Here is a 48316-nt window from a genome sequence, read left to right on the forward strand (position 1 = left end):
CGCTACGTTCGGGACGTAGAGGCCGGAGGTTCGAATCCTCTCACCCCGACCAGGTTTTGTTGCTGACCATCAGCCGCCTACCGCTTTTCCCGGCAGATTGGCAGCGCGCCCAACAGTAAATAATGACACCGAAGCGGCCATCTTGTTGCAGTCGATGATCGGCACCGGCGTGCCGACCTGTAGCCCTCGGAAAGCCGCCTGAGTCAACCGACGGCGGTCGCCATTGATGCATTTCGGTACGGATGGTGCGGATGTCGAGTGAACCCGCCGGGATCCCAGCGGCGCCAGCGCGCGCATCGTCCCCCGCGCAGCAAGCGGTTGGCGCCGCGCGGGCGCGATGATCCCGGCTCATCACAAGCGCGCCAGCAGCCGCGCCAACGGGATTCTGACCTTGACCGCATCCGCGCCGACGGCGCGGCGCACCGCATAGGGCGCTTGCGCGGTGTCGCGCAACGGCGCTTCCCCCTTGGGCAGGCCGTCGCGGCCCACGATGGCGAACACCAGCGGTGTGTGTGCACGCCGACCACGCCGCGCCACGACGCCGATTTCACCGCTGGCCAGTTGCACGTAGCTGCCAGGCAGATAGAGGCCAACCGCCTGGATCAGCGCAGTACCCAGCGGGGTAGGCATGCCACTGGCGTCCATGTAGACGTCGCGCGCCGCCTGTGGCGCCGGCAGGCCGGGGCGGCTGTGGCGCGGGCTGAGCCGTGCCACATAAACATCGACCAGCTGCAACAGCTGCGCCGGCGCCGAGACCTGCGTGCGCCCGTGCGGGTAGCCCAGGCCACCGGCGCGCTCGTGGTGATCACGCACCAGCTCCAGCCACAGCGGATCCTGCACCCCCAGCCGGCGCAGGATCACCTCACCCCGCAGCGGGTGCTCGCGCACCGCGTGCCGCTGCTCGGCGCTCAGGGGCGCATCCTGCCGCGCCAGATCGTCGTGCAGGCGCCCCATCCCCAGGTTCATCGTCATCGCGGCGCGCCGCAGGCTGCGCTGCCGCTGGACCGGCCAACCCAGCGAGGCAGCCACCTCGCCCGCCAGCAGCGCGCACAGCCAGGCATGCGTGGCGCTGTAGCCCAGCGGGCGCTCATACAGCATTTGCACCAGCACGAACACACTGGGGTCGATCCGCGGCTGCACCACGGCCTCGAACCGCCGCTCCAGCTGCTGGAAACGGCCCAGAAAGTCCTGCCCGTGCTCGCCCTGATGCAGCAGCAGCATCAGGCCGGCGTGCAAGTCGGCCCAGATGTCGCTCAGCGGCAGCACATCGGGGGTATCGTCGTCGTCCGCCTCCACCCCCATCGGTCGCCCGACACTGGCAATCGCCTCCAGCGACCGGTTGTCGCGCAGCGCGCGGTCGATGGCGGCGTTGTAGCGGTAGGTCCACGCCTGAAAGTCCTCGCGCCGTACCGTGGGCCGGTGCATCGCGATCCAGTCGCGGTGGCGCGCGTCGCGGATCGCCTGCCCTTTGCGCAGCAGCAGCTGCCCGCGGCCATCGTAAATGTCCACGGGCAGGGGCTCACCCAGGGCCAGCTCCTCGACGGGCAGGGGCACGAACATCGGCTACGTCCTCAAGCCTTGTACTGTAACGCCGCCAGCCCCGGCGCGCAGCCGCCGCAGCCCCGCGGGTGGCAACATCGACCATGCGGGGTGCGACGGGAATGGGCGATCGGTGCTGCCAAGCCAGCAACCGGCAGGCAGCCGTTGGCCGCGGCGGTGTTCGCTGAGATAATCCACACATGTCCATCATCGCACCCACCCCCCGTCATGACTGACGTCGCGCTGCCCGTCATCCCCGTCGAGCAGCTGCGCGTCGGCCATTTCGTGCTGTTGGATCTGGGCTGGATGGACCACCCGTTCCCGCGCAGCAACTTCCGCATCAGCTCACCGCACCAGATCGAGACCATCCGCAACCTGGGGCTGACGCGCGTGCGCGTCGATCCCGCGCGCAGTGAGTTCCCCCCACAGGAAGGCACGGCCCCGGACGCCTCTGCAGCGGCGGCCGGCCCCCAGGCCCCGGCCGGCGCGGCACAGGCCACCGATGCCCGTACCCAGGCCCTGCTGCAGCAGCGTCAGGCCCTGCTGCGCTGTGAGCGGCAGTATCACGAAGGCACGCGCCAGGTGCGCGCCGCATTCGACCAGGTCGAACGCGCGCCCGAAGCCGCCGGCGCCATCGCACGCGAGTTGATCGGCGGCATGGTGGACGCCATCGGTGGTCATGGCGAAACGGCGATTCGCCTGCTGTCCGACATCCAGGGCGATCGCGCCGGGCAACACGCCATGAACGTGGCCGTGCTGTCGCTGCTGCTGGGGCGGGCGTTGGGCCTGGACGAGGCGGCGCTGCGTGCGCTGGGACTGGCCGCCCTGCTGCACGACATGGGTAAGGTGCGCCTGCCCGAGCCGGTACGTCACAAGGATGCTGGATTCACGCCAGCTCAGCTCAAAGCTTACGAGGAGCACGTCGTCCACGGGGCCGAACTGGCGCGGACGATGGGGCTGGAGGCGGCAGTGGTCGAGGCGATTGCCCAACACCACGAGGCGGCCGACGGCAGCGGTTTCCCCGCGGCGCTCAGTGGCCAGCGCATCGGCCGCCTGGCGCACATCGTGGCGCTGGTCAATCGCTACGACGGGCTGTGCAATCCGCCCAATCCGGCGCGCGCCTTCACGCCACACGAGGCGCTGGCGCGGCTGTATGCGGTGCACAAGGCGCGGTTCGACGCCGCCACACTGGCGGCGTTCATCCGCCTGCTGGGGGTGTATCCGCCGGGCTCGATCGTGCAGCTCAGCGATGGTCGTTACGCGCTGGTGCAGGCTTGCAACGCGTCGCGCCCGCTCAAGCCCCGGGTGCTGGTGCACGACCCGCACACTCCCCCCAGCGAGGCGCTGCTGCTTGACCTGCAGGCACAGCCGGAGCTATCGATCCAGCGCAGCCTGCGCGCCGACCAGCTCCCGCGCGCGGCCCTCGACTACCTCGATCCGCGCCCGCGCTACTGCTACTTTTTCGAGCGAGCCCTGCGTGCCGAAGGCATCGCGGCGCCAACAGGAGTCCACCCATGAGCTACCTGCACTGGGCGCCGGTGACCGAGGGACTGCTGGAAGCGGTGTGGGTAGTCGATCCGCAGACGCTGCGCATTCTTTCGGCCAACAGCGCCGCCAGTCAACTGCTTGGCGTGGCGCGTGAGGTCTTGGTCGGCAGCGCGGTGCTCGACTGGATCGCTGACCCCCAGGACGAGGTGTACTGGGCGGAGTGGCGCGCCGGCATCGAGCAGACACTGGATTCCGAAACCACGGTGAGGCGTGCCGATGGCAGCGTGCTGCGCGTGCAGCGCCGCGTGGGGCCGGTGCATCCGGTGGGCAGCGAGCCCGTGGTGCTGGTGGCGATGCAGAACCTGGCCGAATGGCAGGCGACGCACCAGCAGCTCGAGACCCTGTTGGCCGAGCTGCGCTCGGTGCTGGAGTCGGCCTCGGATGGCATTTTGGTGTGCGACTTGGACGGGCGCATCCGGGCCTTTAATCCCGCCTTCGCCCGTCTGTGGGATCTGCCGGACGGGCTGCTGACCGACAGCGACGAGCAGGGCGTATGGCAACACCTGGCAACGCGGGTGACCGATGCAGGCGCATTCCAGGCGCGGCTGCAGGAACTGCAGCGCACACCGCTGCGCGAGGCGCACGACCTGGTGCCCCTGCGCACCGGCCGGCTGCTGGAGCGGACCTCGCGCCCACAGTTGGCGCGCGGGCGTCCGATCGGCCGCATTTATGTCTACCGCGACATCACCGAGCAGGCCGCCATCGACGCCAAGCTGCGGCTGGCGGCCAAGGTCTTCGAGGCAGCCTGGACGCCATCGTCGTCACCGATCCGCAGCACCGCATCGTCGCCTGCAACCCGGCCGCGCTGCGGCTGGCCGAACACGAGCACGACGAGCTGCAGGGACAGCCGGTCGAGGCCCTGCTGTCGGTTCCCAACCGCCCGGGCTGGGAGAGCGAAGCCGGCTCCGCGCTGCTCGAGCGGGGCTACTGGGAAGGCGAGCTGTGGCTGCGCCGGCCCCGGGCTGCGGCGGTGGCGCTGCTGGTGTCGTGGGTGCTGCTGCGCGACAGTGCCGGCCAGCCGCTGAACACGGTGCTGTTTGCCAAGGATCTGTCGGAGAAGCTGGAGGCGCAGCGCCGCATCGAACAGCTGGCCTACACCGATCCGCTGACCGGACTGCCCAACCGGCTGCTGCTGGGGGAACGCGTTGCCCACGCCATCTGCGTGGCGCAACGCAGCGGCGAGCGCTTTGCCCTGCTGTTCCTGGACCTCGACCGCTTCAAGAGCATCAACGACTCGCTCGGGCACATGTTCGGCGACCGCGTGCTGGTCGAGATCGCGGCACGACTGCAGCGCTGCCTGCGCCAGACCGACACGCTGGCGCGGCTGGGCGGCGACGAATTCGTGGTGCACCTGCACGGCGCCGACCGCGAGGCCGCTGCGCGCGCCGCGCAGCGCCTGATCGCCGCCGTGGCCCACCCGGTGACGATCGACCAGATGCAGTTCACGCTGTCGGCCAGCATCGGCATCGCCATGTACCCCGACGACGGTGCCTCGCTGGACGAACTGATCCAGAGCGCCGACACGGCGATGTATCAGGTCAAGGAGCGAGGCAAGGGCCACTACCGGTTCTACCAGCCGCAGATGAACGCCGACCTGCTGCAGCGGGTGCAGATGGACCACGCGATGCGCGAAGGCCTGCAGCGCGACGAGTTCGTGCTGCACTTTCAGCCGCGCATCGACTTACGCCAGCGCGCGGTGCCGGCCTGCGAGGCGTTGCTGCGCTGGCAGCGGCCGGGGCATGGGCTGGTCATGCCCGGCACTTTCATCGGCGTGGCCGAGGAGACGGGCCTGATCGCCGACCTCGGCCATTGGGTGCTGCGCCGCGCCGTGGCCCAGGCCGCGCAGTGGCGCTCGGCAGGCCGCCCGCTGCAAGTGGCGGTCAACGTCTCGGCGCTGCAGTTCGCCCGGCCGCAGTTCGTGCAGGATGTGGCCGAGGCGCTGCGCGACAGCGGCCTGCCGGCGCACCTGCTGGAGCTGGAACTGACGGAGTCGATCCTGATCCGCGACGCCGAGGAGGCGCTGGCCAAACTGCAGGCGCTGGCGCAGCTGGGGGTGGAGCTGTCGCTGGACGATTTCGGCACCGGCTACTCCAGCCTGACGTATCTGAAGCGCTTTCCCCTGCACCGGCTCAAGATCGACCGCAGCTTCATTGCCGCAATGCCCGAGGACGAGGTGGACGCGGCGATCGTCGCGGCCATCGTGCAGATGGGGCACGCGCTGCGCATGGAGGTGGTGGCCGAGGGGGTGGAGCGCGCCGAGCAGCTGCAACGCCTGCAGGCGCTGGGATGCGACCACTGCCAGGGCTTCCTGTTCGAGCGCGCGCTGCCGCCACAGGCGCTAGCCGACTGGCTGGACCAGCGTGCGGCTGAGCTTGAGCCCCGCTGCGAAGCCGATCACCCCTGACCCGGCAAACCGTATCCTTGGCTCCTTGGCGGCGCTCAGCCGCCGAGCGCGGTCGCCCACTGGCGCAATTCATCGGGCTTGACCTGTCCGAGCTTGCGCTGCGCGATGCGACCTTCGCGATCGATCACCACCGTAAACGGCAGCCCGCCGCGTTCATTGCCCAGCTGCCGCCCCAGCTCGGTGCCACCCCACCCCGCCAGTGCGATCGGAAAGGTCAGCGGCTGGCGCTGCAAAAACTGCCGCACCGCACTGGGCTGATCGATGGCCAGGCCCAGCACCGTCCAGCCACGCGCCCGCTGTTCCTGCCAGAAGCGCTCCAGCAGCGGCAGCTCCTCGATGCAGGGCGGACACCAGGTGGCCCAAAAGTTGATCAGCAGCAGCCGCCCACGGAAGTCGGCCGCGCGCAGTTCCCCGCCCTCGGGCCGCTGCCAGCGCTGCGCCCACAGCGCGTCCGCGGCACCGGGCGCCGGCGCGCGCGGCATCAGGCGCCATATCGCCACCGCGGCCCCCAAGGTAGCAGCCGCTGCGGCCACTGCCACCGTCCACAGCTGTCGCCGTTGCATCAGTGTTCCTCCGCGGACGTGGTTGGGCCGTCGGCAGCCAGCCGCGCGCGCACCTCGGCCGCCGAGCCGCGCGGCACGCGTCCCAGCGCATCGGGCAGGCGCGCACCCCGCTGCGCCCGGCGGTCGTTCACCCACAGGTGCAGTCCCACGATCTCGTCCAGCTCAGGGCATGCGACACCCAGCGTCAGCACCGACACGTCGCCGCCCAGCGGGCCGCGCGCCTGCTGCGCGTCGTACGCCAGCCCGGCATCGATCAGGGCGATCTCCACCGCCTTCGGGTCGTCGCTAAACAGCTGCAGATGGATGTCGCTGCGGCGCGTGGCGGTGCCGTGCCATACCGCGCCGCCCAGCAGCGGCTCGAACGCCGCCAGACGTTCCATCCAATGCAGTGCGGTCTGGCGCAGCGCGTGCAGCTCAGCCGGCTGGGTGTCGGCATGAAACAGCGCCAGATGCTCGCGCACGGCGCTGTCGAGCAGGGCTGCGTCTGGCGCGCGCGTGCGCGCGGGCAGCCCGAGCTGCTCACGCGCACGTTGCAGCGCGCGCGCCGCCGGCCAGCCATCGTCCACCATCAGGGCCGCCGCCACCGCCGCCCATTCGCGCACCGCCTCATCTACCATGGGCGGAATTGTCCCCGATTCGGCCGCGGCCTGCCCCGATAATGCCGGACATGCATATCCACATCCTGGGCATTGGCGGCACTTTCATGGGGGGCGTGGCGGCGCTGGCGCGCGAAGCCGGGCACCGCGTCACCGGTTGCGACGCAGGCGTATACCCGCCGATGAGCGAGCAGCTGCGCGCGCTGGGCATCGAACTGATCGAGGGTTACGCCGCGCAGCAAATGGCGCTGCAACCCGATATGTTCGTGGTGGGCAACGTGGTCAGCCGCGCGCGGCTGCCCGACGGCACGCCGAAGTTCCCGCTGATGGAAGCGATCCTGGATGCGGGCGCTCGCTACACCAGCGGCCCGCAGTGGCTAGCCGAACACGTGCTGCATGGCCGCCACGTAGTGGCCGTGGCCGGCACCCACGGCAAAACCACCACCACCGCGATGCTGGCGTGGATCCTGGAGCAGGCGGGGCTGGCGCCGGGATTCCTGGTCGGCGGAGTGCCGCTGAATTTTGGCGTCTCGGCCCGGCTGGGGCGGCTGCCCACCGACGATGTGCGCACCCCGTTCGTGATCGAGGCCGACGAGTACGACACCGCGTTCTTCGACAAGCGCAGCAAGTTCGTGCATTACCGGCCGCGCACCGCGGTGCTGAACAACCTGGAGTTCGACCACGCCGACATCTTCGATGATCTGGCCGCCATCGAGCGCCAGTTTCATCACCTGTTGCGCACCGTGCCCGGCAGCGGGCGTGTGATCGCCAACGCGCTGGAGGACAGCGTCGCGCGCGTGCTGCACCGCGGTCTGTGGAGTGAACTGCGCACCTTTGGCGCGGCCAACAGCGACTACGTGGCCGACGGCCCGCCGGAGGACTTTGCGGTACTGCGCCACGGCGTGGAGGTAGCGCGTGTGCGCTGGGCGTTGGCCGGGGTGCATAACCAGCTCAACGCGCTGGCGGCCATCGCGGCGGCCGAACACGTTGGCGTGCCGGCAGCGGCGGCGGCCGAGGCACTGGCGTCGTTTGCCAGCGTGCGCCGGCGGCTGGAGGTGCGCGGCACCGTCACCCTGCCCGGTGGCGCCGTCACCGTGTACGACGACTTCGCCCACCACCCCACCGCCATTCGCACTACGGTGGACGGCCTGCGCCGCCGGCTGGACCGTGAAGGCCGCACGGCTGAGCGCATCGTGGCGATCTTCGAGCCGCGCTCCAACACCATGAAGCTGGGCACAATGAAGGAGCAGCTGCCGTGGGCGCTGCAGGGTGCGGGGCTGGCGTTTTGCCACGCCGGTGGTCTGGACTGGGATGCCGCTGCGGCACTCGCTCCGCTGGGGCCACGGGCGCAGGTGGCGCCGGACATCGACACCCTGGTGGCCCAGGTGATGGCGGCGGTGCGCCCCGGCGACCACCTGCTGTGCATGAGCAACGGGGCGTTCGGCGGTGTGCACGAGCGGCTGCTGGCGGCGCTGCGCGCCCGCACGGCAGCTCCCGTGCCGTGAGCGCCCGCCCCGCTCAGTAGCCCACGGTCAGCGCCGGCACATCGACGCGGATCACCGGCTTGGCCAGCAGGCTGGCGGCGGCGCGCGCGTACACCATGGCCCACGGCCGATGAGCCGGCGCTGTGAAGCGCTCGTCTCCCACCGCCAGCGCGATGGCCAGCAGCTTGTCGGCGGTGAGCACCTTGCCCGACAGACGCAGCGGCTCGCAGCCCAGTTCGGTGAATTGCTGATCGAGCCACTGCCGCGCCAGGTCGTGCGGCATCGGCTGCACCTCGTCGAGGTCGAAGCGGTATTCGCGGTCGGGTCCGAAATGGACGATGACTTGGCTGCGCATGGTGGACTTTCGTGGCGACGGGTCGGGCGCGGGCGGTCGCACCCGCACGCCGCCAATGCTACACCGACAGCGCGCTGGCGGCAGCGTGCGCGGCCGCCCCTGCCACCCGCCCCTCAGCCGCGCTGCCGGCGCCGCGCCACCACCGCGTCGCTGAGCATCTGCAGCACCTGCACCGATTGCTCCCAGTCGATGCAGGCATCGGTGATGCTGCGCCCATACTCCAGCTGGGCCGGGTCGTCCTTGCCGGGCGTAAATTTCTGCGTGCCCGCTTTCAGGTGACTTTCGACCATCACGCCAAAGATCTGCGTCGAGCCGGCGGCGATCTGCCCGGCAATGTCGCGCGCCACGTCTACCTGACGCTCGTGCTGCTTCTGGCTGTTGCCGTGGCTGCAGTCCACCATCAGGCGCGGCGGCAGCTTGGCCTCGGCCAGCTGGCGACACGCAATCGCCACGCTCTGCGCGTCGTAGTTAGGCAACTTGCCCCCTCGCAAAATGACGTGGCAATCCGCATTGCCCTTGGTGCGCACGATGGCCACCTGGCCGTTCTTGTGCACCGACAGGAAGTGGTGCGCCCGGCTGGCGGCCAAAATGGCGTCGGTGGCGATGCGGATGTTGCCGTCGGTGCCGTTCTTGAAACCGATCGGTGCCGACAGCCCTGACGCCAGCTCGCGATGCACCTGGCTTTCGGTGGTGCGCGCGCCTATCGCCCCCCACGAGATGAGATCAGCGATGTACTGCGGGCTGATGACGTCCAAAAACTCACTGGCCGCCGGCAGCCCCAGGCGGTTGATCTCGATGAGTAGCTGGCGCGCGATGCGCAGCCCCTCGTCGATGCGGAAGCTCTCGTCCAGGTACGGGTCGTTGATCAGTCCCTTCCAGCCCACAGTGGTGCGGGGCTTTTCGAAGTAGACGCGCATCACCACCTCCAGCGTGTCGGCAAAGCGATCACGCTGCGCTTTGAGCAGCCGCGCATACTCCATCGCCGCCGCCGGGTCGTGAATGGAACACGGACCGATGATCACCAGCAGCCGGTCGTCCTTACCGTGCAGGATCTGGTGGATGGCGCGGCGCGTGTGGGTGATGAGCTTTTCGATCGCGGTGCCCCGGATCGGGAAGAAGCGGATCAGGTGCTCGGGCGGCGGCAGCACGGTAATGTCCTCGATGCGTTGATCGTCGGTCTGGCTGGTGCGGTCGGCCGGGCGCGGATACCAGACGTCGGTGCTGCTGGCCTTGGCGGGGCTCGGGCTCATAAAACGCTCCTTCGATGGGATGAAACAAGACAAAAAAAACCGCCGGTTGGGCTCACCGACGGTTTCGAGTTCAGGGGGCTTTCGCTTAGGCGACTTCAGTCCTCTCTGCCGTCGGTGACGCGTGAGAACCAAAAGTAGCCAAAGTAAAAGCCGTACTGCTTGCGCATGGCGCCAACTGTAGCACACGGCCCATGACATGGCGCTGACAACCGCGCGCCGCGACGTTGCGCGTGCGCAACGAACGGTGTCGGCCAGAGGCCCTGGGCTGCGCCTTTACGCGGTGCCGCCCACCGTCAAGCCGTCGATGCGCAGCGTTGGCTGCCCCACACCCACCGGCACGCTCTGGCCCTCTTTGCCGCAGGTGCCCACACCGCTGTCCAGCGCCAAGTCGTTGCCGATCATCACCACGCGCTTGAGCGCATCGGGGCCGTTGCCGATGATGGTGGCACCCTTGACCGGATACAGCGGCCGGCCATTTTCCACCCACCACGCGCTGCTGGCCGAAAACACGAACTTGCCGCTGGTGATATCCACCTGCCCGCCGCCAAACTGCGTGGCGTACAGCCCGCGGCGCACGCTGGCTAGGATCTCCTGCGGATCGTGCTCGCCGGCCAGCATGTAGGTATTGGTCATGCGTGGCATGGGCAGATGCGCGTAGCTTTCGCGTCGGCCGTTGCCGGTGGGTGCCACGCCCATGAGGCGCGCATTGAGCCGATCCTGCATGTAGCCGCGCAGAATGCCATCTTCGATGAGCACGTTGCGCTGCGTGGCGCAGCCTTCGTCGTCGATGTTGAGCGAGCCGCGGCGTGCCTCGAGCGTGCCGTCGTCCAACACCGTTACCCCTTTGGCCGCGACGCGCTGGCCAATGCGACCGGCAAAGGCGCTCGACCCCTTGCGGTTGAAGTCGCCCTCCAACCCGTGGCCCACCGCTTCGTGCAGCAGCACGCCTGGCCAGCCGGGGCCCAGCACCACCGTCATCTCGCCGGCCGGCGCCGGGCGTGACTCCAGATTGGTCAGCGCCGCCTGCACCGCCTCGTCCACGTAGTGCGTCAGCAGCGCGTCATCGAAGTGATCCAGCCCGACGCGCCCGCCACCGCCGGAAGACCCCACCTCACGCCGCTGGCCCTGCTGCGCAATCACCGTCAGCGACAGCCGCACCAGGGGCCGCACGTCGGCCGCCAGCACCCCGTCGGCACGCGCCACCAGCACCACGTCATACTCCGCCGCCAGCCCGGCCATCACCTGCACGATGCGCGGGTCGCGCGCGCGCGCCATGCGCTCCAGCCGCTCCAGCAGTGCCACCTTGGCGGCGCTGTCCAGCGTGCCGATGGGGTCGTGCGCGGCATACAGCCGCCGTGACGCCGCCACCGTCGCTCGCCGGCGCCGACGCAGCGGCACGCTCTGGCTGCCGCCCTGGCGGCCAATGGCGCGCACGCTTTCAGCCGCCTCGCGCAGCGCCAACCACGACAGGTCGTCGGAATAGGCAAACGCGGTCTTGTCGCCGCTGACGGCACGCACGCCCACCCCTTGGTCGATGCTGAAGCTGCCGGTCTTGACGATGCCCTCCTCCAGACTCCAGCCTTCGCTGCGGGTGTACTGGAAGTACAGATCCGCGTCATCGACGCCCGGTGCCATGATGAGGCTAAGCGCCCGGCGCAAGTGGGCCTCATCGAGCCCGTAGGGTTCGAGCAGCAACGAACGCGCCGTAGCCAGGCGCTCGAGGGTCGGTTCAACGGCGATCATGGCCGCATTGTAGGAAGGAAGCCACAGCCCTGCCCCCGCAAGGCCCAAGGCCCCCGAGCCGCGGGGGATCGCGCCGCCTCGGGCAAGCGCGCGCTGCGCATCGCCACCCCCACGCCAGCCGCACCGGGTCGGCCGGACCACGCCAACCGGTAGTTCAAGTGGGCATCAGTCGTTTGTGTCGCCCCACCGACAGCATCATGCCCAGGCTGGCACCCAGCGTCACCATGGCCGTGCCGCCGTAACTGAGAAACGGCAAGGGCACCCCTACCACGGGCAGGATGCCGCTGACCATGCCCATGTTGACAAAGGCATAGACGAATTGCACCAGAATCAGCGCACCCGCCAGCAGCCGCCCGAACAGTGTGGAGGCATGGGTGGCCAGCAGCAGGCCACGCACGATGAAGTAGGTATAGGCAGCCAGCAGCCCCAGCACACCCACGAAGCCAAACTCTTCGGCGAACGCGGCGAAGATGAAGTCGGTGCTGCGCTCCGGCACAAAGTCCAGGTGCGTCTGCGTGCCCTGCCTGAAGCCCTTACCCCACAAGCCACCTGAGCCAATGGCAATGAGCCCCTGCAGGATGTGAAAGCCCTTGCCGAGCGGATCACGCATCGGATCGAGCAAGGTACAGACGCGCTGACGCTGGTATTCGTGCAGCACCACCCAATCCACGCCCGGCGCGCACCACTGCGGCTCCATCACCACCAGCGTCGCCACTGCGGCTGCGCCCAGCAGCAGCAGCGGCACGATCAGCTTCCAGCTCAGACCCGCAAAATAGATCACGAACAGGCCCGAGGCCAGCACCAGCAGCGCTGTGCCCAAATCGGGCTGCTTTAGGATCAGGCCCACCGGCAACGCCAGTAGCGCCGCGGCCACCACAAAGTCGCGCACCTGCAGCCGCCCCTCGCAGCGCTGGAACCACCACGCCAGCATGAGCGGCATGGCGATTTTCATGATCTCGCTGGGCTGAATGGTCAGCACACCCAGGTCCAGCCAGCGCTGCGCCCCCTTGCGCGTGACGCCAAACAGCGCCACCGCCACCAGCAGCAGCACACCCGCGACGTAGGCCGGCACGGCCAGCGCCTGCAGCCGCTGCGGCGGAATCTGCGACACCACCAGCATGACGCCGGCGGCAATCAGCAGGTTGCGCAGATGGTCAGCAAAGCGCCCCGGGATGTCGTAGGCCACCGAGTACATCACCACCTGGCCGATCAGCGCCAGCAGCGCCACCGCCAGCAAAAAGGGCGCGTCGTAGCCGCGCACCAGCGGGGCCAGACGGGCGCGCAACGGCGGCTTTTGCAGGACGACGGCCATGAGGCTTGGATTATGCTGTGTGCCATGGTCACCGCTACACCCCACGCCGGTCCCGCTGCGTCTGTCACCGCCGACCCCAGTTCGCATCGGGCAGCAGACAGCCCAAGGCAGGTGGAGGGCACCGACCCAGCACGGCCCCGTGTCACCCATCTGCTGTACCTGCACGGCTTTCGTTCGTCGCCGCGCTCGACCAAGGCGCAGATCATGGCGCAGCGCTTGGCAGCGCAGCACCCGCGCGTGACCTGGTGTTGCCCTCAGCTGCCGCCGTCACCCGCCGCGGCCTGGACGCTGATCGAGCGCAGCGTGGCCGACTGGCCGCGCGAGCGCATGGGCGTGGTGGGCTCCTCGCTGGGCGGGTACTACGCCACGCGGCTGGCGGCGCTGACCGGCTGCCGGGCGGTGCTGCTCAATCCCGCGGTGGATCCGGCTCGCGACTTAGCCCGGTATATTGGCGAGCACACCGCCTGGCATGACCCCAGCGAGCGTTTCTTTTTTCGCCCCGAATACGTTGATGAGCTGCGCGCGCTGGCGGTAGGGCCGCTGCCCTACCCCGAGCGCGTGCTGCTGGTGGCCGCCACCGGCGACGAGGTGCTGGACTGGCGCGAGATGGTGGCGCGCTACCCCGGCAGCGTGCAGCGTATCGTGCCCGGCAGCGACCACGCGCTGTCCGACTTTGTCGACCATCTGGAGGCGATACTGGCGCACCTGCAGCTTGCCTGAAGTCGGCTTGGCCGACGCACTCACGCCGCCGTCGCCCTGTGCATCAGCGCCGGTAACCGTGTCGCTGCAACGCAACCGCTATGGCTAAGGACAAGACTTTTTATCTGTGCAGCGACTGCGGCGGCAGCTCACCGCGCTGGCTGGGCCGCTGCCCGCACTGCGGGGCTTGGAACACGCTGGTGGAATCGGCCCCCGAGCCTGCGGCGGGCAAACACCGGATGAGCGCCCTGCGGCAGGGACTGGCCAGCGGCGGGGCGCTGGCGCGCCTGGCCGACATCGAAGCGACAGACGTACAGCGCACCCCCACCGGCCTACCCGAACTGGACCGTGTGCTCGGCGGCGGCATCGTTGCGGGGGCGGTGGTGCTCATCGGCGGCGACCCTGGCATTGGCAAGTCCACGTTGTTGCTGCAGGCGCTCGATGCGCTGCAGCGCAGCGGGCTGCCGACGCTGTACGTCACCGGCGAGGAAAGCGGCGCGCAGGTGGCGCTGCGCGCGCGCCGGCTGGGCCTGCACGACAGCCAGGTACCCGTGCTGGCCGAAATCCAGCTCGAGCGCATCCTGGCCACGCTGGAGCGCGAGCGCCCGGCCGTGGCAGTGATCGATTCCATCCAGACCGTCTACACCGAGCAGCTCAGTTCGGCACCGGGATCAGTGGCGCAGGTGCGCGAATGCGCCGCGCACCTGACGCGGCTGGCCAAGGCCGGGGGGGCCAACGGCCAGGCCGGCACCACACTGGTGCTGGTGGGCCACGTCACCAAGGAAGGGGCGCTGGCCGGCCCGCGCGTGCTGGAGCACATGGTGGATACCGTGCTGTACTTCGAAGGTGACACGCACAGCAGCTTCCGCCTGGTGCGCGCCATCAAAAACCGCTTCGGCGCCGTCAACGAGATGGGCGTCTTTGCGATGACGGAGCGCGGCCTCAAGGGCGTCAATAACCCCAGTGCGCTGTTTCTGAGCCAGCACGCGCAGCCGGTGGCAGGCAGCTGCGTGCTGGTGACGCTGGAGGGCACACGCCCGCTGCTGGTCGAGATCCAGGCGCTGGTCGATGGCGGCGGGGTGGCGCCGCGGCGCCTGTCGGTAGGGCTGGAGCGCGACCGGCTGGCCATGCTGCTGGCGGTGCTGCACCGTCACGCCGGCGTGGCGTGCGCCGACCAGGACGTGTTCGTCAACGCCGTGGGGGGCGTGCGCATCGGCGAGCCGGCGGCCGACCTGGCGGTGCTGCTGGCCATTCAGTCGTCGCTGCGCGGCCGGCCGCTGCCGCCGCGCTTCGTGACCTTTGGCGAAGTGGGGCTGGCCGGCGAGGTGCGGCCCGCACCGCGCGGGCTGGAGCGGCTGCGCGAGGCGGCCAAGCTGGGCTTTCGCTTCGCGCTCATCCCCGCGGCCAACCTGCCGCGCAAGCCCGATGCGCCCACCCGCGAACTGCTGGATACGCTGCAAGTGCAGCCGGTAGAGCGCGTCGAGCAAGCGCTCGATATCGTGCGGGCGTGGTAGCAGGCGCCGTGTCACCGCAGCACCCACCGGGCCAGAGACGGGAGCTGCCCGTATGTGCCGCAGTGCAGCGGGCAACCGCGGCCCCTTGCCGCCGAAGGGCACTTGTCGGCACCTGTTTTCGGACCCACGAGCGCTGGCGCATGCGGGAAAACCATTATGGCCTGCATGGACTTACTCACCCACAATGACAACGGCGATGCCCATACCGGTAGCGGTGTCGCCGCAGGTGTATCCGCTGCGCCGGCGACCCGCCGCCCCGTACCCAGGAGGACCCCACCCGTGAACCGCAATCTCCACGCTCCCCTACTCAGCGGCATGCACGCCGGCTTTGCCGGTCGCCGACGTGTCCTGCGCCTGGGCGCGGCCGCCGGCACGGCGATGTGGCTGGCCGGCTGCGCTGCAATGGCGCCCCGTGCACGCGCCCAGGTGGTCGTGGTGGGGGCGGGCTGGGGTGGGTTGGGCGCGGTTCGTCAGCTCGCACGCGCCGAGCTGGCCGACATCACCCTCATCGAACCCAACGACCGCTTCATGTCGTGCCCGATGAGCGGACACTATGTAGCGGGACACGGCATGATGGATGAGCTGGTGCACGGCTACCAGCGCGTCGACGCGCTGCCCGGCGTGCGGCGCGTGCGCGACCGCGTGCGGGCCATCGAGCGCGAGCGGCGCGAAGTGGTGCTGGCCGGCGGCAGCCGACTGCGCTACGACTACCTGGTGCTGTCACCCGGTGTCGAATACATGGAGGAGACGCTGCCCGGATACGCCGCTGCCCGCGAACAGCTGCCCGTGGGCTTTCGTGCTTTCGAGCACCCGGCCGTACGAGCGCAGGTGGACCGCTTTCTCGAACAGGGCGGCACGTTCGTCATCAGCACGCCCAAGCCCCCCTACCGCTGCCCACCGGCCCCGTATGAACGCGCGATGCTGATCGCCGAGCAGGTGCGCAAGCGCGGCACCCGCGGGCGCGTGCTCGTGCTGGACGCCAACCCGGCGCCCACCCCCGCGCCGACCGCGCAGCCAATCCTGGGCGCGCTGCGTGGCTACGCCGACGTGCTGGAGTATCGCCCCAACGTGGACCTGCGCGCGGTCGACGGTGCGCGCCGCGTGCTCGTCACGGGCGACGGGGAACTGCGCTTCGACCACGCCAATCTGGTGCTGCCGATGCGCGCCCACGCGCTGATCCGGCAAAGCGGCCTGGGCGAGCGCTGGGCCGATGTACAGCTGCCGAATTTCCAGGCCAAGGCCGACGAGCGCATCTTCGTCATTGGTGACGCGCAGGGCAGCCCGCAGCCCAAGAGCGGCCAGGTTGCGTTCGGCCAAGGCCGCCAAGTGGGCGAGGAGATCGCGCGCCGCGTGCGTGGCGAGGCCGCACCGACGGCCAGCAGCGAGATCGAACTGCCGCTGGGCATCTGCTGGGCAGCTGCCTCGCACAACACCGCCATTAACGTCAACGTGGTGACAACGATGCTGCCGGGCGAAGCCCCCAAGCTGCGCTTCTCGGTCGACCCGCAACCCAGCGAACGTTCTGGCAGCGCGTCGTGGAGCTGGGCGCGGGGCATGTGGCGCACGATGCTGGGTTAAGCCATCGCTGCGCGCAGATGGGGGGCGCATGCGGCCGGACGATGCATCGGCTTGCGCTTGAGCTGCGCTGCACACGGGCGTGGGATGGACGGGGCGCTCTTTCTCTTCTCTACGGTAACGTGCGCTGTCTGAACGAACCGGCAGTAGACGCTACAATTATTAAGCTTCATCCGGATGGGTTCCCTCACCCCATCGCATCAAAAAAAAGGACTTGCCATGTCTTCTGCCTCCCCTGCGGCCGCCACGCGGCCGGCTTGGATGGGGCTACCCCTGCTGGTGGCCTTGCACATCCTCATCATCATCGCCAGCAACTACCTGGTCCAGCTGCCCTTCGAGCTGGCCGGCGTGCACACCACGTGGGGGGCGTTTACCTTTCCGTTGGTGTTTGTGATTACCGACCTGACGGTGCGACTGGTGGGCCCCACGGCAGCGCGCCAGGTGGTGGCGCGCGTGATGCTGCCGGCGTTGTTGGCCTCTTATGTGGTGTCGGTGCTGTTTTTTGAGGGCCGCTTCAACGGCTGGGCGGCGCTGGGCGAGTTCAACACGTTTGTGTTCCGCATCGCGCTGGCCAGCTTCATCGCCTACGCGGTGGGGCAGCTCGCTGACATCGCGGTGTTTGCGCGCCTGCGCCGGCTGCCCGCGTGGTGGGTGGCGCCGGCTGCCTCCACCATAATCGGCAGCCTGATCGATACCTTCGTGTTCTTCTCGGTGGCGTTCTGGCGCAGCAGCGACGCCTTCATGGCCGAGCACTGGGTGGGCATCGCGTGGGTGGACTACGCGACCAAGCTGGCCTTCAGCCTGGTGGCACTGCTGCCGCTGTACGGCGCGGCGCTGAAGGCACTGCTGCGTCAGCTGCCGGCCCCGCTGCCGGTGCGCGCGGCGTAACTCGACCCTGCAGGCGGCCCGACTGGGTACACTTGGGCGTCTGACCGCCACCCGTCGTGTGGCCCGCGGTGGGCCGCAGTCGGCGCGGACGCACCCACGGAAGTACCCACGTTGTTTGTCCTGTTCGAAGAGGCCGGCAAGTTGTCCACCGGCCGCATTCTCTCTAGCACCGAGGCCTCGGTGCAGGTCGAACTCGAGTCGGGCCGGCGCTCCAAAGTCAAGAACGCGCAGGTGCTGCTGACGTTCGCCCAGCCGGCACCCGCCGAGCTGATGGCGGCGGCGCAGGCGCTGGCCGGCGAGCTCGACCTCGACCTCGCCTGGGAATTTGCCCCGGCAGAGGAGTTCGGCTTCGAGGCCCTGGCGCAAGACTATTTCGGCGCCGGCGCCACGCTGGTGCAGCAGGTGGCCACGCTGCTGCGGTTGCACGAGGCCCCGCACTACTTTCGCCGCGCGGGCCGGGGGCGCTTTCGCAAGGCGCCCGCCGACGTGCTGCAGCAGGCGCTGGCGGCCATCGAGCGGCGCAAAGCCATCGAGGCGCAGATCCAGCGCTGGGCTCATGAACTGGCGCAAGGACAGTGCCCCGCGCCGGTGCGCGAGCAGCTCTACCGCATCTTGTTCAAGCCCGACAAGAATGCCCCTGAGTACAAGGCAGTGGTGCACGCCGCACGCGAAACGCACCTGGCGCCACTGGCGCTGCTGCAGCGCGCCGGCGCCATCACCAGCGCCTACCAGTTTCACTGGCAGCGCTTTTTATTCGAGCACTTCCCGCGCGGCACAGGGTTTGCACCGCTGCCAGTGCCCGATGCGCCCGCCGATCTGCCGCTGGCAGCGGACGTGGTGGCGTTCTCCATCGACGACTCCAGCACCACCGAAATTGACGATGCGCTGAGCGTGCGGGGGCTGGGCACGGGGGTGGTGACGCTGGGGATCCACATTGCCGCGCCCGGCTTGGCGATTGCGCCCGACAGCGCGCTGGACCGCGTCGCGCGCGAGCGCCTGTCCACCGTCTACATGCCTGGGCACAAGATCACCATGCTGCCGGAGGCGGTGGTGCAGGCGTACACGCTGCAGGCGGGCGCGCCGCGCCCGGCGCTGTCGCTGTACCTGCGCATCGAAGAGGCCACACTGCAGGTGCTGGGCACCGAAACACGGCTGGAGCGGGTGCCGATTGCGCACAACCTGCGCCACGACGCCATCGACGACGTGGTGACCGCCGCCTGGCTGGACGGCACGACGGCCGCCTCAGGCACCGATGTCCCGGCGGAGCTGGCGGCGCTGCGTCCACAACTGGCGTTCCTGTGGCGTCTGGCGCAGCACTGCAAGGCGCAGCGCGAAGCGGTGCGGGGCCGCCCCGAAACGTTCACGCGACCGGACTACACCTTCAAGCTGGAAGGGATGACCGGCGCCGAGCCCACGGGCGAGGAAACCGTCATCATCGGCACGCGCGCGCGCGGCGCACCGCTGGACCTGATCGTGGCCGAGGCGATGATTCTGGCCAATCACACCTGGGGCCAATGGCTGGCCGATTTGGGCGTGCCGGGCATCTACCGCAGCCAAGCCAGTCTGGCGCCCGGGGTCAAGGTGCGCATGGGCACCAAACCGCTGCCGCACGCTGGCATCGGCGTGCCGTGCTACACCTGGAGCACCTCGCCGCTGCGGCGCTACACCGACCTGGTCAACCAGTGGCAGATCATCGCCTGCGCGCGCCACGGTGCTGCCGCGGCGCTGGCGGCTCCCTTCAAACCGCGCGACGCAGGTTTGCTGGCGATCATCAGCGCGTTCGACGCCGCCTACAGCGCCTACAACCAGTTCCAGGGCACGATGGAGCGCTACTGGACGCTGCGTTACCTGCGCCAGCACGGCATCGTGGAGCTGGAGGCGGCATATCTGAAGGACAACCTGGTGCGTGCCGAGACGCTACCGCTGGTCTTTGCGGTGCTGGGCACCGACGGCCTGCAGCGCGGCGAGCGCGTGCGCGTTCGCCTGGGCACCGTCGATGAGGTGTCGCTGGAGGTCAGCGGTACCGTCATCGAGCGCCTGGGCGAGACCGAACCTGTGGCCGAAGCCGAGGACACGCTGGAAGGCGAAAGCGAGACTCCCCTGGCCGCCCCTCTGGCGATTGCGGTGGCACTGGAAGACGGCGAGGACAACGACGCCGCCACCGCGGCACCCCCTGCAGCGACGTGAGGCCCCAATGGCGCTGCCTCGCTCGCTCGCTGCGCTGAGCACCCGCCTGCGTGCCGATCCGCTCCCCTGGGCACTGGCGGCCTCGGTGGTGGTCCATGCCGCAGTGCTGACGGTGCGATTGGTGCCGCCGCTGCGACCGGAGCGCGTGCTGCAAGACACGCCGCTGGAAGTGATCTTGGTCAACGCCCGCAGCGAGCAGGCACCCGTACGCGCACAAGCGATCGCGCAGGCCCATCTGGCCGGGGGCGGCGATACGGCGCAGGGGCGTGCGACGTCGCCGCTGCCGCCTGCGATGGTGATGCGCACAGGTGAAGTGCTGGAGGAGGAAGAGCAGCGCATCGAGGCGATGAAGGCACAGCAAAACCGGCTGCTGGCGCAGTTGCGCGAGGATATCGCACGCCTGAGCGCCAGCCCCACACCCGACAGCGCCGACGCGCACGAGCGCGAGCAGCGCCGCCAGGCCCTGATCCGCACGCTGGCCGAAATCGAGCGCCGCATCAACGAGGAAAACGCCCGTCCACGGCGGCGCTACATCAGCCCCGCCACGCAGGAAGCCGTCTACGCGCTGTACTACGACGAACTGCGACGGCGCATCGAGGACCGCGGCACCGCGCAGTTTCCGGAGCAGGGCGGGCGCAAGCTGTATGGCGAACTGACCATGGTCATCACCGTCAACCACGACGGGCGGGTACTGGCCACCGAGGTGGTGCAGGGTTCGGGCAACCCGGTTCTGGACCGCCGCGCCGAGGCCATCGTGCACAGCCTGCGCTTTGCCCACTTCAACGCCGCCATGCGCGCGCGCGCCGACCAGATCGTGGTGGTCTCGCGCTTTCGCTTCACGCGCGAGGCCGGGCTGCAAACCCAGATGACGGCTCCCCAGTCTGCGCCATGAGCCGCCGCCGTGATCCCGCCCGCACCCCCTCCCCCCCGCGCGCGCCGGTGCGCGCAGCAGCGCGCGCACTGGGCCTGATGCTGCTGGGGGTGCTGCTGGCAGGGTTGGCGCTGCAGATGGTGTGGATCGCCCAGATTGCGGTGCTGCGCATCCTCGATCCCCCGAGCACGGCCTTTCAGCGCTCGGAACTGTGGCGGCTGCTGCAGGCCGGCGAGAGTGCGCGCTGGCGCCAGCAGTGGGTGCCGTACGAGCGCATCTCGCCCCATCTGAAGCGCGCCGTCGTCGCCGCCGAGGACGCCACTTTTGTCGAGCATTTTGGTGTCGACTGGGACGCGCTGGCAGCGGCGCGTCAGCGCAACGAACGCTTGCTGGCGCGCGCGCGCCAGGGTAGCGGGCCGGTACGCCCGGCACGGCTGGTGGGTGGATCGACCATCACCCAGCAGCTGGCCAAGAACCTGTTTCTGTCCGGCGAGCGCACCCTATGGCGCAAGGCGCAGGAGCTGTGGCTGGCCTGGATGCTGGAGGCGCTGCTGGACAAACGACGCATCTTGGAGCTGTACCTGAACTGCGTCGAGTGGGGCGACGGCATTTTTGGTGCCGAAGCGGCAGCGCAACATTACTTTCGCAAATCGGCTGCGCACTTGACCCCGGCCGAAGCGGCCCGGCTGGCGGTGCTGCTGCCCGCCCCCAAGCGCTACGGGCGGCAGGTCACCTCGGGCGTGTTGACCCAGCGCGCCGGGGTCATCCAGGCCCGGATGCCCGCCGTGCGCATCCCCTGACCCGGGCGGCGTTACCATCGCGCCCATGCGCATTCTTGGCATCGACCCCGGGCTGACGGCCACCGGCTTTGGTGTGGTGGACGTCGACGGCCCCCGGCTGCGCTATGTGGCCAGCGGCACCATCCGCACCAGCCCGGACGACGGCGCGCTGCTGCCGCAGCGGCTGCGCACGCTGTTCGACGGCATCGGTGAGGTGGTGCGGCGCTACCAGCCGACGGTGGCGGCGCTGGAAATCGTATTCGTCAACGTCAACCCGCAGGCGACCCTTATTCTCGGACAGGCGCGCGGCTGCTGCCTGACCGCGCTGGTGGCCAACGACCTGCCGGTGGCGGAGTACACCGCGCTGCAGCTCAAGAAGGCGGTGGTCGGCTACGGCAAGGCGCACAAAAGCCAGGTGCAGGAGATGGTGCGCCGGCTGCTGGATCTGCCCGGACTGCCGGGCAAGGATGCCGCCGACGCGCTGGGCCTGTGCATCACCCACGCGCAGGTCGCCCGCACCACGCAGGCCATCAGCCGGGTGGCGCCAGTGCGCGCGCGCACGCACGCGGCGTACAAGGACGGGCGCAGTTACTGACGAAGGTCAGGGCACCGTTCGCATTAGCCCACGCGGCTGAGCAGCAGCACCGCGAAAAAGCCAAGCGCGGCGATCACGGTCCACTTCAGCACCACCAGCCCCCAGCGCAGGTAGTGCTTGCGTCCGGTACCCAGGTAAAACGCGAAGCACAGGGCGCAGGCCCCGAGCAGCGCGAACATCAGGAAACGAAACAGAAACATCGGCAGCGCGGGCACAGGAGTGGAATCGAAACGCAGCGGGCAGGCGGCAGACAGGTGCACCCGTTCAGTACGCCGGCACCAGCTGCGCAAACCCGCGCGGTGCCGTGCGCTCGTCCTCGAAGGTCACGATTTCGTAAGCGTCGGGCTGCGCCAGCAGCGCGCGCAGCAGCTGGTTGTTGAGCGCGTGGCCCGACCGGTAGGCAATGTAGGCCGCCAGCAGCGGGCGGCCAAGCAGGTATAGGTCGCCCATCGCGTCCAGGATCTTGTGCTTGGCAAACTCGTCGTCGTAGCGCAGTCCGTCGGCGTTGAGCACCTTGACGTCGTCGAGCACAATGGCGTTGTCCAGCCCGCCGCCCAGCGCCAACCCCTGCGCGCGCATCTGCTCCACGTCACGGGTAAAACCAAAGGTGCGGGCACGGGCGATCTCGCGCGCATACTGGCCGCTGCCCAGGTCAAATTCGACACACTGGCCGGTGGCGCTGACTGCGGGGTGATCGAACTCGATTTCAAACCGCAACTTGAACCCGTGGTAGGGCTCAAGCCGCGCCCACTTGCCTTGGCGGCCCTGGCCCTCGCGCACCTCCACCGTGCGCTTGACGCGCACGAAGCGTCGCGGCGCGTTTTGCCACACGATGCCGGCGCTGTGCAGCAGATACACGAACGAGGCCGCCGAACCATCGAGGATGGGTACCTCCTCGGCGGTGAGGTCGATGTAGAGATTGTCGATGCCCAGCCCGGCACAGGCGCTCATCAGGTGCTCGACGGTGTGCACGCGCACGCCATCGCGCGATAGCGTGGAGGCCAGCCGGGTGTCGGACACCGCCGTGGCGCTAACCGCAATCTCGACCGGTTCGGCCAGATCGATGCGGCGAAAGACGATACCGGTGTCAGGGCCGGCGGGGCGCAGCGTTAGCTCCACCCGCTCGCCGCTGTGCAGGCCCACGCCCACGGCACGCGTGAGGGTCTTGAGCGTTCGTTGCGCAATCATGGCGGCATTGTAGGCGCGGGGTCGGATCCGCGCACGACCCGGTGCGCAAAGCCACACCGGATGACGAGACACAACGCCGGCGAGCCGCGTCGGCAAGACGGCCCGCCGGCCAACGGCGTTCCACGAATCGGGGCGGTCGGCCCCGTAGAGCGATCCGCGGCGGTCAGTCGGCCTGCCGACGCAGGAACGCGGGGATTTCGAAGTCGTCCATGCCGCTGGAGGCCAGTGCCTCGACGCGCGAGGACGCGGTGCGACCGGTTACCCACACACGCGGCACATTCGGATGCACACCCGCGGTGGCAGCAGCCGTACCCGTTAGCCCCGCGGTGCCGACCGCACTGCTCACCGGCTGGTTCAGGGTGGGGATGAACGGCATGTTGTCGGTTCCGGTGCGCAGCCCCGCGTTGCCCTGCACCACCGTCAGCGGCTGGCGCTGACCCTGACGGCTCAAGCCGGTGGCCACCACCGTGACGCGCAGCGCATCGCCCAGCGACTCGTCGTAGGCGGTACCGTAGATGACGTGCGCGTCCGGCGCCGCAAAGGCACGGATGGTATTCATGGCCAGTTTGGACTCGGACAGCTTCAGCGACCCCTTGGCCGCACTGATCAGCACCAGCACGCCCTTGGCTCCGCGCATGTCCACGCCTTCCAGCAGCGGGCAAGCCACAGCCTGTTCGGCGGCGATGCGGGCGCGGTCTGGCCCGCTGGCCACCGCGGTGCCCATCATGGCCTTGCCCGGCTCGCCCATCACGGTGCGCACGTCCTCGAAGTCGACGTTGACCAGCGCCTCGACGTTGATGATCTCGGCGATGCCGCCCACAGCGTTCTTGAGCACGTCGTTGGCAGCGGCAAAGGCCTCATCCTGCGTGACGTCTTCGCCCAGTTCCTCGTGCAGCTTGTCGTTGAGCACCACAATCAGCGAATCGACGCTTTGCTCCAGCTCCGCCAGGCCTTCCTCGGCGTTGGCCATGCGGCGGCCGCCCTCCCAGTCGAACGGCTTGGTCACCACGCCCACCGTCAGGATGCCCATTTCCTTGGCCATCTTGGCGATCACGGGCGCCGCACCGGTGCCGGTGCCGCCGCCCATGCCGGCGGTGATGAACAGCATGTGCGCGCCCTCGATGGCGGCGCGGATGTCGGCCTCCGCCATCAGGGCTGCCTCGCGCCCCTTGTCGGGTTTGCTGCCGGCACCCAGCCCGGTGCGGCCAAGCTGGATCAGCCGGTGCGCGGACGAGCGCGCCAGCGCCTGCGCATCGGTGTTGGCACAGATAAACTCCACGCCCTGCACACGGCTTTGGATCATATGCTCGACGGCGTTACTGCCGCCGCCGCCGACGCCGATCACCTTGATCTGCGTGCCGCGGTTGAATTCTTCGACTTCGATCAGTTCGATGCTCATGGAACGCTCCTCGTGTGTGCTCAGAAATTGCCGACAAACCACTCTTTGACGCGCGCCAGCAGGCCCCCGACCGAGCCCGCCTTTTGCGCCACCTTCTGCCCGCGCAGGCGCGCCAGGCGCGCCTCCTCGAGCAAACCCATCACCGTGGCCGCGCGCGGCTGCGCGACCATGTCACCCAAGGCGCCGGCATACTGCGGAATGCCGCGCCGCACGGGCTTCAGAAAGATGTCCTCGCCCAGCTCGACCATGCCGGGCATGACGGCGCTGCCGCCGGTCAGCACCACGCCGCTGGACAGCAGCTCCTCGTGACCCGATTCGCGGATCACCTGCTGTACCAGGGCGAAGATTTCCTCCACGCGCGGCTCGATGACGCCGGCCAGTGCCTGGCGGCTGAGCAGCCGCGGCCCGCGGTCGCCCAGGCCCGGCACCTCCACCTGCTGATCCGGGTCGGCCAGCAGCTGTTTGGCGCAGCCGCTCTCGACCTTGATGTCCTCGGCGTCCTTGGTGGGCGTGCGCAGCGCCATCGCAATATCGTTGGTGATCAGGTCACCCGCGATTGGGATCACCGCGGTGTGGCGGATGGCCCCGCCAGCGAAAATCGCCACGTCGGTGGTGCCCGCGCCGATGTCCACCAGCGCCACGCCCAGCTCTTTCTCGTCTTCGGTCAGCACGGCCTGGGCAGCCGCCAGTGGATTGAGCATCAGCTGCTCCACCTCCAGCCCACAGCGACGCACGCATTTCAGGATGTTTTCGGCCGCGCTCTGCGCGCCAGTGACGATGTGCACCTTGGCCTCCAGCCGCACACCGCTCATGCCGATGGGCTCCTTCACCTCCTGGCCGTCGATGATGAACTCCTGCGGCTCCACCAGCAGCAGGCGCTGGTCGGTGGAGATGTTGATGGCCTTGGCGGTCTCGATGACGCGCGCCACGTCCGCCGGGCTGACCTCGCGGTCCTTGATGGCGACCATGCCCTGCGAATTGATGCCGCGGATGTGGCTGCCGGTAATGCCGGTGTAGACGCGCGCGATGCGGCAATCGGCCATCAGCTCGGCTTCCTTGAGCGCCTGCTGGATGCTGGCGACGGTGGCGTCGATATTGACGACCACGCCGCGCTTGAGGCCGTTGCTGGGCGCTACGCCCAGGCCGGCGAGCTTGAGCTCACCGCCGGGCAGCACTTCGGCCACCACCACCATGATCTTGGCGGTACCGATATCCAGGGCAACCACGATGTCCTTGTATTCCTTGGCCATGATGGATTCAGCGTGAGGGAGGACGGGGGGAATTCGATCGCGGCGCGGGAGCCGACTTCTGGGCACGCGGCACGGCGGCCGCGGCGTCGACGTCGGTCACCACACCGCGCAGCTGCACGGCATAACCGTTGGGGTAGCGCAGATCGGCGCTGACGATGTCGCGTGCACCATAGCGCGCGCGCAGCGCCGGCTGGGTGGCAACGAAGCGCTGCAGGCGCAGCCGAGCTTCGTCGTCGCCGCGGCCCAGCTCCAGCGGTGCGCCGTTGTCCAGCGTCAGACGCCAGCTGCCGCGCTCGCTCAGCTCAAGACGCGCCACGTCGCGTCCCAGGCGCTCCACCAGCGGCAGCACCCAACGGTACATCGCCACCACGGTCTCGGCTTCGGCAGCCGGGCCGGACAGGACCGCCCATTGCTCGGCTTGGGCGTCGTCCGGCTCGGCCTCGAACACCTCGCCGCGCACGCTGACCAGCCGCCCGTGCGCCGGATCGCCCCACCACGCCAGCGCCTCGTGCTCGGTGAGCGTGACGCGCAGGCGGTTGGGAAACTGCCGCTGCACCACGGCCTCGCGCACCCAGGGCAGCGCCAAAAAGCGCTCGCGGGCACTGGCCAGATCCAGCGTCAAGAACGTGCCGCTGAGGTGCGGCAGCACCAGCGCCCGCACCAGCGCCGGGGTCTGATGCGCCACATTCCCTTCCAGCGTAATGACACGCAACGTCCACACCGGATGGCGCGCCACCCACGCCGCCGCCACCACCAGCGCCGCCGCCAGCGCCAGCATGGCCAGGCCAGCCGCCACAGCGTTCATCAGACGCACGTCCGGCGGCACGGTGGGCAGGGCGGGGGCGTTGCGCGGCGCCATCTCAGCTCTCCCGGGTTGGGGTGGCCGCTGCCTGCGGCGGTTGATCCAGCGCGGCGTCGGCCAGCAGCATCAGGCACAGCGCCTCGTAGTCCATCCCGGCGGCGCGCGCCGCCATCGGCACCAGCGAATGCCCGGTCATGCCGGGGGCGGTGTTGATCTCCAGCAGGTAGGGGCGGCGCGTGGCGGCGTCGATCATCACGTCGGCGCGTGCCCAGCCACGGCAGCCCAGCATGCGGTACGCGGCCAGCACCAGCGCCTGGATCGCGGCTTCCTCGCCCGGCGGCAGGTCGCACGGCACGATGTAGCGCGTCTCGTCGCTTAAGTACTTGTTTTGGTAGTCGTAGTTGCCGCCCGGCGCGACAATGCGGATCACCGGCAGGGCGCGCGCTTGCGCCCCGCTGCCCAGCACCGCGCAGGTCACCTCGTCGCCAGCGACGAACTGCTCGCACAGCACCTCCGGGTCGTGTTGGGCGGCCAGCCGGTAGGCGTCGGCGCACTGCGCGCGCGCCGTGACCTTGCTCAGGCCGATGGTGGAGCCCTCGCGCGCCGGCTTGATGATCATCGGCGCGCCTAAGGCGTCGAACGCGGCCAGTGTTTCCTCGACACTGCCCACGGGCCGCCAGTCAGGCGTGGGCAGCCCCTCGGCGCGCCAGATGCGCTTGGTCATGATTTTGTCCATCGCCAGGCTGGAGGCCAGCACGCCCGAGCCGGTGTAGGGAATGCCCATCAGCTCCAGTGCCCCCTGCACCGTCCCGTCCTCGCCCAAGCGGCCGTGCAGCGCGATGAAAACGCGGTCAAAGCGCTCCTGCGCCAGTACCCACAGCGGACGCTCGGCGGGATCAAACGGATGTGCATCGACCCCGGCACGACGCAGCGCCTGCAACACCCCGCCGCCCGACATCAGCGACACCTCACGTTCGGCCGAGTGCCCTCCCATCAGCACGGCCACTTTACCCAGCGCGCGCGGCTCGATGGCCGGCCACTCCGGCTGCTGCATCGTGCTCATGCCACGCCCTCCCCCGTCGTCGCCACGGCGGCGGCCTGCGCCACCACTTGGGCCGGCACGGCCCCTATCGACCCCGCCCCCATGCACAGCACCACGTCGCCGTCGCGGGCACAGGCCAGGATCGCGGCCGGCAGCGCCGCCACGTCATCAACGAACACCGGCTCGACACGGGCGGCCACGCGCAGCGCACGCGCCAAGCTGCGCCCGTCTGCCGCCACGATGGGGGTTTCGCCCGCCGGGTACACCTCGGTCAGCAGCACGGCGTCGGCCTGACCTAGAACCTTGACGAAATCCTCGAAGCAGTCGCGCGTGCGGCTGTAGCGGTGCGGCTGAAACGCCAGCATCAAGCGGCGGCCGGGAAAGGCCCCGCGCGCTGCGGCCATTGTCGCCGCCATCTCGGCCGGGTGGTGACCGTAGTCGTCGATGAGGGTAAACCGTCCGCCGTCCGGCAGCGGCACGTCGCCGTAGCGCTGGAAGCGCCGCCCCACCCCCTTGAACTCGGCCAGCGCCTGCAGCAGCGCCGCATCGGGCAGGCCCAGTTCGGCTGCCACCGCGATCGCCGCCAACGCATTGCGCACGTTGTGCACGCCAGGCAAATTCAGCACCACCTCCAGGTCGGGCAACGCCACACCGTTGCGGCGCTGCACGCGAAAGTGCATTTGTGTGCCCACCGCCCGCACGTCCAGCGCCCGCACCTGCGCGTCCTCGTCCAGACCATACGGTGTCACGGGGCGCTGCACGCGCGACCGCAGCGCGCGCAGGTGGGGGTCGTCGATGCACAGAATCGCCGCGCCGTAGAACGGCATGCGGTGCAAAAAGTCCACAAACGCCTGCTGCAAGCGGCCGAAATCGTGGCCGTAGGTGTCCATGTGGTCGGCGTCGATGTTGGTCACCACCGCCATCACCGGCAACAAGTTCAGGAACGAGGCGTCGGACTCGTCGGCCTCGACCACGATGTACTCGCCCTGGCCCAGCCGCGCGTGGGTGCCGGCGCTGTTGAGCCGCCCGCCGATGACGAAGGTCGGATCCAGGCCTGCCGCCGCCAGCACACTGGCCACCAGGCTGGTGGTGGTGGTCTTGCCGTGCGTGCCGGCAATGGCGATGCCTTTTTTCATGCGCATCAGCTCGGCCAGCATGACGGCGCGCGGCACCACCGGCAGGCCACGCTGGCGCGCCGCCTGCACCTCGGGGTTGTTGGGTTGCACCGCGGTGGAGACCACCAGACAGTCGGCACCGGCGATGTGCGCGGCATCGTGCCCAATGGCGATGCGCGCGCCCAGCTGCCGCAGCCGCTGGGTGGCGGGGTTGTCGGCCAGGTCGCTGCCCGAGACGGTGTAGCCCTGCGTGAGCAGCACCTCGGCGATGCCGCTCATGCCGGCACCGCCAATGCCCACGAAGTGAATGTGTCGAATCGCGTGTTTCATGATGGCGTGCGAGAGGCGGGGGGCAGCAGAGCGGTGCAGGCGCGCACCAGCGCATCGACGGCCTCGGTTTGGCGCAGGGCCCAGGCGCGCTCGGCGCGCTGGCGCAGCTCCTCGCGCGTGAGGCTGCGCAGCCACTGGGCCAACCATTCTGGGGTGAGTTCGCGCTGCGGCCGCAGCCAGGCCGCGCCCGCGTCGGCCAAAAAGCGCGCGTTGGTGGTTTGGTGGTCGTCCACCGCGTGTGGAAACGGCACGAACAGCGCGGCGGCGCCGACGGCGGCGATTTCGGTGACCGTGCTGGCCCCGGCGCGAGCAATGATCACGTCTGCCGCCGCGTAGGCGCGTGCGGTATCGTCGATGAAGGGCACGCACTCGGCCTCGACCCCGGCATCGGCATAGGCAGCGCGCAGCGCCTGCAGGTGACGCTCGCCGCTTTGGTGGCACACCACGGGCCGCTCGTTGGGCGGCAGCAACGCCAGCGCGCGCGGCACGATGTCGTTGAGCGCCTGCGCGCCCAGGCTGCCACCCACCACCAGCAGGCGCAGCGGCCCGCCGCGCTGCGCCAAGCGCTGCGCGGGCGGCGGCTGCTGCAGGAACGCGGCACGCAGCGGGTTGCCGATCCAGTCGGCCCCGGGCAAGGCGTTCGGAAACGCGGTGAATACCCGGTCGGCCACATGCGCCAGCACCCGGTTGGCCAGCCCAGGCACCGAGTTTTGCTCGTGCAGCAGCAGCGGTCGGCCCGCCAGAACCGCCATCATGCCACCGGGGAAAGTGATGTAGCCACCCAGCCCCACCACCACATCCGGGCGCACGCGCCGCACCACGCGCCACGCCTGCCAAAACGCGCGCAGCAGGCGCAGCGGCAGCCACGCCAGCGTCAGCGCCCCCTTGCCGCGCACGCCACCAAAGGCCACCGGCTCGAACGCGAAGCCGCGCGGCGGCACCAGCCGGGCCTCCATGCCGCCGGGCGCGCCCAGCCAATGCACGCGCCAGCCCGCGTCGCGCAGCGCCTCGGCCAGCGCCAAACCCGGAAAGATGTGACCACCGGTGCCTCCTGCCATCACCAGCGCAACCGGCGTGCGGCTCATGGACGGCCTCCCTGCATCAAGGCACGGTTTTCCCAGTCAACGCGCAGCACGAATGCCAGCGCCACCAGGTTCATCAGGATCGCCGAGCCGCCGTAGCTCATCAGCGGCAGCGTCAGTCCCTTGGTGGGCAGTGCGCCCAGGTTGACCCCGATGTTGATGAACGCCTGAAAGCCGATCCACAGGCCCACGCCCTGCGCGGCCAGCCCGGCAAAGACGCGGTCCAGCGCAATCGCCTGCCGACCGATCTGCATGATGCGCCGCGTCAACCAGAAGAACAGCACGATCAGCGTCAGCACCCCCACGAAGCCCAACTCCTCGCCGATGACGGCCAGCAGAAAGTCGGTGTGCGCCTCGGGCAGCCAGTGCAGTTTTTCCACGCTGGCCCCCAGGCCAACGCCAAACCACTCGCCACGTCCTAGCGCGATGAGCGCATGCGTGAGCTGGTAGCCCTTGCCCAGCGCGTGCTGCTCACTCCACGGATCCAGGTAGGCGAAGATGCGCTCGCGCCGCCACTCGTTGGTCAGCACCACCGCCGCGAACGCCGCCGCCACCACCAGCGCGATGAGGAAGAACATGCGCGCATTGACGCCCCCCAAGAACAGGATGCCCATGGCGATGACGGCAATCACCATGAACGCCCCCATGTCAGGCTCGGCCAGCAGCAGCACACCCACCACGCCGACGGCCACGGCCATCGGCCACACGGCGCGGAAAAAGCGCTCCTTCACCGCCATGCGCCGCACCATGTAGCTGGCCGCATACAGGGCGGTGGCCAGCTTGGCCAACTCTGATGGCTGGAAGTTCATGACGCCCAGCGCAATCCAGCGCCGCGCGCCGTTGACCCCCTTGCCGATGAAGGGCAGCAGCACCAGCGCCAGCAGCACCAGCGCCAGCACGAACAGCGGGATCGCCCACTGCTCCCAACGCTCGGTGGATACCTGAAACGCGATCAGCGCCGCCACGCCGCCGATGCCAATCGCCAGCGCGTGACGCAGGACGAAGTGGTAGGGGCTGTAGGCCGCAAAGCGCGGGTTGTCGGGCAGCGCGATGGAGGCCGAGTAGACCATCACCAGCCCCCAGGCGAGCAGCGCCACCACCACCCAGAACAGGGTCTGGTCGAACCCGGCCACGGGCGCGCTGCGCGCGCGTGTCCAGTCGCGTCGCAGCGGCAGCGCGACTTCGGCCTCGGCGCCAGCGCGCCTGGCGCGCAGCCAGGCCGGCCACCGGCGTGCCCATCCCGACGGCTGAGTGGACCCCAGGCTCATACCGGTGTGCCCTCCTCGGCCTGCAGCGCGCGCACGGTCTCGACGAACACCTGCGCGCGGTGGGCGTAGTCGCGAAACATGTCCCAGCTGGCGCAGGCGGGTGACAGCAGCACGGCGTCACCCGGCTGCGCCTGGGTGGCACACCAGCGCACCGCGCTGGGCAGGTCGGCGCAGTGCTGCCGCGGCACGCCGCAGTCGGCCAGCGCCGCATCGATGGCAGGCGCATCACGCCCGATCAGCGCCACCGCACGCACGTGGCGCGCCACCGCGGCCGCCAGCGGCGTGAAGTCCTGCCCCTTGCCATCGCCGCCCAGGATGAGCACCAGCCGACGCTGGGCGCCCAGCCCGTCGATGGCCGCCAGCGTCGCACCGACGTTGGTACCCTTGCTGTCGTCGATGTACTCGACCTCGCGCACCACCGCCACCGGCTGCACGCGGTGCGGCTCGCCGCGGTAGTCGCGCAGCGCGTGCAGCAGCGGCGCCAGCGGTGCCCCCGCGGCGGTGGCCAGCGCCAGCGCCGCCAGCGCGTTGGTGGCGTTGTGGCGGCCCTGAATGCGCAGCGCTTCTGCGGGCATCAAACGCTGCAGCGTCAACCCGGCATCCCCGGCGCCGCGCTGCGGGCCATTGGTGGGCAGCGCGCGCACCAGCCACGTGATACCGTTGACAGTCTCCAGCCCCCACTCGCCGGGTCGCACCGGCAGGCCGGCACCGAAGCTGGTCCAGGGGCGGGAGGCCGGGGCCGGTCGGCCGCGCGGTGCCGGGGAAGGCTCGGGCGGCCGCCAGGCATAGACGATGGGGTCATCGCGGTTGAGCACCATCAGGCCCTGGCTGCCAAAGATGCGCGCCTTGGCCGCCGCATAAGCGGCCATCGAGCCGTGCCAGTCCAGGTGATCCTGCGTGACGTTGAGCACCACCGCCGCCGTCGGCTCGAAGTCGTGCACCCCATCGAGCTGAAAGCTGGAGAGTTCCAGCACCCAGGCACGCGGCCAGCGCCCGCTGGCCCAGCGCTGGGCCAGCGTATCCAGCAGCGTGGGGCCGATGTTGCCCGCCACCGCCACGTCCCAGCCCAGTGCCGCCAGCAGGTGGCCGGTCAACGCGGTGGTGGTGGTTTTGCCGTTGGTGCCGGTGACCGCCAACACTGCGGGCCGATAGTCCTGCGTCTGGGCCAGATGGCGCAGCGCGCCTGCAAACAGGTCCAGCTCGCCCAGCACCGGCACACCGACCGCCGCCGCCGCGGCGGTCAGCTCGGCCATCGTGTGCGGCGCCAGCCCGGGGCTGCGCGCCACCAGCGCCCACGGCGCGCGCTGCCACAGCGTCGCATCCAGCGCCACACCGGCCAGCAGGGTCGCCCCAGGAACCGACTCGGCCAGGGACTGCGCCTGCGGCGGCGCCGGCCGTGTGTCGGCCACCGTCACGCGCGCGCCGGCGGCTTGCAACCAACGCGCCAGCGCCACGCCGGAGGCACCCGCCCCCAGCACCAGCACGTCGCGGGCGTGCAGCAGCGGCAAGGCGTCGTGGGTCCAGGCAGGGGCGTTCATCGCAGCTTCAGCGTGGACAGACCAATCAGGCACAGCAGCATGGTGATGATCCAAAAGCGCACCACCACTTGGGTTTCGCGCCAGCCGGACTTTTCGAAGTGGTGGTGCAGCGGGGCCATCCGCAACAGCCGCCGCCCTTCGCCGTAGCGGCGCTTGGTGTACTTGAACCAGGCCACCTGCAGCATGACCGACAGCGCCTCGGCGACGAAGATGCCGCCCATGATGGCCAGCACGATCTCCTGGCGCACGATGACGGCGATGGTGCCCAGCGCACCACCCAGCGCCAGCGCGCCCACATCCCCCATGAACACCTGCGCCGGGTAGGCGTTAAACCACAAAAAGGCCAGCCCCGCGCCGGCCATGGCGGCGCAGAAAATCAACACCTCGCCGGTGCCCGGGATGTAGGGCAGCAGCAGATAGCGCGCAAACACCGCGTTGCCGGTCACATAGGCAAACACCCCCAGCGCCGAACCCACCATCACCACCGGCATGATGGCCAGCCCGTCCAGACCGTCGGTGAGGTTGACGGCGTTACTGGACCCGACAATGACCAGATAGGTCAGCAGCACGAAGCCGGTCACCCCCAACGGGTAGCTGATTTCCTTGAAGAACGGCACCATCAGGCCGGTCTGATCGGGCAGCTGGATACGAAAGCCCGACGCCACCCAGTCGGTAAACAGCGCCCACACCCGGGCGTTGGAGGCCTCCGAGATGGCAAACACCAGATAGAACGCCGCCACCAGGCCGATGACCGACTGCCAGAAATATTTTTCGCGGGAACGCATGCCCTCGGGGTCCTTGCGCACCACTTTGCGCCAGTCATCCACCCAGCCGATGGCCCCCATGCCCAGTGTGACGGCCAGCACGATCCAGACGAACCGGTTGCTCCAGTCGAACCACAGCAACGTGGCCACCGTGATCGCAAACAAAATGAGTACCCCGCCCATGGTAGGCGTGCCGCTTTTGCTCAGGTGCGCTGGCACACCGTAGGCGCGTACCGGCTGGCCAATCTTCAGCGCGGTGAGTTGGCGGATAAACCACGGCCCGGCCACCACCCCCACCAGCAGCGCCGTCATCGCCGCCATCACGGCGCGAAAGGTCAGATACTGAAATACGCGCAGAAAGCCCAGCTCCGGCCAAAGCCCCTGCAGCCACAGCGCCAAACTAGGCAGCATAGGGCCTCCCTCCGTCGACGGCGCGCGCCCTCAGGGCGGCGATGACGCGCTCCATGCGCATGAAGCGCGATCCTTTGACCAGCATCGAGCCTCCCCCATCCAGTGACACTTTGGCCATGGCCTGCAGCAGCGCATCCACATCGTCGAAGGCGCGCAGGCGATCGTCCGCGCCAGCGGCCAGCGCCACCGCCGCGCCACCGCACGCGGCACCAGCCACCCACACGCGCTCCAGACCCCGCTGCAGCGCATGGCGCAACACCTCGTCGTGATACGCGGCGCCGTGCGTGCCCACCTCACCCATATCCCCCAACACCAGCCAGCGCGGTGCGGGCAGCTCGGCCAGCAGGTCGATGGCGGCGCGCACCGAGTCGGGGTTGGCGTTGTAGCTGTCGTCCACCACGCTCCAGTGCGCGCCGTCCAGCGTCAGCAGCTCGCTGCGGCAGCGTCCGGCCACCGGCTCGAAGGCCGCCAGCCCCTGCAGTACGGCCGCCAGCGGCGCCCCGACAGCCAAGGCACAGGCGGCTGCCGCCAGCGCGTTGCGCACGTGGTGGCGGCCGGCAATGCGCACTCGCGTCGTGCCCTCTCCCACGGGCGTGTGCATCTGCAGCGTCCAGGCGCCATCGCTCCAGGTCGCCTCGCCGCGCACGTCGGCGTGCGCCGTGCCGGTGCCAAACGTCAGCACCCGCCGCGCACCCGCCATCGAGCGCCACAGCGGGGTGTAGGCGTCGTCGGCAGGCAGCACCGCCACGCCGTCAGCCGGCAGCTCGGCCAGCACCGCGCCGTTTTCCTGCGCCACCGCCGCCACGCTGGCCATGAACTCTTGATGCTCGCGCTGGGCGTTGTTGACCAGCGCCACGGTGGGTTGCGCCACCGCTGCCAACGCAGCGATCTCCCCCGGATGGTTCATACCCAGCTCCACCACCGCCAGCCGGTGCGCCGGGCGCAACCGCAGCACCGTCAAGGGCACACCGATGTCGTTGTTGAGGTTGCCCTCGGTGGCCAGCGCCGCCTCGCCCACGGCAGCACGCAATATGGCCGCCGTCATCTGCGTCACGGTGGTTTTGCCGTTGCTGCCAGTGACGGCCACCAGCGCGCCGCCCCAGCGCTGGCGCCACAACGCGGCCAAGGACCGTAGCGCGGCGCGGCTATCCGGCACCTCCACGCCACTCAGCCCGGCAGCGGCCAGGCCGTGTTCGGCCAATGCGCCCACAGCCCCGGCTGCGCGCGCCTGGGGCAGAAAGTCGTGCGCATCGAAGCGCTGGCCGCGCAGCGCCACGAACAGATCTCCCGCGCGTAGCGTGCGCGTGTCACTGTGCACGCGCAGCGGCGCCAGGGCCGCCACGTCGCCTATCGGACGCGCGCCGGGCAGCGCCGCCAGCAGGGCACCCAAGCCCACCATCGGTTCAGCAGCGGTCGTGGTAACGGTCATGGCTGCCCCTGCCGCCGACGCTGCAGCGCGGCGCGCGCCTCGGCCAGATCGGAGAACGGATGGCGCACGCCCGCCACTTCCTGGTAATCCTCGTGCCCCTTGCCGGCCAGCAACACCACATCAGCGGGCTCGGCCTGGTGCACCACCCAATCGATGGCCGCCGCGCGGTCGGGCTCGACGCGCACCGCCGCCGCCTCACGCAGACCCTGCTGCATCTGGCTCAGGATGCGCAGCGGGTCTTCGCTGCGCGGGTTATCGCTGGTCAGCACAACGCGGTCGGCCTGCTGCTCGGCGGCTGCGGCCATCAACGGGCGCTTGCTCGGGTCGCGGTCGCCGCCACAGCCCAGCACACACCACAGGCGGCCCCCACGGCTCTGGGCCAATGGGCGCAGCGCACGCAGCGCCTGCGTCACGGCGTCAGGCGTGTGCGCGTAGTCCACCAATACCAGTGGCAGGCCCGCGTCGCTGCCGTCAGCAGCGCTCCAGGCCGGCTGCATGCGCCCCGGCACTGGGGTCAGCCCCGCGCTGGCGGCCTCGATGACCGACCACGGCAGCCCCTGGCTGCGCAATACGGCCAGCACCGCCAGCAGGTTGGCCACGTTGTAGTCGCCCACCACCGGTAGCGTAAACGTCGCTTGCGCGGCCCCTTCCGCGACGGTGAAGCGCACGCCATCAGGCAGCCAGGTACGTTGCACCAAATGCAGGCGCGCGCGCGCACTGAAGGAAGGCTGCGCGGCATAAGTCCACAGATCGATGCCATCGGCGCGCGCCAGCAGCGCATCGGCCAATTGTCGCCCGTGCGCGTCGTCCAGACACACCACGGCCACCCGCAGGCCCGGCCAGTCGAACAGCCGCCGCTTGGCCGCCCAGTAGTTGGCCATGCTGCCGTGGTAGTCCAGGTGATCTTGGGTGAGGTTGGTAAAGACGGCGGTGTGCACCACGGCGCCGTCCAGCCGCCCCTCGGCGATGCCGATGGACGACGCCTCCAGCGCCACCGCGCGCACGCCCTCGTCGGCAAAGCGGCGTAGCGCACGTTGCAGCGTCACCGGGTCCGGGGTGGTCAGGCCAGTGGGCTGCAGCGCGGCGCCGGGCCGCCCCACACCTAGCGTTCCAATCAATCCCGCCGCACGGCCCGCCGCCTGCAGCCACTGCGCCGTCCACCACGCGGTGGAGGTTTTGCCGTTGGTGCCGGTGATGGCCACCAGGTCGAGGGCCCGGCTGGGGTGATCCCAGAACGCGCTGGCCAGTGCTCCGGCGGCTTGGCGCAGCCCGTGCACCGCACGCACCGGGGCCGGGCAGCCCGCGTTGGTGACAACGTCAAACGCCCACTGCGGATGGGCGGCCAGCCACGCGGGCAAGCCCTCGGCCTCCACCAGCGCCGCCGGGGCGCCGGCCTGCAGCGCGGCGCACACGTAGCGGCGCGCGTCGGTGGCGGCACCGGGCCAGGCAACAAAGGCGTCGCCCGGACACAGGCGACGGCTGTCCGCTTGTAGCCCGCGCACGCCCCGCGCGCGCAGCCAGGCCACGGCCGCCCTCACCTCGTCGTTCAGGGTCGGCCAGGCACTCATACCGGCTCCTCCGGCAGCGCCTCGGCCACGATGCGTGGCTGCACGCTCATGTCGGGCGGCACTCCCAGCAGGCGCAGGGTCTGCTGCGCCACGTCGGAAAACACCGGCGCGGCCACCGCGCCACCGTAAATCACGCCGTTGTTTGGCTCGTCCACCATCACTGCAATCACCACCCGCGGCTGCTCCACCGGGGCCAGTCCGACGAAAAACGCCCGGTATTTGCGCGCGGCATAACCACGGCCTTCCTGCTTGCGGGCGGTACCGGTCTTGCCGCCGACCGAGTACCCTGCCGTCTGCGCCAGCTGCGCCGTGCCGCCCGGCCCGGCGGCCAGTTGCAGCATGTGGCGCACCGCGCGCGCCGTCTCGGGGCGGTAGACGCGCACGCCCGCCACCGGCGTGTCGCGCCGCAGCAAGGTTACCGGCACCCGCTCGCCGTCGCGCGCGAACACCGTGTACGCCTGCGCCAGCTGCAGCAGCGAAGTCGACAGGCCGTAGCCGTAGCTCATGGTCGCCTGCTCGATCGGGCGCCACGTCTTGTACGGGCGCAGCCGCCCGCTGGTGGCACCCGGAAACGGCACCTCCGGTCGGTGCCCGAAACCGGCGCGCGTGTAGGCCTCCCACAGATCGCGCGGCTGCATCTGCATGGCCAGCTTGACGGTGCCGACGTTGCTCGACTTCTGGATCACCTGCTCCACCGTCAGCACGCCGTACGGGTGCACGTCCGAGATCGTGAAGCCGGCCATCTGCAGCCGTCCGGGCGCGGTATGAATTGGCGTATCGGGCCGCGCCAGACCGCTGTCCAGCGCCAGCGCGGCCACAAACGGTTTCATCGTCGAGCCGGGCTCGAAGCTGTCGGTCAGCGCCGCATTGCGCAGCTGATCACCACCCAGGCGGCGGCGGTCGTTCGGGTCGTAGCTGGGGTAGTTGGCCAGCGCCAGCACCTCGCCCGTCAGCGCATCCAGCACCACCACGCTGCCGCCGCGCGCGCGGTGTTGCTGCACCGCTTCCTTGAGGCGGTGGTAGGCGAAAAACTGCACCTTGGCGTCGATCGACAGCTGCAGGTCGCGCCCGTCCACCGGCGGCACGATGTCGCGCACGTCCTCGACGATGCGGCCCAGCCGGTCCTTGATGACGCGGCGCGAGCCCGGGCGGCCGCTGAGCTCGCGCTCAAACGCCAGTTCCACCCCTTCCTGGCCGCGGTCCTCCACGTTGGTAAAGCCCACCACGTGCGCCACGGCCTCGCCGTGCGGGTACTGGCGCTTGTACTCCGGGCGCAGGTAGATGCCCTTGATGCCGAGCGCCTGCACGCGCCGCGCCACCGGGTCGTCCACCTGGCGCTTGATCCAGACGAAGTTGCGCTCGCCCACGTCCAGACGGCGGCGCAGCTCACTGAGGGACATCTGCAGCAGGCGCGCCGCTTCCGCCAGGCGCGGATGATTCAGATCGACGTCTTCCGGGTCGGCCCACACGCTCTGGGCCACGACGCTGGTGGCCAGAATTTCACCGTTGCGGTCGAGCACGCGCCCACGGCTGGCGGGCAGCTCCAGCGTGCGCGCGTAGCGCACTTCGCCCTGGCGCTGAAAGAAGTCGTTGCCGATGACCTGCACATAGGCGGCACGCGCCGCCAAGCCGGCAAACGCCAGCGCCAGACCCGCCACGATGAAGCGGCTGCGCCACACCGGCGTGGCGCTGGCCAGCAGCGGGCTGCTGCCGTAGGGAATGCTGCGCGCCGCTGCGCGGCCCAAGCGTGCGCTCACGGCGTCCCTCCCCCCTGCGGCAACGCCACGTACTCGGTGATGGCCGGATGCGCTGGCCGCATCTGCAGCTGGCGCTGGGCCAGCTGCTGCACGCGCGCCGGCGCGGCCAGCGCGCGCTGCTGCGCCACCAGCCGGTCGTATTCAGCCGCCAGCTGCACCGCCTGGCTGCGCGCGCGCTCGTTGGCCACGTACAGGCGGCGCGACTCGTACTGCAGCGACACCAGCGCAAAGCTGCTGACCAGCAACACCCCCAGCAGCACCAGGTTGAGCCGTGTCATGTCCGCCCTCCTGCCCTGTGCAGCGCCCGCGGCGGTGCCGCGGTGCGGGTGGCAGCGCGCAGCACCGCGCTGCGCGCGCGCGGGTTGGCCTCGACCTCGACGGCGCTGGGCATGAGGCGCGTCACCTGCGCCAGCAGCGGCGGCGGGGGCTCGGCCATGGGCACCCGGCGGTCCACGACCGCCCGCGCATGGCGGGTCATGAACTGCTTGACGATGCGGTCTTCCAGCGAGTGAAAGCTGATCACCACCAGCCGCCCGCCAGGGCGCAGCACCCCCAGCGCCGCATTCAGGGCCTGCTGCAGCGCTTCAAGCTCGGCGTTGACGTGAATCCGAATAGCCTGAAATGTGCGCGTTGCAGGGTCCTTGCCCGGCTCGCGGGTTTTGACCGCGCCAGCCACGATTTCGGCCAGCTCGGCGGTGGTTCGAACAGGCCCCCGTTCCTGTCGGCGACGATCAATCGCCTTTGCAATCGATGCAGCAAACCGCTCTTCGCCGTAGTCACGAATCACCTCCGTCATCTCGGCCACCGTGGCCGTGGCCAGCCACTCGGCGGCGCTGGTGCCGCGCGTGGGATCCATGCGCATGTCCAGCGGGCCGTCGTGGCGAAAGGAAAAACCGCGCGCTGGGTCTTCGAGCTGCGGCGAACTCACCCCCAGGTCGAGCAGGATGCCGTCAGCACTGGCCGGCGGCAGCGCCGCCAGCGTGGCAAAGCTGTCGTGACGCACCGTCACCCGCGGGTCGGCCGCTGCCAGCGCCTCGGCCACCGCGATGGCCTGCGGATCGCGGTCGAACACCGTCAGCCGCCCCGTGGGCGACAGCCGCGCCAGGATGGCGCGGCTGTGCCCGCCGCGACCGAAGGTGCCATCGATGTAGTGGCCGTCCGGTTGGATCTGAAGGGCCTCGACCGCTTCATTCAACAGGACGGTGCGATGGGTCAGTGTCATCTGCACCGTCCGCCCCTCAGAAAGAAAAATCCTTGAAGACGTCGGGCATCTCGCCCTGCATCGCCTCCGCCTCCTGGGCCGCGTAGGTGGTCGCATCCCAGAGCTCGAAGTGGTTGCCCATGCCCAGCAGCATCGCCTCCTTGGTGATGCCGGCGGCGGCGCGCAGCTCCGGGGCCACCAGCACACGCCCCTGAGCGTCCATCTCACAGTCCTGCGCGTTGCCCAGGAAGATGCGCTTCCACCACTGCGCCGACATCGGCAGCTGGGCGATGCGTTGCCGAAACTGCTCCCACTCCGGACGCGGAAAGATCATCAGGCAGCCATGTGGGTGCTTGGTGATCGTGAGCTGCCCCTGGGCGGTGGCGAGCAGCACGTCGCGATACCGGGTCGGCACCGACAGCCGCCCCTTGGCATCGAGACTGAGAGAAGAAGCGCCCTGGAACACAACTCACACCCGGCAAAGCTAACCCACTTTTCACCACTTTTTTGCACTTCCTACCACTGTAGCACCAAATGACCCGGCCGGACAAGCCGTCCATCACTTTTTTGGTACGAAATCAAACACTTAGAGCCAATCGACAAGCCCTTTCGCGGAAACGAAAGGAGCGATGAATCAACGATTTGGCAACACTTCAAGAGACGCCAGTTGAAGATTGGTTGGCCTGCGGCCCACCGGCTCGCACACGGGGCGTAGCCTGGCGGCCCGCCAGCGGCCAGCGCGGTTGTTGATGTGGCCCGCCTTGCCCGCGCAGCGGACCGGCACGGACACAACCCACCGAAGCCCCCTCTGTCGGGGGGCATACGGTGGCCGCTCAAGCCTGTGTCCCCGCGTGGCACGTTTGAGGCCGAGCATGGCCTGGACACACGCCGATCGGATCCCCTCGCGCCACGGCGGTCACCCCGGGGCCGCGCGCCGGCAGGGTGACGCACAACGCGAAACGGATCGTCGCCGCACCTCGGGGCGGCCTGGGCACCGATGCCGGGTGATGAGCGGGCGGCGGCCAGCCGGTGCCCGGGTCAGCGCTCAATCAGAGGATAAAGCGCGCCAGATCCTCATCACGCGCCAGCGCCGCCAGCCGCTGCTCCACATAGGCGGCGTCGATGGTCACGGTCTGGCCGCTCAAGCGCGGCGCATCGAAGCTCACCTCGTCGAGCAGATGCTCCATCACCGTTGCCAGCCGGCGCGCGCCGATGTTTTCGGTGCGCTCGTTGACCTCGTAGGCGATGGCTGCGATGCGGCGGATGCCGTCGCCGGTGAAGACGAGTTCGACGCCTTCGGTGGCAAGCAGCGCCTGGTACTGCCGCACCAGGCTGGCGTGGGTCTGGGTCAGGATGGCCTCGAAATCCTGCACCGACAGCGGCTGCAGCTCCACGCGGATCGGAAAACGCCCCTGCAGCTCCGGGATCAGGTCGCTGGGCTTGCTCAGGTGAAAAGCGCCGCTGGCGATGAACAGGATGTGGTCGGTCTTGACCGCGCCGTACTTGGTGGAGACGGTGGTGCCCTCCACCAGCGGCAGCAAGTCGCGCTGCACCCCCTGGCGCGAGACATCGGCGCCGCTGACCTCGCTGCGCGTGGCCACCTTGTCGATCTCGTCAATGAAGACGATGCCGTTTTGCTCCAGGTTGTGCAGCGCCTCGGTGCGGATGTCGTCCTCGTTGATGAGCTTGGCGGCTTCTTCCTCGACCAGCAGCCGGCGCGCCTCGGCGATGCGCAGTTTGCGCGTCTTGCGCCGCCCCAGGTTGAGCTGCCCAAACAGCCCCTTGAGCTGTTCGGCCATCTCCTCCATGCCGGCCGGGGTCATCACCTCGAACTGCGGCTGCGGCGCGGCCAGCTCCAGCTCGATTTCCCGCTCATCGAGCTGCCCCTCGCGCAGTTTCTTGCGAAACACCTGGCGCGCAGCGCTGTCGCGATCGACGTCGCCGTCGCGCGGCGGCGGGATCAGCACATCCAGGATGCGGTCCTCGGCCGCATCCTCGGCACGCGTGCGCACGCGCGCCATCGCCGCCTCGCGCGTCTGCTTGACGGCGATGTCGGCCAAGTCGCGAATGATGCTGTCCACATCCTTGCCAACGTAGCCGACCTCGGTGAACTTGGTCGCTTCCACCTTGATGAAGGGCGCGTTGGCCAACTTTGCCAGTCGGCGCGCGATCTCGGTTTTACCCACGCCGGTGGGGCCGATCATCAGGATGTTCTTGGGCGTGATCTCGGGGCGAAGCTTGGCGTCGACCTGCTGGCGCCGCCAGCGGTTGCGCAACGCAATCGCCACCGCCCGCTTGGCCGCCTGCTGGCCGATGATGTGAGCGTCGAGCTCGGAGACGATTTCCTGCGGGGTCATGGCCGTGCTCATGCCAGTACCTCCACCGTGTGGTGCTGGTTGGTGTAGATGCACAGATCGCCAGCAATGCGCAACGCCTCGCGCACCACCGCCTCGGCCGGCAGCGCCGTGTGCTCCAGCAGCGCGCGCGCAGCGGCCTGGGCATAGGCGCCCCCCGAACCGATGGCGACGATGCCGTGCTCCGGCTCCAGCACGTCGCCGTTGCCGGTGATGACGAGGCTGGCGCTGCGGTCGGCCACCGCCAGCATCGCTTCCAGCCGCCGCAGCACGCGGTCGGTGCGCCAGTCCCGGGTCAGTTCCACCGCCGCACGCAACAGGTGGCCCTGGTGCTTTTCCAGCTTGGCCTCGAAGCGCTCGAACAGCGTGAAGGCGTCAGCGGTGGCGCCGGCAAATCCCGCCAACACCTGGTCGCGGTGCAGGCGTCGGATCTTGCGCGCACTGGCCTTGACGACGATGTGGCCCAGGGTAACCTGGCCGTCGCCGCCCATCGCGACCTGGATACGGGCCGGGTCGGCAGGATCGGGTCGGCGCACGCAGACGATAGTGGTGCCGTGGAAGACGGCACCGGCATACGATTGGCGTTCCATGGTCAGTATTGTCGCAGCCGCACGACGGCCACCTCGTCGATGCCGACCACGTGAAACAGCACCGCCAGCAGGTGGCTGACCCCGTCGAGCTCGACCCGCACGCCCCGGCCGCGCGCCGCCAGCAGCCACTGCAGCAGCGCCCCGGCGGCGGCGAAGTCCATGCGCTGCAGCCGCCGGGCGTCGATGCGCAGCGTGCGGCCGGCCGCGTCCGCCGCGCCGCCGCCCTGCTGCATGGCGGCATCGAGGGCGTCCAGCGCGGCGCGCGCGTCGCCCTGCAGCGCGCCCTCCAGCTGCACCAGTGCGCCCCCTTCGGGCGAGAGCGTCTGCACCGACCAGCCGGCCGCCCGCGTAGGCAGCGCCGGAAACTCGGTCTCCCCCAGGGCAATGGCCGTCGTCAGCTCGGGCCACGGGGCCTCGGGCGCCGGCGCCTCGGCGACCGACGTGCCGGCCTGCGGGGCCTTGGGCGCCACCACCTCCGGCAGCCCCTCCACCAGTTCCACCCGCGCCACCGGCGCCCACCACGCCGGGGGCACCTCGCCGTAGGTGACGCAGTAGTCCAGGGCCACCAAGTCGAATTCGTCACGCCGCCCCAGCAGCCGCAGCGCCGCCAAGCGCAGCCGCCACCACTGCGCCGACGTGTCGCGCCGCCCGGACGGCGTGCTCGCCTTCAGGCGCCGGCGCAGCACCGCAGCGCCGCGCCAGTGCAGCGTCAGCGGGCGCTGCGCCCAGTCCTCGAACAGCGCGGTCAGCGCCCGCGCCGCGTCGGCGTCCGCGGACAGCAGGTCGGTCCAGTCCATCCAGCGCGGTGTCGCCCCCTGCGCATCGCGCGCCGCCAACGCCTGCACCGCTGCGCCGTCCAGCAAGGGTGGACAGACCCACACCGCGCCGGGTTCTGCCGCCACCGGCGGCGCCGTCGACTCAGCAGGCGCCACCATTCCGGGCCAGCGCGGCACCGGCTGCCCAAAGCGGTCAGCCCATTCGACGGCCCACTCGCCGAAGCCCTCGACATCGCCGTTGGCCTGGAACCAGTCGAGCAGCATCATGCCAGCCACATGCGCCAACGGCGTGTCCACTTCCTGCGCCAGCACCGACTCCAGCGCCTGCCGTGCCTGCACCAGACGGCCGTTGGCAAAGCGCACCGCCGCTTCGGTCAGGGCCGGATGGGTGAGCAGCAGGTCGCGCTCGGCCTGCGCCAGCGCGGGATCGGGGCCGACGACATCGATGCGCAGCCCGCCGGGGGGAGCCGCCTGCAGCGCCCGCCCGCCCGAAGCCGCGGGCGCCCCGATGCGCAACGCCGGCGCCGACGCCGGCCGCGGGGTCCAGTGCTGCGTCATCTGCGCCTCGATGCGGGCGATCTGCTCGATGGTACGCGACTTGTCCGGACTGACGCGGCTCCAGCCACTGCGCGCGCCCCCGCCAACCGCGACGCTGGATGGGCTGGACGGCACGGCGCCGCTTTCGCTCGACGGACTGGCCGACGGTGTGGGCGCGCGCGCGCGCAGCAACGCACGCAGCTCCTCCAGCTCCTGGAAGCGCACCCGGTCGTTGCGGCGCTTGCGCTGAATGGCCGCTTTCAGGGCCCGGCGCTCCTCCTCCAGCCCCGCTACCGCGGCGGCCGACGGTCGTGCCGCTGCGTCACGCCGCCACAGGCGCCGCCACCAGCCACCGTCGGCTTCGGGGTCGGGCTGGCCCTGCATACGGTGTGGCTCCGGTAGTCGTTGGGCGTATCGGCGGCGCCCGCGGGGCCGACTCAGTCTCCGAACAGCTTCTGCTTGAGTTCGCGCCGCTGCTGCGCCTCGATCGACAGCGAAGCGGTCGGCCGCGCCAGCAGCCGACCGACGCCGATCGGCTCGCCGGTCTCCTCGCAGTAGCCGTACTCGCCACTGTCGATGCGCGCCAGCGCCCGCTCGATCTTCTTGAGCAGCTTGCGCTCGCGGTCGCGCGTGCGCAGCTCCAGCGCGTGCTCCTCCTCGATCGTGGCGCGGTCTGCCGGATCAGGCACGACGACGGTGTCCTCGCGCAAATGCTCGGTGGTTTCCCCGGCATTGTTCAGGATGTCGCGCTTGAGCGCCAGCAGCTTGCGGCGAAAGTACGCCAGCTGCACGTCATTCATGTACTCCTCGTCCGGCATCGCCAGGATGTCGGCGTCGGTGAGCTGCTCCAGCGGCAGTATCTTCCAGTTGTCGACTCGGGCGGGGTCTTTGCGCAGCGCGGCTGCGGCAGGGGCAGTCGTGGTCATGACGGATTCAGGGGCATAGCTGGCCTTGGCCGCCCGCGGATCGTGGGTGGGGACAACGGCCTCAGTGGTCTGGGCGTGCATCGCCGCGCGCTCGGCGCGCCGCGCCGCCGCGACGGAGGGCTTGCGCGCCGTGCGAACGGGGCCAACCGCCCCGGCAGACGGGGCAGCGGAACCGGCTGCGGGGGACGCATCCCCTGGCGACGGTTTGCGGCTCTTCACGGCACATCTCCTTGGGTACGCGGGGTTGGTTGGCCAAGGACCACTGGTGCGGCCTCCCTGCCGCGCCAGCCATCCCCGCAAAGATGGGCGCCGATTGTAAGCGCACAGACCGCCGTCCTGGGCGCAGCGGCTCACGCGACGTCGTCGCGGCGCGACAGTCCCCGCCGGTGACGCGCCCTCATCGCCCGCCCTCAGGCCAGCGACTGCTCCAGGCCCTGCACCAAGATGTCGCGCGGCAGGTCGATGCCGATGAACACCATCTTGCTTTCGCGCTTTTCGTGCGGCTTCCACACCGGCCCCAAATCACTGCCCATGAGCTGGTGCACGCCCTGGAAGATCACCTTGCGGTCGGTGCCTTGCATGTGCAGCACACCCTTGTAGCGCAGCAGCTTCGGGCCCCAGACCTGCACCACCGCGCCCAGAAAGTCCTCCAGCTTGTGCGGGTCGAACGGGCGCTCGCTGCGCCACACGAAGCTCTTGACGTCGTCGTCGTGATGATGGTGCCGGGCGTGCCCGTGCCCGTGTTCGTGGTCGTGGTCGTGGTCGTGCGCACAGCGCCCGTGGTCGTGGTCGCAGTGGCTGTGGTCGTGGTGATCGTGCCCGTCGGCGCGCAGGAAGTCGGGGTCGATGTCGAGCTTGGCGTTGAGGTTGAAGCCGTGCAGGTCCAGCACCCGCTGCAGCGGCACCTCCCCGAAGTGCACGGTCTCGATCGGCGCGCGCGGGTTCATGTGCTTGAGGCGGCGCACCAGCGCGTCGAGCGCCTCGGCCGACACCAGATCGGCCTTGCTGATGAAGATCTGGTCGGCAAAGCCGACCTGGCGCCGCGCCTCCTGGCGGGCGTCGAGCTGCTGAGACGCGTGCTTGGCGTCCACCAGCGTCAGGATGCCGTCGAGCAGGTAGGTCTCGGCAACCTCGTCGTCCATGAAAAAAGTTTGCGCCACCGGACCGGGGTCGGCCAAGCCCGTGGTCTCGATGATCACGCGGTCGAACGCCAGCAGCCCCTTGCGCCGCTTGGCCGCCAGCAGCGACAGCGTGCTGCGCAAGTCCTCGCGGATCGTGCAGCACACGCAGCCGTTGCTCATCTGGATGATCTGCTCCTCGGTGTCGGCCACCAGGATGTCGTTGTCGATGTTTTCCTCGCCGAACTCGTTTTCGATAACGGCGATGCGCTGCCCGTGCGCCTCGGTGAGGACGCGCTTGAGCAGCGTGGTCTTGCCGGCGCCCAGAAAGCCAGTCAGGATGGTTGCAGGAATGAGTGCCATGCGGTCAGTGTAGCGCGGTCGTCAAGGGCCACCGCGGCGCATGGCCTGGGGCTGGCGGCACCCCGACGCGCCCGGTTACTCCGGCGCCACGGGGCCTGCCGGTAGGAGTTCCGCCACGCCATCGCGCCGCCACAGCACCAGTCCCTTGAGGTACTCGCCCTCGGGAAACGCCAACCCCGTGGGGTGATCGGGCGCTGCCCCGTGGCGCGCCAGGATCACCGCATCGACACCGGCCTCGTCGGCCGCGCTGGCTACGATCTTCTGAAACAGCTCCACCCCGATGGCCCCGGAGCACGAGTACGTCAACAATATCCCCCCGGGCCGCAGCAGGCGCAGAGCCAACCGGTTGACGTCCTTGTATGCGCGCGCGGCACGCTCCACGTGCTGTGCCGACGGCGCCAGCTTGGGTGGGTCGAGCACGATGGCGTCAAAGCGCCGGCCCTCGGCCACGAAGGCACGCAGGCTGGCGTTGACGTCGGCATCGAGGAACCGGCAGCGCGCCAGATCGAAGCCGTTGAGCTCGACGTTGTGACGCGCACGCTGCAACGCCGCCGCCGACGAATCGATCGAGATCACGTGGCGCGCGCCACCGGCCAGCGCCGCCACCGTGAAGCCGCCGGTGTAGCTGTAGCAGTTGAGCACCTCGGCCAGGCCGAAACGGCGCGTGAGCTCGGCGCAGTCACGCCGGCTGTCGCGCTGGTCGAGGTAGTAACCGGTTTTGTGTCCCTCGGCCACGTCCAGGCTCAGGCGCCAGCCGTGTTCGTGGATGACGCATTCGGTGGGGCCGTCGCCGCGCAGCCAGCCCGTCACCGGCGGCAGCCCCTCGCGCTGGCGCACGCTGGCATCGGAGCGCTCGTACAGCCGCGTGCAGCCGGTCGCGCGCAGCAGCGCGTCGATGATCAGCGCCTTGTGCCGCTCCACACCACTGCTGCCAAACTGCGCCACCAGCGTGTCGCCGTAGCGGTCCACCACCAAGCCGGGCAACCCGTCGGACTCGCCATGCACCAGCCGCACACCATCGCTGTCGATGGCCAGTCGCTGGCGCAACGCCACTGCCGTGCGCAGACGACGCTCGAAGAAGTTGGCATCGATGCGTTCGGCCTCATCGAAGCTCCACACCCGCACCCGGATCTTCGATGAGGGCGCATAGGCGCCCCACGCCAGGAAGCGGCCGTCGGCCGCCTCCACGCGCACAGTCTCGCCGGCGTCCGCGCGGCCGCGATCGATGGCCCCCTCAAACACCCAGGGGTGATGGCGCAGCAGCGAGCGTTCCTTGCCCGCCTTCAGTCGAATCGTCTTCATGGGGTGGATTGTCCCACCCCTGCCCCTGCGAAGCGGCAGTCGCTGTGGCACCGCATCGCGGCCGGCCAAGGCCGCGCCTCGCCTGGCCTATGTATGTGCAGCAATCAGGCACGCAAGGAGACCACCGCCCCTGGGCCGCGATCAGGGCCGCAGGTAGACGAAGCCTTCGCGCGCCTGCAGCTTGGCCACCTCGGCCACACCCGAAGGCACGATCTTGGCTTCCGGCAGCAGCTTGGCGGCATCGATCTTGCGCGCCACCAGCGTGTTGTTGCAGACGCGGAACTCGACCCCGCGGTTGGCCAGG

At 69.6% G+C, this 48316-nt stretch carries 42 protein-coding genes and 1 pseudogene; 12 read left to right on the forward strand and 31 right to left on the reverse strand.

Going from position 1 to position 48316, the window contains the following annotated elements; translation table 11 throughout:
* Window positions 1–351 precede the first annotated feature (351 nt).
* Complete coding sequence (locus V7Z54_RS01525; protein WP_334133838.1) at window positions 352–1560, reverse strand: HD-GYP domain-containing protein; 1209 nt, start codon at window positions 1558–1560, stop codon at window positions 352–354.
* A 207-nt stretch (window positions 1561–1767) separates the two neighbouring features.
* On the opposite strand from V7Z54_RS01525, the gene V7Z54_RS01530 reads away from it, so the two are divergent.
* The 3 genes and pseudogenes from V7Z54_RS01530 (at window position 1768) to V7Z54_RS01540 (ending at window position 5491) form a co-directional block, all read left to right on the forward strand.
* Complete coding sequence (locus tag V7Z54_RS01530; protein ID WP_334133840.1) at window positions 1768–3057, forward strand: HD-GYP domain-containing protein; 1290 nt, start codon at window positions 1768–1770, stop codon at window positions 3055–3057.
* Window positions 3054–3725, forward strand: a pseudogene (locus tag V7Z54_RS01535) (PAS domain-containing protein); the annotation flags it as partial. The gene V7Z54_RS01530 and the pseudogene V7Z54_RS01535, both read left to right, overlap by 4 nt.
* 143 nt (window positions 3726–3868) lie before the next feature.
* The gene (locus V7Z54_RS01540; RefSeq protein ID WP_334133895.1) at window positions 3869–5491 is read left to right on the forward strand and encodes a putative bifunctional diguanylate cyclase/phosphodiesterase; all 1623 of its coding nucleotides are present in this window, start codon (window positions 3869–3871) and stop codon (window positions 5489–5491) included.
* A 35-nt stretch (window positions 5492–5526) separates the two neighbouring features.
* On the opposite strand, the gene V7Z54_RS01545 is transcribed toward V7Z54_RS01540, so the two are convergent.
* Together V7Z54_RS01545 and V7Z54_RS01550 are read right to left on the reverse strand one after the other, a co-directional pair.
* On the reverse strand, window positions 5527–6054 hold the full coding sequence (locus tag V7Z54_RS01545) for a TlpA family protein disulfide reductase (protein WP_334133842.1): 528 nt from the start codon (window positions 6052–6054) through the stop codon (window positions 5527–5529).
* Complete coding sequence (locus V7Z54_RS01550) at window positions 6054–6671, reverse strand: hypothetical protein (RefSeq protein ID WP_334133843.1); 618 nt, start codon at window positions 6669–6671, stop codon at window positions 6054–6056. The genes V7Z54_RS01545 and V7Z54_RS01550 overlap by 1 nt, the downstream gene beginning before the upstream one ends.
* A 50-nt stretch (window positions 6672–6721) precedes the next feature.
* Between V7Z54_RS01550 and mpl the strand changes: the two genes are divergently transcribed.
* Window positions 6722–8155, forward strand: coding sequence for a UDP-N-acetylmuramate:L-alanyl-gamma-D-glutamyl-meso-diaminopimelate ligase (mpl, locus tag V7Z54_RS01555; RefSeq protein WP_334133844.1), 1434 nt, complete (start codon window positions 6722–6724; stop codon window positions 8153–8155).
* 13 nt (window positions 8156–8168) lie between these two features.
* Here the strand turns inward: mpl and V7Z54_RS01560 are convergent, their stop codons facing one another.
* The 4 genes from V7Z54_RS01560 to rodA all read right to left on the reverse strand — a co-directional run bounded on the left by V7Z54_RS01560 (window position 8169) and on the right by rodA (window position 12794).
* A complete protein-coding gene (locus tag V7Z54_RS01560; protein ID WP_334133845.1) occupies window positions 8169–8489 on the reverse strand; it encodes a hypothetical protein in 321 nt (106 codons plus the stop codon).
* Window positions 8490–8602: 113 nt separating this feature from the next.
* Window positions 8603–9739, reverse strand: a complete 1137-nt coding sequence (locus tag V7Z54_RS01565) for a 3-deoxy-7-phosphoheptulonate synthase (protein WP_334133847.1) — start codon at window positions 9737–9739, stop codon at window positions 8603–8605.
* Window positions 9740–10012: 273 nt separating this feature from the next.
* On the reverse strand, window positions 10013–11482 hold the full coding sequence (gene tldD / locus V7Z54_RS01570) for a metalloprotease TldD (RefSeq protein ID WP_334133849.1): 1470 nt from the start codon (window positions 11480–11482) through the stop codon (window positions 10013–10015).
* Window positions 11483–11636: 154 nt separating this feature from the next.
* Entirely contained in the window at window positions 11637–12794 is a 1158-nt protein-coding gene (gene rodA, locus V7Z54_RS01575; RefSeq protein WP_334133851.1) for a rod shape-determining protein RodA, read from the reverse strand.
* 111 nt (window positions 12795–12905) lie between these two features.
* On the opposite strand from rodA, the gene V7Z54_RS01580 reads away from it, so the two are divergent.
* The 8 genes from V7Z54_RS01580 to ruvC all read left to right on the forward strand — a co-directional run bounded on the left by V7Z54_RS01580 (window position 12906) and on the right by ruvC (window position 21902).
* On the forward strand, window positions 12906–13514 hold the full coding sequence (locus V7Z54_RS01580; RefSeq protein ID WP_334133853.1) for a YqiA/YcfP family alpha/beta fold hydrolase: 609 nt from the start codon (window positions 12906–12908) through the stop codon (window positions 13512–13514).
* 80 nt (window positions 13515–13594) lie between these two features.
* Window positions 13595–15007: a DNA repair protein RadA gene (gene radA / locus V7Z54_RS01585; RefSeq protein WP_334133854.1), complete on the forward strand. Its 1413-nt coding sequence runs from the start codon at window positions 13595–13597 to the stop codon at window positions 15005–15007.
* Between the two features lie 279 nt (window positions 15008–15286).
* Entirely contained in the window at window positions 15287–16585 is a 1299-nt protein-coding gene (locus V7Z54_RS01590) for an FAD/NAD(P)-binding oxidoreductase (protein WP_334133855.1), read from the forward strand.
* A 216-nt stretch (window positions 16586–16801) separates the two neighbouring features.
* Window positions 16802–17470 (forward strand): 7-cyano-7-deazaguanine/7-aminomethyl-7-deazaguanine transporter, encoded by a 669-nt coding sequence (locus V7Z54_RS01595; protein WP_334133856.1) that lies wholly within the window; start codon window positions 16802–16804, stop codon window positions 17468–17470.
* Between the two features lie 111 nt (window positions 17471–17581).
* Window positions 17582–19657 (forward strand): ribonuclease catalytic domain-containing protein, encoded by a 2076-nt coding sequence (locus V7Z54_RS01600; RefSeq protein ID WP_334133857.1) that lies wholly within the window; start codon window positions 17582–17584, stop codon window positions 19655–19657.
* Window positions 19658–19664: 7 nt separating this feature from the next.
* Window positions 19665–20549: an energy transducer TonB gene (locus V7Z54_RS01605; RefSeq protein ID WP_334133859.1), complete on the forward strand. Its 885-nt coding sequence runs from the start codon at window positions 19665–19667 to the stop codon at window positions 20547–20549.
* Window positions 20546–21328, forward strand: a complete 783-nt coding sequence (mtgA, locus tag V7Z54_RS01610; protein WP_443082402.1) for a monofunctional biosynthetic peptidoglycan transglycosylase — start codon at window positions 20546–20548, stop codon at window positions 21326–21328. The genes V7Z54_RS01605 and mtgA overlap by 4 nt, the downstream gene beginning before the upstream one ends.
* A gap of 25 nt (window positions 21329–21353) precedes the next feature.
* Window positions 21354–21902: a crossover junction endodeoxyribonuclease RuvC gene (gene ruvC, locus V7Z54_RS01615; RefSeq protein ID WP_334133860.1), complete on the forward strand. Its 549-nt coding sequence runs from the start codon at window positions 21354–21356 to the stop codon at window positions 21900–21902.
* Window positions 21903–21925: 23 nt separating this feature from the next.
* Here the strand turns inward: ruvC and V7Z54_RS01620 are convergent, their stop codons facing one another.
* From V7Z54_RS01620 to V7Z54_RS01735, 24 genes are all read right to left on the reverse strand, one after another.
* Window positions 21926–22102: a hypothetical protein gene (locus V7Z54_RS01620; RefSeq protein ID WP_334133862.1), complete on the reverse strand. Its 177-nt coding sequence runs from the start codon at window positions 22100–22102 to the stop codon at window positions 21926–21928.
* Between the two features lie 64 nt (window positions 22103–22166).
* Entirely contained in the window at window positions 22167–23090 is a 924-nt protein-coding gene (lpxC, locus tag V7Z54_RS01625) for a UDP-3-O-acyl-N-acetylglucosamine deacetylase (protein ID WP_334133864.1), read from the reverse strand.
* 163 nt (window positions 23091–23253) lie between these two features.
* The gene (ftsZ, locus tag V7Z54_RS01630; protein ID WP_334133866.1) at window positions 23254–24489 is read right to left on the reverse strand and encodes a cell division protein FtsZ; all 1236 of its coding nucleotides are present in this window, start codon (window positions 24487–24489) and stop codon (window positions 23254–23256) included.
* A gap of 20 nt (window positions 24490–24509) precedes the next feature.
* The gene (gene ftsA, locus V7Z54_RS01635) at window positions 24510–25739 is read right to left on the reverse strand and encodes a cell division protein FtsA (RefSeq protein ID WP_334133867.1); all 1230 of its coding nucleotides are present in this window, start codon (window positions 25737–25739) and stop codon (window positions 24510–24512) included.
* 7 nt (window positions 25740–25746) lie between these two features.
* Window positions 25747–26598: a cell division protein FtsQ/DivIB gene (locus V7Z54_RS01640; protein ID WP_334133869.1), complete on the reverse strand. Its 852-nt coding sequence runs from the start codon at window positions 26596–26598 to the stop codon at window positions 25747–25749.
* A gap of 1 nt (window position 26599) precedes the next feature.
* The gene (locus tag V7Z54_RS01645; protein ID WP_443082403.1) at window positions 26600–27604 is read right to left on the reverse strand and encodes a D-alanine--D-alanine ligase; all 1005 of its coding nucleotides are present in this window, start codon (window positions 27602–27604) and stop codon (window positions 26600–26602) included.
* Window positions 27601–29028, reverse strand: coding sequence for a UDP-N-acetylmuramate--L-alanine ligase (murC, locus tag V7Z54_RS01650; RefSeq protein WP_334133870.1), 1428 nt, complete (start codon window positions 29026–29028; stop codon window positions 27601–27603). The genes V7Z54_RS01645 and murC overlap by 4 nt, the downstream gene beginning before the upstream one ends.
* Window positions 29025–30113, reverse strand: coding sequence for an undecaprenyldiphospho-muramoylpentapeptide beta-N-acetylglucosaminyltransferase (murG, locus tag V7Z54_RS01655; RefSeq protein ID WP_334133871.1), 1089 nt, complete (start codon window positions 30111–30113; stop codon window positions 29025–29027). The genes murC and murG overlap by 4 nt, the downstream gene beginning before the upstream one ends.
* Complete coding sequence (gene ftsW, locus V7Z54_RS01660) at window positions 30110–31378, reverse strand: putative lipid II flippase FtsW (protein ID WP_334133873.1); 1269 nt, start codon at window positions 31376–31378, stop codon at window positions 30110–30112. The genes murG and ftsW overlap by 4 nt, the downstream gene beginning before the upstream one ends.
* The gene (locus V7Z54_RS01665; RefSeq protein WP_334133874.1) at window positions 31375–32916 is read right to left on the reverse strand and encodes a Mur ligase family protein; all 1542 of its coding nucleotides are present in this window, start codon (window positions 32914–32916) and stop codon (window positions 31375–31377) included. Before V7Z54_RS01665 ends, ftsW begins: the two co-directional genes overlap by 4 nt.
* The gene (gene mraY / locus V7Z54_RS01670) at window positions 32913–34091 is read right to left on the reverse strand and encodes a phospho-N-acetylmuramoyl-pentapeptide-transferase (RefSeq protein ID WP_334133876.1); all 1179 of its coding nucleotides are present in this window, start codon (window positions 34089–34091) and stop codon (window positions 32913–32915) included. Before mraY ends, V7Z54_RS01665 begins: the two co-directional genes overlap by 4 nt.
* The gene (locus V7Z54_RS01675) at window positions 34081–35520 is read right to left on the reverse strand and encodes a UDP-N-acetylmuramoyl-tripeptide--D-alanyl-D-alanine ligase (protein WP_334133877.1); all 1440 of its coding nucleotides are present in this window, start codon (window positions 35518–35520) and stop codon (window positions 34081–34083) included. Before V7Z54_RS01675 ends, mraY begins: the two co-directional genes overlap by 11 nt.
* Window positions 35517–37088 carry a UDP-N-acetylmuramoyl-L-alanyl-D-glutamate--2,6-diaminopimelate ligase gene (locus V7Z54_RS01680; RefSeq protein WP_334133878.1) on the reverse strand — a complete coding sequence of 524 codons (1572 nt, stop codon included), beginning with the start codon at window positions 37086–37088 and terminating at the stop codon, window positions 35517–35519. The genes V7Z54_RS01675 and V7Z54_RS01680 overlap by 4 nt, the downstream gene beginning before the upstream one ends.
* Window positions 37085–38845, reverse strand: a complete 1761-nt coding sequence (locus V7Z54_RS01685) for a peptidoglycan D,D-transpeptidase FtsI family protein (RefSeq protein WP_334133879.1) — start codon at window positions 38843–38845, stop codon at window positions 37085–37087. Before V7Z54_RS01685 ends, V7Z54_RS01680 begins: the two co-directional genes overlap by 4 nt.
* Window positions 38842–39123 (reverse strand): cell division protein FtsL, encoded by a 282-nt coding sequence (gene ftsL / locus V7Z54_RS01690; RefSeq protein ID WP_334133880.1) that lies wholly within the window; start codon window positions 39121–39123, stop codon window positions 38842–38844. The genes V7Z54_RS01685 and ftsL overlap by 4 nt, the downstream gene beginning before the upstream one ends.
* Window positions 39120–40073 carry a 16S rRNA (cytosine(1402)-N(4))-methyltransferase RsmH gene (gene rsmH, locus V7Z54_RS01695; protein ID WP_334133881.1) on the reverse strand — a complete coding sequence of 318 codons (954 nt, stop codon included), beginning with the start codon at window positions 40071–40073 and terminating at the stop codon, window positions 39120–39122. Before rsmH ends, ftsL begins: the two co-directional genes overlap by 4 nt.
* A 10-nt stretch (window positions 40074–40083) precedes the next feature.
* The gene (mraZ, locus tag V7Z54_RS01700) at window positions 40084–40512 is read right to left on the reverse strand and encodes a division/cell wall cluster transcriptional repressor MraZ (RefSeq protein WP_334133883.1); all 429 of its coding nucleotides are present in this window, start codon (window positions 40510–40512) and stop codon (window positions 40084–40086) included.
* A gap of 583 nt (window positions 40513–41095) precedes the next feature.
* Window positions 41096–42415, reverse strand: coding sequence for an ATP-dependent protease ATPase subunit HslU (gene hslU, locus V7Z54_RS01705; RefSeq protein WP_334133885.1), 1320 nt, complete (start codon window positions 42413–42415; stop codon window positions 41096–41098).
* Window positions 42412–42990 (reverse strand): ATP-dependent protease subunit HslV, encoded by a 579-nt coding sequence (gene hslV / locus V7Z54_RS01710; RefSeq protein ID WP_334133886.1) that lies wholly within the window; start codon window positions 42988–42990, stop codon window positions 42412–42414. Before hslV ends, hslU begins: the two co-directional genes overlap by 4 nt.
* Window positions 42991–42992: 2 nt before the next feature.
* Window positions 42993–44687, reverse strand: coding sequence for an STAS domain-containing protein (locus V7Z54_RS01715; protein ID WP_334133887.1), 1695 nt, complete (start codon window positions 44685–44687; stop codon window positions 42993–42995).
* 53 nt (window positions 44688–44740) lie between these two features.
* Window positions 44741–45229 carry an RNA polymerase-binding protein DksA gene (gene dksA, locus V7Z54_RS01720; protein ID WP_334133889.1) on the reverse strand — a complete coding sequence of 163 codons (489 nt, stop codon included), beginning with the start codon at window positions 45227–45229 and terminating at the stop codon, window positions 44741–44743.
* Between the two features lie 410 nt (window positions 45230–45639).
* Window positions 45640–46710 (reverse strand): CobW family GTP-binding protein, encoded by a 1071-nt coding sequence (locus V7Z54_RS01725; protein WP_334133892.1) that lies wholly within the window; start codon window positions 46708–46710, stop codon window positions 45640–45642.
* A 75-nt stretch (window positions 46711–46785) separates the two neighbouring features.
* Window positions 46786–48012, reverse strand: coding sequence for a class I SAM-dependent rRNA methyltransferase (locus tag V7Z54_RS01730; protein ID WP_334133893.1), 1227 nt, complete (start codon window positions 48010–48012; stop codon window positions 46786–46788).
* 141 nt (window positions 48013–48153) lie between these two features.
* Window positions 48154–48316, reverse strand: a 163-nt coding sequence (locus V7Z54_RS01735) for a DsrE family protein (RefSeq protein WP_334133900.1), incomplete at its 5' end; no start/stop codon positions are given.

Origin of the sequence: Tepidimonas sp. (genome assembly GCF_036824975.1) — a bacterium.
Lineage (GTDB): Bacteria > Pseudomonadota > Gammaproteobacteria > Burkholderiales > Burkholderiaceae_C > Tepidimonas.

What these genes read in the sequence shown, in the direction of transcription:
- V7Z54_RS01525 (WP_334133838.1), bottom strand. Translation starts at nt 1,560, where the DNA reads ATGTTCGTGCCCCTGCCCGTCGAGGAGCTGGCCCTGGGTGAGCCCCTG.
- V7Z54_RS01530 (WP_334133840.1), top strand. Translation starts at nt 1,768, where the DNA reads ATGACTGACGTCGCGCTGCCCGTCATCCCCGTCGAGCAGCTGCGCGTC.
- V7Z54_RS01545 (WP_334133842.1), bottom strand. Translation starts at nt 6,054, where the DNA reads ATGCAACGGCGACAGCTGTGGACGGTGGCAGTGGCCGCAGCGGCTGCT.
- V7Z54_RS01550 (WP_334133843.1), bottom strand. Translation starts at nt 6,671, where the DNA reads ATGGTAGATGAGGCGGTGCGCGAATGGGCGGCGGTGGCGGCGGCCCTG.
- mpl (WP_334133844.1), top strand. Translation starts at nt 6,722, where the DNA reads ATGCATATCCACATCCTGGGCATTGGCGGCACTTTCATGGGGGGCGTG.
- V7Z54_RS01560 (WP_334133845.1), bottom strand. Translation starts at nt 8,489, where the DNA reads ATGCGCAGCCAAGTCATCGTCCATTTCGGACCCGACCGCGAATACCGC.
- V7Z54_RS01565 (WP_334133847.1), bottom strand. Translation starts at nt 9,739, where the DNA reads ATGAGCCCGAGCCCCGCCAAGGCCAGCAGCACCGACGTCTGGTATCCG.
- tldD (WP_334133849.1), bottom strand. Translation starts at nt 11,482, where the DNA reads ATGATCGCCGTTGAACCGACCCTCGAGCGCCTGGCTACGGCGCGTTCG.
- rodA (WP_334133851.1), bottom strand. Translation starts at nt 12,794, where the DNA reads ATGGCCGTCGTCCTGCAAAAGCCGCCGTTGCGCGCCCGTCTGGCCCCG.
- radA (WP_334133854.1), top strand. Translation starts at nt 13,595, where the DNA reads ATGGCTAAGGACAAGACTTTTTATCTGTGCAGCGACTGCGGCGGCAGC.
- V7Z54_RS01595 (WP_334133856.1), top strand. Translation starts at nt 16,802, where the DNA reads ATGTCTTCTGCCTCCCCTGCGGCCGCCACGCGGCCGGCTTGGATGGGG.
- V7Z54_RS01605 (WP_334133859.1), top strand. Translation starts at nt 19,665, where the DNA reads ATGGCGCTGCCTCGCTCGCTCGCTGCGCTGAGCACCCGCCTGCGTGCC.
- mtgA (WP_443082402.1), top strand. Translation starts at nt 20,546, where the DNA reads ATGAGCCGCCGCCGTGATCCCGCCCGCACCCCCTCCCCCCCGCGCGCG.
- ruvC (WP_334133860.1), top strand. Translation starts at nt 21,354, where the DNA reads ATGCGCATTCTTGGCATCGACCCCGGGCTGACGGCCACCGGCTTTGGT.
- V7Z54_RS01620 (WP_334133862.1), bottom strand. Translation starts at nt 22,102, where the DNA reads ATGTTTCTGTTTCGTTTCCTGATGTTCGCGCTGCTCGGGGCCTGCGCC.
- lpxC (WP_334133864.1), bottom strand. Translation starts at nt 23,090, where the DNA reads ATGATTGCGCAACGAACGCTCAAGACCCTCACGCGTGCCGTGGGCGTG.
- ftsZ (WP_334133866.1), bottom strand. Translation starts at nt 24,489, where the DNA reads ATGAGCATCGAACTGATCGAAGTCGAAGAATTCAACCGCGGCACGCAG.
- ftsA (WP_334133867.1), bottom strand. Translation starts at nt 25,739, where the DNA reads ATGGCCAAGGAATACAAGGACATCGTGGTTGCCCTGGATATCGGTACC.
- V7Z54_RS01640 (WP_334133869.1), bottom strand. Translation starts at nt 26,598, where the DNA reads ATGGCGCCGCGCAACGCCCCCGCCCTGCCCACCGTGCCGCCGGACGTG.
- V7Z54_RS01645 (WP_443082403.1), bottom strand. Translation starts at nt 27,604, where the DNA reads ATGAGCACGATGCAGCAGCCGGAGTGGCCGGCCATCGAGCCGCGCGCG.
- murC (WP_334133870.1), bottom strand. Translation starts at nt 29,028, where the DNA reads ATGAAACACGCGATTCGACACATTCACTTCGTGGGCATTGGCGGTGCC.
- murG (WP_334133871.1), bottom strand. Translation starts at nt 30,113, where the DNA reads ATGAGCCGCACGCCGGTTGCGCTGGTGATGGCAGGAGGCACCGGTGGT.
- ftsW (WP_334133873.1), bottom strand. Translation starts at nt 31,378, where the DNA reads ATGAGCCTGGGGTCCACTCAGCCGTCGGGATGGGCACGCCGGTGGCCG.
- V7Z54_RS01665 (WP_334133874.1), bottom strand. Translation starts at nt 32,916, where the DNA reads ATGAACGCCCCTGCCTGGACCCACGACGCCTTGCCGCTGCTGCACGCC.
- mraY (WP_334133876.1), bottom strand. Translation starts at nt 34,091, where the DNA reads ATGCTGCCTAGTTTGGCGCTGTGGCTGCAGGGGCTTTGGCCGGAGCTG.
- V7Z54_RS01675 (WP_334133877.1), bottom strand. Translation starts at nt 35,520, where the DNA reads ATGACCGTTACCACGACCGCTGCTGAACCGATGGTGGGCTTGGGTGCC.
- V7Z54_RS01680 (WP_334133878.1), bottom strand. Translation starts at nt 37,088, where the DNA reads ATGAGTGCCTGGCCGACCCTGAACGACGAGGTGAGGGCGGCCGTGGCC.
- ftsL (WP_334133880.1), bottom strand. Translation starts at nt 39,123, where the DNA reads ATGACACGGCTCAACCTGGTGCTGCTGGGGGTGTTGCTGGTCAGCAGC.
- hslU (WP_334133885.1), bottom strand. Translation starts at nt 42,415, where the DNA reads ATGAGCACGGCCATGACCCCGCAGGAAATCGTCTCCGAGCTCGACGCT.
- hslV (WP_334133886.1), bottom strand. Translation starts at nt 42,990, where the DNA reads ATGGAACGCCAATCGTATGCCGGTGCCGTCTTCCACGGCACCACTATC.
- V7Z54_RS01715 (WP_334133887.1), bottom strand. Translation starts at nt 44,687, where the DNA reads ATGCAGGGCCAGCCCGACCCCGAAGCCGACGGTGGCTGGTGGCGGCGC.
- dksA (WP_334133889.1), bottom strand. Translation starts at nt 45,229, where the DNA reads ATGACCACGACTGCCCCTGCCGCAGCCGCGCTGCGCAAAGACCCCGCC.
- V7Z54_RS01725 (WP_334133892.1), bottom strand. Translation starts at nt 46,710, where the DNA reads ATGGCACTCATTCCTGCAACCATCCTGACTGGCTTTCTGGGCGCCGGC.
- V7Z54_RS01730 (WP_334133893.1), bottom strand. Translation starts at nt 48,012, where the DNA reads ATGAAGACGATTCGACTGAAGGCGGGCAAGGAACGCTCGCTGCTGCGC.